Raw genomic sequence first — 56922 nt, 5'->3', positions numbered from 1 at the left:
AGAAATACTGCCCCAGCCTGACATTAAGCGATTTGCGCCCGTGGCCTGCCGGCGTGCGGGCACAGGCGGTATCGCCGCAGGGCAAGCTGATCGACGATTTCCTCTTTGTCACTACCGCGCGTTCCATCCACACCTGTAACGCGCCGTCGCCGGCGGCCACATCGGCTATCCCGATCGGCGCGCACATCGTCAGCAAGGTGCAAACCCTGCTGGCAAGCCAGAGCAATCCCGGACGCACGCTGCGTGCGGCACGTAGCGTGGAGACACTACACGCCGCTTTTACTCGTTAACCCCTTAAGACAGGAAGCGATTATGCAACTTAAAGATGCAACTCTGTTTCGCCAGCAGGCGCTAATTGATGGCCAGTGGCGCGATGCGCAAAACGGCGACGTGATTGCGGTGACCAACCCCGCCAACGGCCAGCAGCTGGGTAGCGTGCCGAAAATGGGCGCCGACGAAACCCGCGAAGCGATTGAAGCCGCCAACCGCGCCCTGCCAGCCTGGCGTGCCCTGACCGCCAAAGAGCGCGCCACGCTTCTGCGCCGCTGGTTCGATCTGATGATGGAGAACCAGGACGATCTCGCCCGCCTGATGACCCTCGAACAGGGGAAACCGCTGGCGGAAGCCAAAGGCGAAATCAGCTACGCCGCCTCCTTTATTGAGTGGTTCGCCGAAGAAGGTAAGCGCATTTACGGCGATACCATTCCCGGTCATCAGGCCGACAAGCGCCTGATTGTCATCAAGCAGCCCATCGGCGTTACCGCCGCCATCACCCCGTGGAACTTCCCGGCGGCGATGATCACCCGTAAAGCGGGCCCGGCGCTGGCCGCCGGCTGTACCATGGTCCTGAAACCGGCGAGCCAGACGCCGTTTTCCGCGCTGGCGCTGGCCGAACTGGCGAATCGCGCCGGTATTCCCGCCGGGGTATTTAACGTGGTCACCGGTTCCGCCGGGGCCGTCGGCAACGAACTGACCAGCAACCCGCTGGTACGCAAGCTCTCCTTCACCGGCTCGACCGAAATTGGCCGCCAGCTGATGGAGCAGTGTGCGAAAGACATCAAAAAAGTGTCGTTAGAACTCGGCGGCAACGCGCCGTTTATCGTCTTTGACGACGCCGACCTCGATAAAGCCGTCGAAGGGGCGCTGGCGTCGAAGTTCCGCAACGCCGGGCAGACCTGCGTCTGCGCCAACCGACTGTATGTGCAGGACGGCGTCTATGACCGTTTCGCTGAAAAACTGCAGCAGGCGGTGGAAAAACTGCATATCGGCGACGGCCTGCAGGACGGCGTCACCACCGGCCCGCTGATCGATGATAAAGCGGTAGCTAAGGTCGAAGAACATATTGCCGACGCCCTTGCGAAAGGCGCACGCATCGTCACCGGCGGCAAACCACACGCGCTGGGCGGCAACTTCTTCCAGCCCACCATTCTGGTCAACGTCCCGAGCAGCGCCAAAGTGGCGAAAGAAGAGACCTTCGGCCCGCTGGCGCCGCTGTTCCGCTTTAAAGATGAAGCCGATGTGATTGCCCAGGCCAACGATACCGAATTCGGCCTCGCCGCCTATTTCTACGCCCGCGACCTGAGCCGCGTCTTCCGCGTCGGCGAAGCGCTGGAGTACGGCATCGTTGGCATCAATACCGGCATTATCTCCAACGAAGTCGCGCCGTTCGGCGGCATTAAAGCCTCCGGTCTGGGCCGCGAAGGTTCGAAGTACGGCATCGAAGATTATTTAGAAATCAAATATATGTGTATCGGCCTTTAACAGGAGAGCAGGACATGACCAGCAATAAAGCGTTAATGCAGCGCCGTAGCGACGCGGTGCCGCGCGGCGTCGGACAGATTCACCCTATCTTTGCCGACCGTGCGGAGAACTGCCGGGTATGGGACGTTGAAGGCCGTGAATATCTCGATTTCGCCGGCGGTATCGCGGTGTTAAATACCGGCCACCTGCATCCTGAGGTGATCGCCGCGGTGGAAGGCCAGCTGAAGAAGCTGACCCACACCTGCTTCCAGGTCCTGGCCTACGAGCCCTACCTGCAGCTTTGCGAAATGATGAACCAGAAAGTGCCCGGCGATTTCGCCAAGAAAACCCTGCTGGTGACCACCGGTTCGGAAGCGGTGGAAAACGCGGTCAAAATCGCCCGCGCGGCGACCGGGCGTAGCGGCACTATCGCCTTTACCGGTGCCTATCATGGCCGCACCCATTACACGCTGTCGTTAACCGGTAAAGTGAACCCTTACTCCGCGGGCATGGGGCTAATGCCGGGCCACGTCTATCGCGCGCTCTATCCGTGCGCGCTGCACGGCATCAGCGATGATGACGCGATCGCCAGCATCCATCGCATCTTCAAAAATGACGCCGCGCCGGAAGATATCGCCGCTATCGTCATTGAACCCGTCCAGGGCGAAGGCGGTTTCTACGCCGCCTCCCCGGCCTTTATGCAGCGCCTGCGCGCGCTGTGTGACGAGCACGGCATCATGCTGATCGCCGATGAAGTCCAGAGCGGCGCGGGCCGTACCGGCACGCTGTTCGCGATGGAGCAGATGGGCGTGGCGCCGGATATCACCACCTTTGCCAAATCCATCGCCGGCGGTTTCCCGCTGGCGGGCGTCACCGGACGGGCGGAAGTCATGGACGCCATCGCGCCGGGCGGATTGGGCGGCACCTATGCCGGCAACCCGATTGCCTGCGCCGCCGCGCTGGCGGTACTCAAGGTTTTCGAACAGGAAAATCTGTTGGAAAAAGCCAATCAGCTCGGCGACAAGCTGCGTAAAGGCCTGCTCAATATCGCCGAAACGCATCGCGAAATCGGCGACGTCCGCGGCCTGGGGGCGATGATCGCCATTGAACTCTTTGAAGAGGGCGATCACAGCAAACCCAACGCCAAACTGACGGCGGATATCGTCGCCCGCGCGCGCGATAAAGGCCTGATCCTGCTCTCCTGCGGGCCGTACTACAACGTGCTGCGTATTCTGGTGCCGCTGACTATCGAAGATGCGCAGATCGCGCAGGGACTGAAGATTATCGCCGACTGTTTTAACGAAGCTAAACAAGGCTAACACTCCTGCACCGGATGGCGACGCTCATGCGCCCCGTCCGGTTGCCTGTCGGCCGGATTGGGCGCAACCGCCATCCGGCAAACGGCGCCAAAAAACAATAAAAGGGGTTAATGATGGGGCAACTGTCGCAATCACATGATTTAGGGGGCGGGCTGAAATCACGCCACGTCACCATGTTATCTATTGCCGGCGTTATCGGCGCAAGTTTGTTTGTCGGTTCCAGCGTCGCCATTGCCGAAGCGGGCCCGGCGGTGCTGCTCTCCTACCTGTTCGCCGGGCTATTGGTGGTGATGATTATGCGTATGCTGGCCGAAATGGCCGTCGCCACCCCGGATACGGGCTCCTTTTCGACCTACGCCGACAAAGCGATCGGCCGCTGGGCGGGTTATACCATCGGCTGGCTGTACTGGTGGTTTTGGGTCCTGGTTATCCCCCTGGAAGCCAATATCGCCGCCATTATTCTCAACTCATGGATCCCCGGCGTACCGGTATGGCTATTCTCGCTGGTCATCACCCTCGCCCTCACCGGCAGTAATCTGCTGAGCGTCAAGAACTACGGCGAATTCGAGTTCTGGCTGGCTATCTGTAAGGTTATCGCCATTCTGGCCTTTATCGTGCTGGGCGCGGTGGCCATCACCGGCTTCTATCCCTATGCCGAAGTGAGCGGGATTTCGCGCCTGTGGGATCACGGCGGCTTTATGCCTAACGGCTTCGGCGCGGTGCTCAGCGCGATGCTCATTACCATGTTCTCATTTATGGGCGCGGAGATAGTCACCATTGCCGCCGCCGAATCGGATACGCCGGATAAACATATTGTTCGCGCCACAAATTCCGTTATCTGGCGCATCTCTATCTTCTATCTGTGCTCCATTTTCGTGGTCGTCTCGCTGATCCCGTGGAACATGCCGGGGCTGAAGAACGTCGGTTCATACCGTTCGGTACTGGAGTTACTGCATATCCCCTACGCCAAGCTGATTATGGACGGCGTGATCCTGCTGTCGGTGACCAGTTGCCTGAACTCGGCGCTGTATACCGCTTCGCGAATGCTCTATTCCCTGAGCCGCCGCGGCGATGCGCCAGCTATAATGGGCAAAACCAACCGCAGTAAAACGCCGTATGTGGCGGTGCTGCTCTCCACCGGCGCGGCCTTCTTAACGGTGGTGGTGAACTACTATGCCCCGGCGAAAGTCTTTAAATTCCTCATCGATAGCTCCGGCGCCATCGCCCTGCTGGTCTATCTGGTCATTGCCGTATCTCAGTTGCGGATGCGCAAAATCCTGCTGGCGAAAGGCGGTGAAATTCGCCTTAAGATGTGGCTCTATCCGTGGCTCACCTGGCTGGTTATCGCCTTTATCACCTTCGTACTGGTGGTGATGCTGTTCCGTCCGGCGCAGCAGCTGGAGGTCATTTCCACCGGCGCGCTGGCGATCGCTATCATCTGCACGGTGCCGATTATGTCGCGCTGGAAAAAGCTGCTATTGTGGCAAAAACTGCCGCTACAAAATACGCGTTAACCCTGTTCCCGGCGCAAGCCGGGAAATGTATTCAGGAGCAAGACTATGACCGCCATTCCCCAAGCGACGGCCATTGATGGATACCGCTGGTTGAAGAACGACATCATCCGCGGCGTTTATCAGCCTGATGAAAAACTGCGTATGAGCCTGCTGACGTCGCGCTATGAGCTTGGCGTCGGGCCGCTGCGGGAAGCGCTCTCGCAGCTGGTGGCCGAGCGGCTGGTGACGGTGGTCAACCAAAAAGGCTATCGCGTCGCCTCGATGTCCGAGGCGGAACTCCTCGATATCTTCGATGCCCGCGCCAATATGGAAGCCATGCTGGTGCGCCTCGCCATTGAGCGCGGTGGCGATGAGTGGGAAGCCGAGCTGCTGGCCCGCGCGCATCTGCTTAATAAGCTGGAATCCAGCGAAGCCAGTGAGCGCTTACTCGATGAATGGGATCAGCGCCATCAGGCGTTTCATACCGCCATTGTCGCCGGCTGTGGTTCGCAGTATTTACTGCAGATGCGCGAACGGCTGTTCGATCTGGCGGCGCGTTACCGCTTCATCTGGCTACGCACCACCGTGCTGTCGGTAGAAATGCTGGAAGATAAACATGTCCAGCACCAGACGCTGCTGGAAGCCATCCTGGCGCGCGACGCCGAGCGAGCCAGCGCGCTCATGCGCGAGCACTTACTTACCCCCATCCCGATTATCCAACAGGCGATGGCCGGCAAACTGCAGACGCAGCAGACCTGATTCAGGCGGCGGGCTTTTTATAATACGGCAGCTGCGTGACCGGATACTCGTAGTGTTCCTCCACCACGCAGCGGTCCGGCGTCGCCATTCCCGAGTAGAAGAAAAAGTACTCCTGACTGTCCGGGAAAAAGACCAGATCGTCGCCGTTACGAAAGCTGGTTACCCGATAGGGAATATGATTTTTGGTCTGCGCCTGACGCATGCCGGAAGCGACCTGGAAATGGTCGCCCCACTTCATGGTCGATAGCTGGTAATGGAAACGCGAGATGGTCACGTTTTTGCGTAAAGAGCAGGATAATTTTACCGCTGTGCCGGCGAAAGCCGGAGAAAGGAAGCAGCTTAATAAACTGATAGATAATAAAAATTTCATGAAGGTCTTATAATTTTAGGGTCAATATTTGACGGTAACATGAATTGGCTGCGCAGGCAGGGATCGCGGCGGATTTTCGTGCCGCCACGTCCTATTCCAGGAATATTCCTAATTATTCTCGCCGCGTAGCACTTCGCGAAAGTGCATCACCAGCGGGCGCTGGTTAGCTTTGTGCCATACCGCCCACAGCTGGGTCGAATAGCTCATCCACGGAATTTCCCGCAGCACGACCCCCTCAGGGGCGTTATGCCGCAGGCTGTGCTGGATCAGCGCCACGCCCAGTCCCGCAGCCACCAGCCCCAGGGCCGTTAATGGCTCTCCGGCTTCCAGACGAATATCCGGATTAAAGCCCGCACGCACGCAGGCGGCGACAAAATCATCGCGCGAATGGGCATCGTCGTTATGGATAACCGCGATCCACTGCTGATCGGCCAGCTGCGCCGGCTGCAAGTTTTCCGCAGCGGCCAGCGGATGATTCTGCGGCAAAGCCAGCAGCATCCGGTCATCAAGCACCTGGGTATACTCCAGATCCTGTTCGCCCGCCGAAGGCGGCATGTCCACCAGCGAGAAGTCCAGACTGCGCTGGCGCAGGCCCTCAATCTGCGTGGCTGGCGGCTGGCTATACAGCGCGATATGCACGTCCGGGCGAGACGTTCGTAGGGTGCGCAGTGCGGTAGAAAGCACGCCGGAGTGCATGGCGTTTTCGATATAACCGATACACAACCCGCCATCTTCGCCGCGCCCCAGTCGTTTACCTAATGATTCGAGACGGTTGGCATGGGTCAGCAACGAGCGCGTTTCGGCCAAAAACGTCTGCCCGTCCGCCGTCAGGCGAATACGCTGCTGGTTACGTTCAAACAGCATGAGCCCAAGGCGCTCCTCCAGCTGGGCTATCTGGCGGCTGAGCGGCGACTGCGAAATATGTAAGCGTTCGGCGGCACGGCCAACATGCTCCTCTTCCGCTACCACCACAAAGTACTTCAACTGGCGTAAATCAATCATGTGAGACCTCAAAGGACTTAAGTCAGACGAATTATGTCCTATCAAGTCATAACACCGCAAGGTATTGTGATCTCCGTCACAGGGCGACAGCACAAATCGCCCGCACAGAACCCTTCCCAAAACGGGAACCCAATATCGAGGACATCTTAGATGAGCATCAAACATATTCTACCAGGCAACATCGGTTTAGGCGGCGCGCCGCTGGGTAACATGTTCCGCAACATCCCGGAAGACGAGGCGCACGCCACCGTCGCCGCCGCCTGGGATCTGGGCGTTCGTTACTTCGATACCGCGCCGCTGTACGGGTCCGGTCTTTCTGAAATCCGGATGGGCGAAGCGCTCTCGCAATACCCTCGCGACCAGTTCGTTCTGAGCAGTAAAGTCGGCCGCATCATGCTTGATGAAATGGAAGACCCGGCTACGCGTGATTTCGGTGAGAAAGGCGGTCTTTTCGAATACGGCCTGAAAAACAAAATCCTCAACGATTACTCGGCCGACGCCACCCTGCGTTCTATTGAAGACAGTTTAAAACGGCTGAAAACCGACCATCTCGACATCGTATGGATCCACGATCCGGCGCAGGATTTCTACGGCGACAGCTGGCTGGAGCAGTTCAACATCGCCCGTACCGGCGCCTTCCGCGCGCTGACCCGCCTGCGTGAAGAAGGCGTAATTAAGGCATGGGGGCTGGGCGTGAACCGCGTCGAACCTTGTGAATTGACCTTAGCGCTCGACGAACCGAAGCCGGATGCGTTCCTGCTGGCTGGCCGCTACTCGCTGCTGGACCACAAACGCGCCCTGCAGCGCCTGATGCCGGAAGCGCTGGAACAGAATGTCGATATCGTTGTCGGCGGCCCTTACAGCTCGGGCGTTCTCGCCGGCGGTGAACACTTCGAATACCAGAAAGCCTCTGCGGCGATCCACCAGCAGGTGGCGCAGATCAAGGCCATTGCCGCCCGTCATCAGGTGGATGTGAAAGCCGCGGCGCTGCAGTTTGCCCTGGCTCATCCGGCGGTGGCCGCCGTGATCCCAGGCTCCAGCCGTCCGGGCCGTATGGCGGAAGATCTGGCCGCGCTGAAATCAACCATCCCAGCCGCTTTCTGGGAAGAGATGCGCAGCCAGAATCTGGTGGCGGATAACGCGCCGCTGCCGATTCGTTAATTTTAGCGGGGCCACAGGGCCCCTCTTAAAACAAGAGAGACACCATGAAACTGGATCTAACTCATAAAGTCGCCGTGGTGAGCGGCTCCACTTCCGGCATCGGGCTTGGCATCGCTAAAGGCCTTGCTCAGGCGGGCGCGACCGTAGTCATCGTCGGCCGTCAACGGCGCGGTGTTGATACCGCCATGGCGGCGATTAATGCCGAACTCCCGGATGCGCAGCTGCGCGGGGTGGTCGCCGACCTCAGCACCGAGGAGGGCGTCAGCGCGCTGCTCGCCGCCGAGCCGCATGCCGATGTGGTGGTTAACAACCTCGGCATCTTTAACGATAAAGATTTCTTTAGCGTACCGGATAGCGAGTGGATGCACTTTTATAACGTCAACGTGCTTTCCGGCGTGCGGCTGTCGCGCCACTACGCCCGGGGGATGATCGACAACGGCTGGGGACGCATTATTTTCGTCTCCTCGGAATCCGGCGTCGCGATTCCTGCCGACATGATCAACTACGGCGTGACCAAAAGCGCCAATCTCGCGGTCTCCCACGGGCTGGCGAAACGTCTGGCCGGTACCGGCGTCACCGTTAACGCCATTCTGCCCGGCCCCACCTTCACCGAAGGTTTGCAGGAGATGCTGGCGGAGGCCGCCGCGCAGTCTGGCCGCAGCCCGCGTGAACAGGCTGATGAATTTGTGAAGACCGCGCGCCCAAGCTCGATTATCCAGCGGGCGGCGGACGTCGACGAAGTGGCGAACCTGGCGGTGTATCTCGCCTCGCCGCTCTCGTCGGCCACTACCGGCGCGGCGCTGCGCGTCGATGGCGGCGTCGTCGACACCCTGGCAATGTAATTCTAATCATCTGCAATAAAGAGAGAAATAAAATGGCTAATACTACTGTATCTATCGAAATCCCGGCTTCTGTCGACCAGGTCTGGCAACTGATGGGCGGCTTTGACTCGCTGCCCGACTGGCTGCCGTTCATCCCGAAAAGCGTAGTGAGCGAAGGAGGACGCGTGCGTACGCTGACCACTTCCGATGGCGGCACGGTCATTGAACGTCTGGAGGCGTTTGATAACCGCCAGCGCAGCTATAGCTACTCGATAATCCAGGCGCCGTTCCCGGTTGTGGATTACCTCTCCACGATCGCGGTAGTGGCCACTGCCGATAGCAATATCACCCGCGTCGAGTGGTCCGGCAGCTTCACGCCGGTTAACGTCAGCGACGCGGATGCCGAAGCGCTGTTCAGCGGTATCTATCGCGACGGCCTGCAGGCATTGAAAAATAACTTTAGCGCCTGATTGTTGCCAGGAATGGCCAGGCCATTCCTTTTATGAACAAAAGAAGAAAAGTCTATTGCCCGTTGCCGTCTTTTTCAGACAACGGGCGGGGCATATCCTTTACGCCATCACGTTGCAACGGGCGACGTTAACGAAACAACTTACCAGGATTATGAACATGAAAACCGTATCGACTATTTTTTCCGCAGCCGCACTTTCACTTTTTGCCTTTACCGCTTCCGCGCATAGCGTCACTGCGACCGGTAATACGCTTGACTCCGCTGAAGCGGTGATTGCAAAAAAAGCGAAAGAACTGAATGCGAGTGATTATAAAATCACCAGCGCCCATATGGGGAATAAGGTGACGATGAGCGCCGAGCTGTACAAGTAAAGTCGGGTACTCTTCAGAGCCCCGGCAACTCAGCATCTTGAGTTGGCCGGGGGCTAAGAATTCTCACTCTCCAGACTCCGGTTGTTTCACCTGCAATTAGTCCTTCACCCTGAATTCCACTCTACGTTTACGCTCAACAACAATTAATACTTCGGTATTAATCCCCCTCTTTCCCGCTTAAATAACTCGCATAAAGAACATTAAAAAACAGTTTTATTTTTAAACTGAGATTTGTCGACACTACCCAACTCATAGTCTACAATGATGATTGATAACCATTTATTGCAAATGTGAATGATTATCAGGCTTTCCAGTTAGTTTAAAAAAATAGCATAACGATGTTTAAATAACTCATTTTAAACGAGCAAAAAATGGCAGATAACAATATAAAAATTTATCACTCCCGTTATAGCAAGTTGATAAAATTACTGGATTTCCTCACCGTCAACATTTTGATTTTTATCTATTTAAAATATTTTTACACTGAACCCTCTACCGCTTCCGCGCTCGTTGGCATTATCTATTCATTAGTATTCATAAGAATTAATGAGTATTTCCAACTGTATTCCGGACAATTTAAAGGCCACTATTTCACAAAATCAGCCGCACTTATATTAAGCGTATGCCTAAGTAGTATTGTTTCATTTTTATTTTTTGTCGTTGCCGAGTGGTTAATTAACGCACAATCTGTAGTTAATTTTATCCCGCTGGCCGTCAGTTTGGCTAAGTGTTCGATATTTATATTTTTAATTGTCTTTGTGGTGCGGGCAATCACCGCGCATTATCTGTTTAACTCGGTGTTACGGGTGGCGATTCTTGGTATTACGCCTGCGGGCCTGGCCATCGAGCAGGCTTTACAAAAAGAGTACTCACAGCGCGGCATCATCATCAGCTATTTTGAAGATCGCAACAACCAGCGCGATAGCCGACTGATGAGTATTGAAAGAAAAGGCAACTCGCGCGATCTGCTGGCTCTGGCGAAAACAGGCGGCGTTGATGAAATTTACATCGCGCTCCCCATGGTTGCGCAGCAGCGTATTAAGCAGTTTCTTAATGAATTCTCTGACACAACCGTCGATGTATTCCTGGTACCGGATCTATTCTCTTACAGCTCGCATATTTCCCAGTTGCGCATGTTCGGCAATCTGCAGACTATCAGTATCTTCACTTCGCCTTTTGATGGCGAAGGGGCGATCATCAAGCGTATTGAAGATATCATTCTCGGCTCTTTCTTTACCTTAATTAGCCTGCCGGCGATGCTGTTCGTGGCGATTGGTATCAAGCTCACCTCGCCGGGGCCAATTTTATTTAAACAGAATCGTTATGGCCTCAACGGCAAGCAAATAGAAGTGTGGAAATTCAGGACCATGCGGGTCATGGAAAATAGCGCCGTGGTCACTCAGGCGACCCGCAACGATCCGCGCATCACCAAATTCGGCGCTTTTTTGCGTAAAACCTCACTGGATGAACTGCCGCAGTTTTTCAACGTGCTACAGGGGCGGATGTCGATCGTCGGTCCGCGCCCGCACGCGGTGGCGCATAACGAGCAGTATCGCGTGCTGGTGGAGAACTACATGATTCGCCATAAGGTTAAACCAGGGATCACGGGGCTTGCGCAGATTAACGGCTTCCGCGGCGAGACCGATACGCTGGACAAAATGGAGAAGCGAATTCAGTACGACCTGGCCTACATCCAGTCCTGGTCGCTGTTCCTCGATCTCAAAATCGTCTTTTTGACTTTCTTTCGGGGCTTTGTTGGCAAAAATGCGTTCTAGGTTCGCCGTTCTGGCCGGTTTGCTGTCTGTGCCTTACGCACACGCCGACCTGCAGGCAAAACCGCATACCGGGGTTGCCGGCATCGATTTCGAGAGCCAGTTGGGTTATGACATCGGTTACGATGACAACGTGACCTGGCAGCGCTACGACCAAAATAAAATCGGTTCCAGCTACCAGAATATTAAACCTATCGTCAAAGCCATCGGCGAACGTTATGAAGACCGCTACCTGTTGATGTATTCCGGCGATTACCGCAACTATGGCAACGATAGCGCGGATAATCGCAATAACCATTTTTTTATGTTTAACGGCAAATGGCGATTTGGCAGCATGCACGGGCTGTCATTGGATCTCGATGAGACGCTGGGTCATGAAGAGCGCGGCCGCGACACCACCGAAGGCTTTTTGCCCGAGCAGTTTAAAGAGTTTGGCATCAACAAACCGATCGGCACCCGCTTCTTTAATAGCGAGCTTCGTTACAGCTACGGCGCGCCGGAAGGTCGCGGTAAAGTTGAAGTCGCGCTACTGCATAAACAGTTGCGTTTTCGCGACCTCGACAGCATCAAAGACGCCAGCGATGACTTTAACTATTACATGCACGATCAGGAGTGGCATGAAAACAGCCTGGTGGCCGAACTGTTCGACCAGAAAGCTAAAACGCTGCGCTATCGCTATAGCTTTATCACCAACCAGCGCCGCTACGAGCTGAACCCGTTAAAAGACAGCAATGAGTATTACCTGCTGTTCGGCATGAAGAATCGCCTGTCGGGTAAAACGGAGATTAACGGTAACGTCGCCTGGCTCTACAAAGACTTTATCCATAACCCGGACTCACAGGGTTTTAACGGCTTGAACTGGGATATCAACGCCGACTGGAAACCGCTGGAACAAATGAAAGTTAACCTACACAGTTCCCAGCGCATCAAGGACCCCACCGACTCCGGCGGCTATATCCTGGTGTCAAATTTCGGCGTCGGCTATGAACATCACTGGCTGGTGGATCGTTTCTCAACTCTGGTCGATTATTCATATATCACCGAAGACTATAAGCATCAGAGCAATAAGCGCAAAGATAAGTCTAATCTGCTGTCGCTGACCTTTAACTATGATTTCCGACCATCGGTTAACTTTAAGCTGAAGCTGCAATGGAACACCATGCACTCAAATAAAGATACGGACACTTTTTATATTGGCCCGGACTACTCGCATGCGGTTGACCGCACCCTGGGCTACGACGATTCGGCCATTATTTTTATGACGCAGGTACAACTATGACCTTTTTAAACAGGACACTGGTGATGCTTCCGCTGCTGGCGCTACTGCTGGCGGGCTGTTCGACGCCGCCGCTGACCATTAAAACGCCGCCGGACGCCGTCTACCTTTTGGACCAGGGCGATGAAGTCAATATTGCAGTCTCCGGGGAGCAGGATCTGACGATGCGGGTAAAAATCGATAATAGCGGCAGCATTGATTACCCCTATATCGGATCGCTGCTGTTAAAAGGCAAAACGCCTGAACAGGTGAGTAATGAAATCGCCGATAAACTGCGCGGTAACTACCTACAGGCGCCGATGGTCACGGTGAGCATCGCCGAATACCGCAAAGTTTATCTGCTCGGCGAAGTGAAAAAACCGGATGGATATGCCTGGGAGCCGGGTTTAACGGCGGAAAAAGCCATTGCCCTGGCCGGCGGTTTCACCGACCGCGCCGACCGTCATGATATTCAAATTCGACAGGCCCGCGGCGGAAGGCTGCTGGAAAATGTCGCCGCCGACTCCGCCGTGCAGGCAGGAGATACCATCATTATTGGCATGAGTTTCTTCTGATATGGCAATTTCACTGGTCGAAAACGCGAAAAAGAAAGAAGGCTTTATCGACTTCACGCCTTATTTCAACAAAATTAAGCACAAGCTTATCTGGTGCCTGGCGGTGGTGATTGTCGCCGCCGTGGCATCGTTTATTCTGACGCGCTTTATGTCCTCCAGCTACACGGCGACCGCTACCGTGCTGTTCAAAGCGCAGTCGCAGGACGTCTCTCCCCTACCGCGGCTGGAAAACTACGACTCCACGCGCAGCGATTACTACGAGACCAAGTATGCGTTAATGGGGTCACGAGTGGTGCTCGATGCCGCGGTGCGCAAATTAAAGCTGGAGCAGGATAGCGAATTTAACGGCGGCGATAATCTCGACGAAACCGCGCGTATTAATAATGCTATTCAGGCGCTGCAAAAAAGCCTGACCATTTCCGGCGTGCGCACCACCCAACTGGTTGCCGTGTCGATGGAAGCGAAATCACCGCAGAAAGCCGCCGATATCGCCAACGGCGTCGCCCAGGCATTCATCGATTACAGCCTGCAGCAGAAGCAAAATACCTTGCTTCAGGCGCAGGGCTGGAACGAAAAAATGATGGACGACCTGAAAACCAAAATGGATCAGCAGAAGGCAGACATCGATAACTTCCTCAAGCAGAACGGATTACTAACCTTCCGCAGCATGGATGGTTATGAGACCGAGCGGCTGGGGATTGTGATTAACCATCTGGCCGACGCCACCCAGCGCCGCCTGAAAGCGCAGACGGTATGGGACAAGGTCCGTCGCCAGCAGGGTAAACCGGTAGAACAGATTATCTCGCTGCCGGAAATCTCCGGTCATCCGCAGGTGCAGGATTTACGCATTGCGCTCATCCAGACGCGGCGCAATCTTTCCGAAGCGGCCAAACACTACGGCCCGCAGCATCCGAAATATCTGCAGGCCCAGGCGCAGCTACAGGCGGTGAATGCCCAGCTCGGCCAGGTACTGGGCGAGCTGTTTAACGGCCTGCGCCAGCAGTATCAAATCGCCCTCGACGATGAGCAGCACTACCAAAAAATGCTCAACGATCAGAAGGCCGATTTCCAGGCGCTCGGCGCCAAGCGCGACCAGTACAACACCATGACCACCGCGCTGAATAAAACCGAAGAGCTTTATAAGTCGCTGTACCAGCGCGCTAACGAGCAGAAATTGTCGGAGACCTTCTCGGTACCGGATGAAGTCATTTACGACGCCGCCGTGCCGCCGGACCGCCCGTCTAAACCCCAGCGCGGCCTGTTAATCGTGATGATTACCATGATGGCGCTGGCGCTGTATATCATGTACCTGATCGTCAGTACCGCGCTGGATAAAACGGTGAATAGCCTCAGCGAGCTCAAAGCGAAAACCGCCCTCGAGGCCAGCGGCGAATTTCCGCTCCTGACGCATCTGGAAAACGCGCAGCAGATTTTCCATAACGTGCTCTACGCCGATATGATCCACAGCCTACGGCTGGCGTTGCTCAATCAGCGCGATAAACCCGCCACCATCCTGGTGACTTCGGTGCAATCCCGTTCCGGCAGTTCGTTTATTGCCGAACTGCTGGCTTGCTCAGCCAGCAAATCGCGTAAAACGCTGCTGATTGACCTCGACTACCTGGCCACTCAGGGATTATCGGCCAAATTTCCGCAACATAAACAAGGCTTTAGTCAATTGCTGAACGGCGAGTGCATGCCGGAGCAGTCCGTCGTCAAACTGGATGATCAACTGGACTTTATGCCACGCGGCAAACTCAACGACTCTTCGCTGCTGTTGCTCACCTCTGAACGCCTGCCGGCGCTGCTGACAACGTTGCATCAGACTTACGATACGCTAATCATCGACGCTCCGGCGCTCAACCAGGCGCAGGATAGTCTGCTGCTGGCAGCACAAAGCGATATGACTCTGCTGGTGGTTAAGGCCGGCGAACTGGCTCCGCGGATCCGCAAAGCGGAACAACGTCTGCAGAGTGCGGGCAATCGCCGGGTGGCAAGCGTGCTCAACCAGGTGCGCGAAGAACATCTGGAAACGCAGGAAGGTAAACGCCTGCTTGAGCGCCAGATGCGCGAACTCATTGCTCCGAAATAGCGCCTATGAATCTGATTAAGAGTATTTCATCCATCGCCAGTTCATCGGTGCTTTCACAGCTGATCGGCGCCTTTTCGGTCTGGCTTATCTCTCATCGCTACGGGATGGCGGAGGTCGGCCATTATGCGATGATCTACAGCAATGTGCTGATCGGCGCGCAGGTTTGTACCTTTGCCTCGCAGTTGCTAATCCCCCGTCAGGAGGATCACGAGCTTGGGCAGAACGTGGTGTTCTGCCTGCTGCAGAGCCTGGTGATGGCCCTCCCCTGGGCGGTCATTACCGGGCTTATCTTCGAACTTAACATTGCGTTTCTCTATTTGCTGACCTTTGGCTATGCGCTGGTGCTGGTGGCGGAAAACCTTTCCCTGCGCGGCGGCAACTATCCTTTCCTGACTTTCCAGCGCATTGCGGTGTCGCTGGTGGTGGCCATTGCGCTGCTGGTGATGCCCAACCCAACGCTGTTTTATCTGGCGTGGATGGTCGGGATCCTGCTGCTATTGATCGCCTGCCTGATTCGCCTGTTTAACTTCAAAAGCTTAACGCTGCGCCACTTTTCGATTGCCACGAATCTGCGTTTTTTACGCGAGCACTGGCAGCATATTAGCCGCGTCGGCAGCGCCGAGGTGCTGGCGATGGCCAGTAATAACCTGCCGACCATGCTGATTAACATCTGGTTCTCGCCGCTGGTCGCCGGCTACTTTTCGGTAGTCAGCCGTTTCTGCCTGTCGCCGGTGATGATTATCGGTAACGCCGTGCGCAACTCCATCTTTTCTAAATGGTCGATGGATTTTCGCAACCACACCTTTAACTATCCGGAATATAAAAAGGTTCGCCTGCTGCTGCTGGGCGCCGCCGCGGTATGCATCCTTGGTATCTGGATTTTCTATCCGCTGGTGATGCGCCTTGGCTTTAGCGAGGAGTGGCTGAATTCGATCCCCACCTCGCGCTACATGCTGCCTTATCTGTTCGCCGCGCTGGCGGTCAGCCCGCTGACTGTGATCGAACTGATCTTCGGCTCCCGGCGCTACTTTTTGCGTATTCAGATTGAGCAGTTGCTGATTATCGTCATCGCCTTCATCGCCTTGCCGTACTTTGGCGTCAGTTATGAAATCGCCCTGCTGGCCTTCTCGTTCCTGACCTTCGCGCGTTACTTGTTCATTTTGCTCAAAATGAATCAGCGGGCGAAAACGCTTTCGCTGCAGGAGCAGAAAATATGCAGCTAAACACCGGCCGCTATCTCGAAGCCTATGCCCTGATGACGCTGGTGTTCTGCGGTACGGTCCAGTATTTCACCGGTATCGCGGCCGTGCTGTGGCTGCCATTTTTTCTGGTGCTGGTGATGGCGGTGCTGCTCCTGATGCAGAGCCGCCCGCAGCCGCTGGCGCTCACCGGGCGGGAAAAGCTGATACTGGCGCTGTATCTGACTTTTATCGTACTCGGGCTGGTCTCAACGGTACTGCAGTCGGGGATCGTCACCGCCATCGTCGGCTTTAAAAACGAGCTGGCGCTCTCGCTGCTGATGTTCTGCATGCTGTTGGGCATGTTTAGTGAATCACAGCTGTACCGTCTGACGCGGCTTTTCTACTGGATCTACTATGTGCAGATCCCGGTCGCTATCTATCAGGTGATTTTCGTGGTGCCTAAACGGGTGGCGTTTCGCGGCGAAGATGAGAAGTGGGACTCGGTGGTCGGCACTTTCGGCGGCGACCCGATGGGCGGCGGCAACACCGCGGCGATGGGGATGTTCTGTCTGCTGATCATGCTCATGAAAGTGTCGGAGTTTAAGCACGGCATCTGCACATTTAAATCGCTGGTGATCCACATCGCGCTGGGTTTCTTCCTCTGCGTAGTGGGGGAAGTAAAATTCGTCATTCTGCTATCGCCGTTTCTGCTGGCCCTGCTATGGATCCTGCCCGGCTACGTAAGCGGCGTGAGTAAAGTTAGCCTGCGATCGCTGCTGATCATCGCCGCCGGCATGGCGCTATTAATTTTTGTCGCTATTACCGTGTTGGCCTCCAACTATTCCTCGGCCTTCGGCGGCGACCCGACCAAAAGCGCGCTATCGGTATTTATCGATTCACTGGGCTATATTTTTGATACTAACTACATTATGCCAAGCGGCGAACTGGGGCGTTTTACCACCCTCTTCTTCTGGCTGCAGCATAACGAACTGTTCGGCCCGGGCGGCATGCTGTTTGGTTACGGTCTTAACGCCACCAACAGCGGCAGTACCGTCTCGCCGGGATATATCGGCGCCTGGTATCACCTGATCCTCGATTCCACCGCCTTAAGCATGCTGCTTTGGGAAGTGGGGATTATCGGCATCATTCTGTTCATTGGCACCATCGCCTCAATACTGGTCGCCATGCGGCCGAAAGAGACCTTTTCGCGCCACGATCTCAAGCTTGAGGATCTGCAACTCCTTAGCTCGGCGCCGGCGTTCTACGTTTTTGTCATTGGCTGTCTACTCAGCCTGCCCTACAGCCAGATCCTGATGATCATTCCCATGCTACAGTTTTTATTATGGTTATCCCTTGGGGCGCTGATTGTCATCCACCGCGCTGTCCGTCTTAACTCCGGTACCCACTATGAATAAAACGCCATCAATTACCGTCAGCATCAAGACTCTGAATGAAGCGCAGGGCATCGAAAAAACCATCGATAGCGTGCGCAAACAGCTGCAACCGTACCCGCATCAAATCATCGTCGCCGACAGCTTATCAACGGATAACACCCGCGAACTGGCTATCGCGAAAGGCGCGATGGTGGTGTGTCTGGATAACGCCGCCGACCGCTGCTGCGGTATCGGCCACCAGCTGGGCTGGCTGTATAGCGAAGGCGATTATTTGCTGCTGCTGGATGGCGATATGGAGCTGGAGCCGGGCTTTCTGGATACCGCGGTCGAATTCCTCGAGACACATCCGGAGTACGCGGGAGTCGCCGGCAGCGTCGAGATGGATAATGCCTCTAACTATGAGTTCAAATCGCGCAAGCAGCGCCTGCACCTGATCTATCCGCAGGGCGACACCGATCATCTGGGCGGCGGCGGCCTGTATCGCCGTGAAGCGATCGAGAAAATCGGCTATCTGACCAACCTCAACCTGCACGGCTACGAAGAAGCGGAGCTGGGTATTCGTTTACAGGCAGCAGGTTACAAGCTGCATCGCCTGGCGGCGCCCTACTTTAGCCACGCCTCTTACACCATGCCAACCTTTAAAATGCTGGCCTACCGTTGGAAGAACGGCTTTCTGTGGGCGCCGGGCGAGTTGCTCCGTAACTGCTGGGGTAAAGCCCATTTCCCGGCGGCGCTGCGGATTGTACGTAATGAGCTGATCTTCACCCTCTATCTGCTGGTTTTACTGATTTGTCTACTGACCTTCAATGGCAAGGTTATCGCCATCGCCCTGCTGCCGCTGCTGGCGTTTATCGCTCTGAAGGCCATTAAAAATAAATCGCTGCGCGATGGCGTGCAGAGCGCGATTAACTTATCGCTATTTTCAGCGGGGCTGCTGCGCGGGGTGATTAATTCAGTGCGCGATCCGATGAAACGCCCGGCGGTGACCGTCTCGAATCCACAGCATATTGATACTGAAAATGAAAATTCTCTTCGTTAACAAATTCTTCTTTATCAAAGGCGGCGCGGAAACCGTTTATTTTCAGGAGCGCGACGCGATGCTGCAAGCCGGCTACCAGGTGGTCGACTTCAGCATGCAGCACGCGGAAAATAAACCGTCGCCGTGGGAGGAATTTTTCGTCCATAACGTCGATTATCACGACAGTCACGGCCTGATGAGCAAAATCAAAGCCGGGGTGGACTTTATTTATAATGCCGAGGCCTGCGCGAAGCTCAATACGCTTTTGTTGCGCGAGCGGCCGGATATTGTTCATTTTCATAATATCTATCATCAACTTACGCCTGCCGTTATCGGCGTGGCGAAACGCTTTGGCTGCAAAACGGTACTCACCGCCCACGATTACAAAATCGTCTGCCCTTCCTACACCATGCTGCGCGATGGTCATGTCTGCGAAGAGTGTCTCACCGGGTCGGTGATCAACGCTTTTCGTCACCGCTGCCAGCAGGGCGATACTTTCAAAAGCCTGCTGCTATCGTTGGAAGCCTACTGGCAGAAATTCGCCCAAAATTACGCCATGCTCGACTGTATCATCGCCCCGAGCGAGTTTATGCGCCAGACCCTGCTGCGTAAGCTGCCCGACGCCCGCATTGAAGTGATCGTCAACGGTATTGATGCCAATAGCACCGTGCCCGGCGAAACCGCAGGCGACTATTTTCTCTATATTGGCCGCCTGAGTCGGGAAAAAGGCGTGCCGACGCTGGCGCAGGCGCAGCAAAAAATGCGGGAGGCGATGCCGCTTAAGATTGTCGGCGATGGCCCATTGGGCGCAGACCTGCGCGCGCGCTTCAACGGCCCGCAGTTCCTCGGCTATATGAAACACGGCGAGGAGCTGAATAACCTTATTCGCGGGGCCCGCGCGGTAGTCGTCCCCTCTGAATATTATGAAAACTGCTCCATGTCGGTGCTCGAAGCCATGGCTTTTGGCCGCCCGGTGATCGGCGGCAATATTGGCGGTATCCCGGAACAGATCCGTGACGGCGTCGACGGCTATCTGGTTGAGCCCGGCAATAGCGATGCGCTGGCGCAACTGATGGACAAACTGGCTGCGGACCCTGAACTGGCCCGCAGTATGGGAATTAACGCCCGCCGGCGGCTGGAAGAAAAATACGATCTCGCCCGCCACATGCAGGTGCTGCAGGCGCTTTATCAGCAACTTGTCGGGGAGAAAAAATGACCATCAACGTCACGGTATTAGGCACTCGCGGGATCCCCGATGTGCAGGGCGGCGTGGAAACGCACTGCCAGAATTTATACCCGGAAATCTATCGCCAGGGCAGCGCGGAAGTTTGCGTGATCGCCCGCTCACCCTATGTGAACTACCGACGCAGCGAATATCAGGGCGTTAAACTCAAGAGCCTGTGGGCGCCGAAAAGCCGTAAATTCGAGGCTATTATTCACTCGACGCTGGCGGCATTCAGTACCTTATTCGACGGCTCCAACGTGGTTCACGTTCACGCCGTCGGCCCCGGCCTGGTGGTGCCGTTGCTGCGTCTGCTGGGAAAACGCGTCGTCTTTACCCATCATGGCCCGGATTACGATCGGCAGAAATGGGGCCGGATGGCCAAAGAGATGCTGCGCCTTGGCGAAAAATGGGCGGTGAAATACGCCAATGAAGTGATCGTCATTTCCGAGGTCATCAATAATCTGATTAAGCACAAGCATGGCCGCCATAACGCCCATGTTATCTACAACGGCGTGCGCCAGGTCGACCTGCCTCCTGCGGATCGGCAGGCGGAGATCCTCGATAAATACGGTCTAAAACCGGGCCAGTATATCGTTGCCGTGGCCCGTTTTGTCGAAGAGAAAGGACTGCACGATCTCGTTGCCGCCTATGCCGCCGCCGGATGTTCGGTACCGCTGGTGCTCATTGGCGATGCCGACCACGCCGATGAATATAGCGAGCGTCTGAAGCAACAGGCGACCGCCACGCCAAACGTTATCCTTACCGGCTTTATCAGCGGCGCGCCGCTGCATACGCTGTTCTCGCAGGCCGGGCTATTCGTGCTGCCCTCTTATCATGAGGGATTGCCGATCGCGCTGCTGGAAGCCATGTCGTGGTCGCTGCCGGTGGTAGTCAGCGACATTCCGGCCAACCTTGAAATTGGCCTACCGCCAGCAGACTACTTCCCGGTCGGCAACGTTCCGGCCCTGACGCAGAAACTGCAGCAATGGGTCGCAGGTGAAAAAGCGGATTACAGTGAGTTTATGCCGAAGTACCGCTGGCCGGAAATTGCCGCGCAAACCGCGCAAGTCTATCAGCGCTTAACGTAAGCAGGTTACTCGTGCCGAAATCTACAGCTGAACTGGTAGTCGAGCGCTTTTATGCCGCGCTTGACCAGGAGGTGGAAACCTCATTAACCGCGGAGCAGAAACGGGGAATCGAGCAGGCGCTGGTACGCGCCAACCTGGCGTCGCGCCATCGCATCGATTTTCGCCACAGCTTTCCGTTCCTGCATCGTCGCTATTTTGTGGTGTTTCTTTTTGGTCGCGATCTGCGCAAAGTTTCGCGCGAAAGCACTCTGTTCGGACGCATCTTCGCGACGCTGCTGATTACGCTTGGCGTGGTATTCGCCCTGCTGTCGATCCTGCTGGCGCTCTATATGCTGAAATCAGCATTAGGCATTGATGTATTTAAAAATTTCCACGTCGGTATCTGGACGTGGTTTGTTAATCTTCATGACCACATGACAAAGTGAATTGAGTATGGCGAAATCATCTCTGCGTAGAGCCCCCCTGTTTCGCGCCCTGCTGCTGGCCAGCACGCTGGCGTCAGCATCCGTTGGCGCGCAAACCACGGTCATCACCCCGCCCCCATTCGACGGTCTGCTCACCAATCCGGGCATCGGCGTCGCCAGCTTTCATGATGGCTATGGTGAAAAACCGACCCGCGCCGAGTATCCCGATACCGGTTTTGAGTACGATCGCTTCTACTGGAGCGAGCTGGAACCACAGGAAGGGGTCTACAATTTCGCGCCGATCGATAACGCTTTTAGCGTCGCCGCCAGCCATCAGCCAGCCATGAACGTCGGCCTGCGGGTAATGGCGCTCGACGAGCCACAAACGGGATCAAAAATTCCCGACTGGCTGATCGCTAAAGGGATCAAAGGACAGTGGGTCGCCGACGGCAAAACCTTCGTGCCGGATCTCAGCGATCCAACGTTTATCGCCTATGCGCAAAAACTGCTGAATGCCCTCGGTCAGCGCTATGACGGCAACCCGGAACTGGCCTTTATCGATATCGGCATGGTCGGATCCTGGGGCGAATGGCACAACTCCAACTTTAGCGACATTCCGCCGTTAATGGAGAAGTACACGCCGGAGCAGCTCAATCGCTATGTTGATATGCATTTCGATAGCTTCCCGAAAACGCCGAAAGTCATGCTGATTAGCGGCGGCGATTCGCTAGCCTCGGCCAGCCGCCGCGGCGCGGGCTGGCGGGCGGACTGCTGGGGCGACTGGCATAACTTCTCCAGCGAGTGGAGCCATATGCGCGATGATTATCCGCAGCGTCTGGCCGCCGCCCAGGCCGCCGCGCCGGGGTTTGTCGATAGCTGGAAACGAGCGCCCGTCAGCCTTGAGATCTGCGGCTATATGAGCGAATGGCAGAGCGTGCAGCACTACACGCGTGAAGAGGTGCAGGCTACCTTCGACTGGGCGTTGCAGCAACACGCCAGCAGCCTGAACCTGAAATCAAGACCGATTCCGGCGGAATACCGCGATATTGTCGATAAAGCCTTACTGCAAATCGGCTACCGTTTCCGGGTTAACAAACTCGCCTTCGAGACGCCGGTTAAGGCTGGTAAGCCGTTAGCGATCAATGTCACCTGGCGTAATGATGGCGTCGCTCCGGCCTACCTGTTCTACCCGGTACAATGGCGCGTGGTCAACGCCGCCGGCGCCACGGTTACCCAGTTAAAAACCCAGGATGATGTGCGCCGCTGGCTGCCGGGGGATATGCAAAGCACAGTCACTCTCACGCTACCCGCCTCGCTGCCCGCAGGCGATTACGCATTGCAGACCGCCATTACCGATGCCCAGGGCAAGCCGCGGCTGCTGCTGGCCAACCAAGGCAAAACCGCCGACGGCTGGTATCAACTGACCACCTTTTCCCTTAAGTAAACGGAGAATTCATGCCTAATGCCATCAGTCAGGTCCGCCGCGAGATCAAACATACCGGCAGTATGAAGGCGAAAATCGCGATTCTGCTCTATCGCCTCGCGACGCTGTATCGCAGCCGCAACCCGTTTTACAAGCTGCTCGGCATTCCATTCGTTATTCTCAATAAACTGATTAACGAATGTCTGTTTTGCGTCGAACTACCGTGGCAGACGCGGATCGGCTACGGGCTGAAGCTGTATCATCCGCACTGCATCGTCCTCAACCGCGGCACCGTCATCGGTGAAAACTGTATCCTGCGTCAGGGAGCCACCATCGGCAGCCTGACGGATAGCGAAGGCCGCGAAGGGGCAAGCCCGGTGATTGGCAATAACGTCGAATTCGGCGCCCACGTGGTGGTCATCGGCCCGGTGACGTTGGGTGATAATGTTAAAATTGGCGCGGGTACCGTGGTGACGAAAGATCTGGCCGCCGGTCAGGTAGTGGTCGGCCAGCCATTTCGAGTGTTGAAATCGTAATACCGGCAACGGAGATAGCCAGCCTTAGCCTGGCTCCGTTATTCCTCAGGCCCGGCGAATAAGTACCGGTGCGCTCTTATAAGCCGGCGTCAGGCTCTCTTTATCGACCGCATCCAACGACAGCAGAATATTGGCCTCCGGTAGATAAGCGGCAACCGAGGCCGCCGCCATCGGTACGATAAACACCGTCTGATTCAACAGCGCTTTCTCACCGTCCGGTTCGCCCCGCGCATCCAGTGCCATGATATTGACCCGATCCCCCTGCCTCAACTGACGCTTACGCGCTTCTTCCTCACTGAGGAAGATAATATCGCGGCGGCCGGTTACGCCGCGATAGCGGTCATCCATGCCGTAGATGGTGGTGTTGTATTGATCGTGGCTGCGGATGGTAGTCAATACCAGACTATCCACCGGTAGCGCATCATCAACGGCGGTCAGATTGCAGACATGGAACGTCGCTTTACCCGATTCGGTACGATATTCGCCACGCGAAGCCGGGTTATCAAGGCGGAAGCCGCCCGGCGCGGCAATGCGCGCATTAAACTGATGGAATTCCGGGATCACCGCTTCAATCGCGTCACGGATCAGACGGTAATCACCCGTCAACCGCTCCCAGGAGACTGGGCTATCCGGCAGCGTCGCGCGGGCCAGTCCGGCGACAATGGCCGGTTCGGATAGCAAATGCGGAGAAGCAGGCTTCAGCGAACCGGTAGAGGCATGTACCATGCTCATTGAATCTTCGACGGTGATCGACTGTACGCCCGAGATTTGCAGATCGCGTTCGCTGCGGCCAAGCGCCGGGAATAAAAAGGTATCTTTGCCCGCCAACAGATGCGAGCGATTCAGCTTGGTAGCGATATGGACCTGCAGTTCCAGGCGGCGCATGGCCGGGAATGTACGCAGCGGATCCGGCATCGCTACCGCCAGATTACCACCCATGCAGATCAGGCCGCGCGCGCGTTTATCTTCAATCGCTTTGATACTTTCGACCGAGGAACGGCCATGCTGGCGCGGCGCCTTGATGCCAAAGTAGCTCTCCAGTCGCAGATTAAACTCTTCACTCGGGGCTTCGTTAATGCCGACGCTTCTGTCGCCCTGCACGTTGGAGTGACCGCGCAACGGACAGATGCCCGCGCCTTTGCGCCCCATATTACCGCGCATCAACAGTAGATTAACCAGTTGTTGTACGTTCTGCGTGCCGTTGCGATGTTGAGTGATACCCAAACCATAGCTAATGATCACCCGCTGATGACGGCTGTAGATCCCGGCAAAGTATTCGACCACTTCGCGTTTAACCCCTGCTCCACGCTCGATATCGTCCCACGATAGCGCTTCAAGATCGGCCAACAGCGCCGGATAGCCCGAAGTGTGCCCGGCAATAAAGTCGTGATGAATGACCGGATGCTGCGCATCTAAGGCCAACAGCGCTTTCATTGCTCCGCGGAAGAACCAGGCATCGCCGCCGACGCGGATCTGGAAATAGTCGCTGGAAAGGTCGGTATGCTGACCTAACAACATATCGGACGGCGACTGCGGAAAACTAAAGCGTTCCAGACCACGCTCGCGCAGCGGGTTAACCGAGATGATTTTACCACCGCGCTGCGCGACTTCCCGTAGCGTAGAGAGCATTCGCGGATGGTTCGTTCCGGGGTTATGACCCACGCAAATCACCAGATCGGCCGCCTCAAAATCGCTAAGTTCAACGGTTCCTTTACCAATACCAATAGACGAGCCCAGCCCCGTGCCGGTGGGACTATGGCACATGTTGGAGCAGTCAGGGAAATTGTTGCTGCCATATTCCCGGGCATACAGTTGATAGAGAAACGCAGCTTCGTTGGAGGTGCGCCCTGAGGTATAAAACTCCATCTCGTCCGGCGCAAAACCACGCATGATCTCGCCGATTTCGGCAAATGCCTGTTCCCAGGCGACCGGTTGATAGGTATCGCTGATGATGTCGTACTTCATCGGATGAGTGAGACGACCGTAATTTTCTAGCTCATAATCACTGCGCTGCCACAGATCCGCAAGCGTATGATGAGCAAAGAATTCAGGCGTCGCTTTCTTTGCCGTTGTCTCCCACGACACGGCCTTGACGCCGTTTTCGCACAGCTCCATCGGCGAGCGGTGTTCCGGGTCCGGCCAGGCGCAGCCAGGGCAGTCAAACCCTTTAACCTGGTTCATTTTAAATAGTGCGATGGTATCGCGCAGCGGCGTTTTTTGCCCCAAAACGTGGGCGGTACAGGCTTTAACGGCTCCCCAACCGCCGGCGGCTCCGGCGTATTGTTTCAGGCCTCGGGTATTATTAGTCATCAGAATACATCAGCGTTATTTTCAATCGCTCTTTATTAACACAGCGTTTTTGATGTACTGATTCCCACCATGGAGTAACGGTAAGCGGATAAATAATAAAAAAGAAGTAGAATTATAATTCGAATAGCACTCAGCATTAATCAAACACGAATTAACCATTAACAAACAAATAGTTATATTTATCTAAAGCATTGATTCAGGCTGTAATATGTCACCCAAATATCATTACATGGTAAACAGAACGTAAAACCACAGCAGTAGCCCCCCAGGAAGGGGTAAATAATATTTTCGTTTAACTACCTACTATATTGCCGCCTTGTATAACGAGAGGCGGATTGGTGCGGCGGTTATTTACAATTGGTATCGATTTTTTCGGGGGGTGCCTGCGGTAACAGGCACCGGGGAGAAATTACGCGCGCAGGCGAACCGGTTCGCTGAAATCGTCAGCCGGTTCGAGTTTCAGATTGAACGTTGCCAGCAGCGCCGCAGCGCGCTCGTGGAACTCACGCAGCGTTTTTTCGAGTCTTTCACGAACCTCGGGATCGTCGATGTCGACCGCTTGCCAGTCACCCTCTTTATCAAACAGGCCGAACTGGTAGCTATAAGTGAAACGAGATTCCTGTGCTTCCATTTCCATCCACCAGCCCCAGAATTCCCGCTTCTCCGGCGCTGGTTTAACGTTGACGCAAACTGCCAGGCAGTCGAAAAAAAAGCGGTTCTCTTCACACTGCCCTTCACGGATATAGGGGCCTAGCGCCGTGAATTTTTTAATCAGCTTACTTTTCAGGTGTCCACTCGGTAACGTCATTGCGATCTCCTTTAGTGATGCAACTGTTTTACCAAACCAATAAAATTTAGCAATATATTAACCAAATCTATGGTTGATCCAGCGGGCAATCTGACGCAATGCGTGATCGAAATTACGGTAAACCGGCTTAAACGGTATCTCCAGCAGCTTGCCATCCGCCGAAGACGAGGTGATTAACCGCGACTCCTCTTCGGGGCTAAAGGGATCGTCTTTCCAGTAGCCGGAGAGCATCGGCGTAGGGCAACGGCGGCCCAGCAAGCCCTGAGTTTTTAATGAATAACGGTTGAGCTCGACGCGCAGCGCTTCGTCGGAAGCATCGTGCATGCCAAGACGCGATGCCAGCACATCGAGGAACATCTCAGGCACCCGCGCCATCAGCTGCGGATCCACCAGCAGGTTATGCACCACCGGTCCCAGACAGGCCACCGCCTTCAGCCGCTGCGATTCCAGATACCCCAGACGAACCGCAATATTGGCGCCGAAGCGGAAACCAAATGCCGCCACCCGGGTATGGTCAACCCAGGGGACATTCTGCAGATGCTGCAGCACGTACTGATGCAGCATGCTGGTGTCCTGGCTCAGCGTCCACTTGGTTGAGAAACCGATGGACGGCATGTCCAGCGTCAGCATGGCGATACCCAGCGGGGCAAAATACTTCTCATACAGGCTGTAATAATCGGTTTGCAGCGAATCCAGACCACCGCACATCAGCACCGTCGGGAACGGGCCTTCGCCTTTCGGCATATGCAGGAAGCCCGTCACCGGCGCGCCGCCGGGGATAGCGAACTCCAGTTCACGCAGCTCGCCCGGCAGTCGTTGCGCCGCCTCTTCATAGGCCCGATTGGCCAGCGTCTGCGCCTGATCGGCTAGCCCATCGCCCTTAATATGGGGATAGGCGGCGATGCTATAGAGGTTGGAGGCGTGCAGCCAGTGGCGACCGCTCTGCAGAGGATCGGCTTCCTGAGTCGCTTTTTGCTGCCACATCATCGCTTGTTTAGTCCACTCATACACCCAGTTGCCGCCACGATAGCCAATCACCGTATCGTAGAGTTCAGGGTCGGAGCGTTCGGCATCGCTCATCACGATGCGCGCCTGGACATCCCATATCTCTTGCGGCGAGACGCCGCGCCAGATCCACATCAGGCGATTGATTAAGCGATACCAGTGATCGACGTGATTACCGCTCAACGCGGTCTGCATGTCCTGATGCTGGCCGGATGAAAACCGACGGACCAGCGTTGAGGTTTCCGGGTATTTGAATCGGGGTTTAAACAACGTTTCGCTAAGGTTAGCCTGTGACATGTGCCGCCTCCATCATGTTGCTGCTTGCGCTATTGTAACCCGCGTCAGAGTAAAAAAAACCACGCCCGGCATAACCGGGCGTGGTAATTATTCACTATTGGCGGGAATTAACGGCCAGCGATTGGCGGTACGAAGACGACGCCCATATCCCACGGCTGTTCAATCCAGGTATCCTGCGGGATATCAACCACATAATCATCAACCAGCGGACGGCCCGCCGGCTTGGCGAAAATGGTGACAAAGTGCGCTTTAGGATACATTTCGCGGATAGCGACAGCGGTGCCGCCGGTATCGACCAGGTCATCAATAACGATGAAACCTTCGCCATCGCCTTCAGCGCGCTTCAGTACTTTCAGCTCGCGCTGGTTGTCGTGATCGTAGCTAGAGATACATACGGTATCAACATGACGAATACCCAGTTCACGCGCCAGTAAAGCTCCCGGTACCAGACCGCCACGGCTAACGGCAATGATGCCTTTCCATTGTTCAACCGGCAGCAGACGGCTTGCCAGTTTGCGGGCGTGAATCTGCAACATGTCCCAGGTGACGACGTATTTTTCGCTCATGTGAATTGTCCCAGCCTGTGTATAACGGCTTAAATATTGTTCGAGGGGGAAAATGGTTGCGCGAGATTATAGAGACCTGACGCACTAAAAACCAGTATTAAGCGCCTCCAGCAACGCTTTTTGCGTGCTTTACACTAGCAGAGCGCGCGGAAAGTGGTATTCTCAACCACATCGCGCAAGCCCGAGCTTGTAGTGAATCTTATTGCTAACCCTCGACCTGTAAACGACTTTTGCAGGTGACTGTAAGGAGACTCATCGTGTCTGAATTGTCTCAATTATCCCCGCAACCGCTTTGGGATATTTTTGCCAAAATTTGCTCCATCCCGCACCCGTCCTATCACGAAGAACAGCTCGCCGAGCACATCATGGGTTGGGCAAAAGAGAAAGGCTTACACGCGGAACGCGACCAGGTTGGCAACATTCTGATTCGTAAAGGCGCGACTGCCGGTATGGAAAACCGCAAGCCGGTGGTTCTGCAGGCGCACCTCGATATGGTGCCGCAGAAAAATAACGATACCGTCCACGACTTCACCAAAGACCCGATTCAGCCGTACATCGACGGCGAGTGGGTTAAAGCGCGCGGCACCACCCTGGGCGCGGATAACGGCATCGGTATGGCCTCCGCGCTGGCGGTGCTGGCCGACGATAGCGTTGCCCACGGCCCGCTGGAAGTGCTGCTGACCATGACCGAAGAAGCCGGCATGGATGGCGCGTTCGGTCTGCAGGCCAACTGGCTGCAGGCGGATATCCTGATCAATACCGATTCGGAAGAAGAAGGCGAAATCTACATGGGTTGCGCCGGCGGTATCGATTTCACCTCTAACCTGGCGCTGACTCGCGAAGCGATTCCTGACGGTTTCCAGAGCTTTAAACTGACCCTGAAAGGCTTAAAAGGCGGCCACTCCGGCGGTGAAATCCACGTCGGTCTGGGCAACGCTAACAAGCTGCTGGCGCGCTTCCTGGCGGGCCACGCCGATGAACTGGATCTGCGTCTGGTGGATTTCAACGGCGGTACGCTGCGTAACGCCATCCCGCGTGAAGCCTTCGCGACCGTCGCCGTCGCCGCGGATAAAGCGGATGCGCTGAAAGCACTGGTGAATACTTACCAGGAGATCCTGAAAAACGAACTGGCGGCCAAAGAGAAGAATCTGGTCGTCCTGCTGGAAGCGGTCGCTAACGATAAAGCGGCGTTGACTCAGGCCTCCCGCGACGGTTTCGTGCGCCTGCTGAACGCGACGCCGAACGGCGTGATCCGCAACTCTGACGTCGCCAAAGGCGTGGTTGAAACCTCGCTGAACGTCGGCGTCGTGACCATGACCGACGACAACGTACAGATCCACTGCCTGATTCGCTCGCTGATCGACAGCGGTAAAGACTATGTCGTCAGCATGCTGGATTCGCTGGGCAAACTGGCGGGGGCGAAAACCGAAGCCAAAGGCGCTTACCCAGGCTGGCAGCCGGATGCCAATTCCCCGGTTATGCACCTGGTGCGCGAGACCTATCAGCGTCTGTTCAACAAGACGCCGAACATTCAGATTATCCACGCTGGCCTGGAATGCGGTCTGTTCAAAAAACCGTATCCGGACATGGACATGGTTTCCATCGGCCCAACCATTACCGGCCCGCACTCCCCGGATGAGCAAGTTCATATCGAGAGCGTCGGCCAGTACTGGACGCTGCTGACCGAACTGCTGAAAGCGATTCCGGCTAAGTAAGCCCTACACCGGCGGCACCATGCCGCCGGTTGTCTCTCCGGCCCGGTTATGACCTGTATTGTCGGGTGGCGGCTAACGCCTTACCCGACCTACGCCGACTACAGTAATGTGCAGTTTGGTAGCCCGGATAAGGCGCAACGCGCCGCCTCCGGGAAAATTCCTGGCGGCGACTGGACCGCAACAGACTCTCAGCTTTATAAGATAAAAGCTTTTCTCAAGCTAAAGAAATCGCAAACCGATAACAGTATCTATTCAGCCTTACCCGAACCGCGTTTTTCCATTCGATAGTTGGTGAACCACTCTCCACGCGATTCTACTCGCTGCTCAGCGACGACACGGAATCCCTGACGAAGAAAACTGGATCGTGCCGTTATACTCGCATCGACCGACAGTACCTTTCCCGGATGGCTGGCGCAGACCGCCCCGATGAGCGCATGGCCTATTCCCCGGCGGGTATAATCCGGCGAGACGAATAAAAGGTCGATATAATCATTAACGGCAGTGATAAATCCAACCGGCTGATTATCAATAACCGCCACCAGCACTTGCGAATGAGCAAGTTTCTGCCGCCAGCGGGATTCATCAACCTGCGCCCAGGCGGCAATTTGCGCGGGAGAATAATCCCGGCTGGCGGTCTCTCTCACCGCGCGCAAAAAAATGGCGCACAGCGCCGGAAAATCATCTTCTAGATACGACCTGATCGTTAACATCGTTATAGTCCAAGTACCAGTTGTCTTTCGAGCTGTGGGTCGAGCAGCGTCACGTGTAACCCCACCAGCCGCACGCCGCGGCTGCCCCGACGTTCAAGCCAGGCGTTGCGCGCGGTCGCGATTAAATCCTCTTTGTTTAACCGCGGCCAGACGTGCTCCTGAGTGGTGAGCTGAAAATCGTTAAACTTCAGTTTGATACCTTGGCGGGCGATCAGTAGATCCGGTTTTACCTTCGCCAGACGGCGTTCGAGCTCGGGATAGAGATTTTCGATAATCGCTTCGCAGTCTGACCACTCGTGAATATCTTCCGCAAGAGTGCGCTCGACGCCGACCGATTTACGCTGACGATCGTTATGGATTTCGCGCTCGTCAATGCCGTGGCTGCGCTCCCACAGGATACGGCCAAACTTACCAAAGCGTTTAAGCAGCATCGCCAGATCGCTGTTCTGCACGTCGCCACAGGTACGCAGCCCCATATTTTCCAGCTTCGCCGCCGACACCTTCCCGACGCCTGGGATTTTCGCCAGCGGCAGAGACCGCACAAATTCCGCCACCTGGTGCGGGGCAATGACGAACTGACCATTCGGCTTGTTCATATCTGAAGCGATTTTGGCGAGAAATTTAACCGGTGCCACCCCCGCCGAAGCGGTGAGATTCAGTTCACGCTCGATGGTCTGGCGGATCTCCTGGGCCATCAGCGTGGCAGAGCCGTGGCAGTGTACGCTGTCGCTCACGTCAAGGTAGGCTTCATCCAGCGACAGCGGCTCGATTAACGAGGTATAGCGGGAGAAAATTTCACGGATATGGTTCGAGGCTTCTTTGTAGGCATCAAAGCGCCCCGGCAGCAGCGTGAGGTGCGGACACAGTTTAAGCGCCGTCGCCGTCGGCATCGCGCTGCGCACGCCAAACTTACGCGCAGGATAGTTCGCGGTACTAATCACGCCACGTTGTACCCGACTGCCGCCGATTGCAATGGGGATATCGCGCAACGCCGGGTTGTCACGCATTTCCACCGCTGCGAAGAAGCAGTCCATATCGACATGGATAATTTTACGCATCGCCTTGCCCAACACTGTATACCCATACAGCATAGCAAAACTACGTGCGAATTTTATTCTTTTTTTAATTCAACCGCCAAAAAAGCTGTTACAACATAAAAGTGAAATAAATCACGTTTATTTTCATGCATTTAAATAATGAATCAGGAAGATACAATCATGAAGAAAATACTCACGGTACTCTGCCTGCTGGCAACCGGCAGCGCTTTCGCCAACCCGCAGCTGATTGCCCACCGCGGCGGCACCGGCGATGCGCCGGAAAACACCCTACCGGCCATCAAGCTGGCGCTGGAAAACCACGCGCAGGCCATCTGGATTACGGTACAGCTAAGCCGCGACGGCGTACCGGTGCTCTATCGCTCAAGCGATCTCTCCGCCCTGACCAACGCCGAGGGCAAGGTCTCAAGCTTAACCGCCGCCGAGCTGGCAAAAGTCGATGCCGGCTGGAAATGGGGCGATGACAGCCATCCGTGGCGCGGCAAGCAGGCCACGATCCCGACCTTACAAAGCGTGCTGCAGCAGTGGCCGCAGACCTTCTTCTACATCGATATAAAATCACCGGATGCCGATCCGGCGGTGATGGGCGAACGCCTGCTGGAGGTGTTAAAAAATACCCATAGCCTCGAGCGGGTGCGGGTTTATTCCACCGAAGACCGCTATATCGCCGCTCTGCCGCAACCAATCCCACGCTTTGTTAGCCGCAGCGAAACCCGAACCAGGCTTGCAAACGTTTCGCTCAGCCACCAGTGCCAGCAAGACAGCCAGCGCGATGGCGATAAGTGGTACGGGCTGGAACTAAAGCGCAAGGTAGAGGTAGTCGAGAAGTTTACCCTCGGTGAAGGCGTTTCTCCGGCGACGCTCACCTGGGATAAAGAGGCGATGGATTGCTTCCGCTCGCAGGGTAAGGCCCACATCATTTTCTTCGGTATCAATAGCGCGGAAGATTATCGTACGGCGAAAGAGCTGGGCGCCGACGGCGTGATGGTGGACTCTCCGGCGCAGGCGAAAAGCTGGCAGTAAGATAAAAAAGGCCGCGAAAGCGGCCTGAAAACGCAAGCGTAGCGCCGTCGGCGCATTAGAGAATGCGCTGCTGCTGGCGCTGCGCCTCGCGGGCGAGACGTTTCTTACGCGCGTCGCACGGTTCCGGACAGTCGCAGACTTTCTCCAGCCCCAGCGAGGAGATCCCGCCGCAGCTGCCTTGAATACTCTTACGCTTCACCAGGTAGCCCAGGGACATGCCAAGGATCACCAGCGCAAAAATCACAAAGGTCGCGACAAATACCGTCCACATCATCAGCCTCCAAAGTCGTCGAGCATGATGTTCTCATCTTCAACGCCCAGGTCTTTGAGCATTTTAATCACCGCGGCGTTCATCACCGGCGGCCCGCACATATAGAACTCGCAATCTTCCGGCGCCGGGTGGTCGCGCAGATAGTTTTCATACAGAACATTATGGATAAAGCCCGTATGCCCGGTCCAGTTATCTTCCGGCAGCGGATCGGAGAGCGCGACGTGGAAGGTAAAATTGGGGTTTTCGCGCGCCAGCTGTTCAAACTCATCGTCATAGAACATTTCACGCAGCGAACGCGCCCCGTACCAGAAGCTGATTTTACGCTTGCTGTGCAGGCGCTTAAGCTGGTCAAAGATGTGCGAACGCATCGGCGCCATTCCCGCGCCACCGCCGATAAACACCATCTCGGCGTCGGTCTCTTTGGCAAAGAACTCGCCAAACGGCCCGGAAATCGTCACCTTATCGCCAGGCTTCAGCGACCAGATATAGGACGACATAATCCCCGGCGGCGCATCCGGTACCTTCGGCGGCGGCGTGGCGATACGCACGTTGAGCATAATGATGCCCTCCTCTTCCGGGTAGTTAGCCATCGAGTAGGCGCGCAGGGTCGGCTCTTTCACCTCAGAGACATAGCGGAACAGGTTGAATTTGTCCCAGTCTGAGCGATATTCATCGGGAATATCAAAGTCGGCATAGGCCACTTTATGCGACGGGCATTCGATCTGAATATAACCGCCGGCGCGGAACGGCACCGCTTCACCATCCGGCACCCGTAATTTGAGCTCTTTAATGAAGGTCGCTTTGTTATCGTTAGAGATAACCTCGCACTCCCATTTTTTCACGCCGAAAATCTCTTCCGGCAGCTCAATTTTCATATTCTGCTTCACCGCCACCTGGCAGGCCAGGCGGCACCCTTCTTTGGCTTCGCGTTTGGTGATATGCGAAAGCTCGGTCGGCAGAATATCGCCGCCGCCTTCTTTGATGGTCACCCGGCACTGGCCGCAGGAGCCGCCGCCGCCGCAGGCGGAAGAGACGAAGATACCGTTGCTGGAGAGCGTGTTCAGCAGTTTGTCACCCGCCGGGGTGCGGATCTGTTTATCCGCTTCGTTATTGATTTCAATAACCACGTCGCCCGCGTTCACCAGCTTCGAGCGCGCCACCAGGATAAGCCCCGACAGGACCAGCACGATCAGCGTGAACATCACCACGCCAAGAATAATTTCCATACTTTTCCGCCCTTATAGCTGCACACCGGAGAATGACATAAAGCCGAGCGCCATCAGTCCGGTGGTGATAAAGGTGATCCCTAACCCGCGCAGACCAGCGGGCACGTTGGCGTACTTCATTTTTTCGCGGATCCCCGCCATCGCGACAATCGCCAGCATCCAGCCAATGCCGGAACCAAAGCCGTAGACAATAGATTCCGGGAAGTTGTAATCGCGCTGCACCATAAACGACACGCCGCCGAAAATAGCGCAGTTAACGGCGATAAGCGGCAGGAAGATCCCTAACGCGTTATAGAGTGCCGGGAAGTACTTATCGAGGATCATCTCAAGTATTTGCACCAGCGCCGCAATTACCCCGATAAAGGTGATGAAGTTAAGGAAGCTGAGGTCTACGCCTTCCATCAATGCGCCGTCGCGCAGCACCAGGTTATAGACCAGATTGTTGATCGGTACGGCAAGACCCAGCACCACCGTGACCGCAACGCCGAGGCCAAACGCGGTGGAAACCTTTTTCGACACCGCGAGGAAGGTACACATCCCGAGGAAGAACGCCAGCGCCATGTTCTCAACAAACACCGCGCGGACAAACAGGCTAATGTAATGAGCCATGATCGGTTACTCCTTTTCCTGCTGTTCAGGCTTCCAGCTACGCAGGGCCCAAATCAGCAAACCGATAATGAAGAACGCGCTCGGCGCCAGCAGGAACAGGCCGTTCGGCTGATACCAGCCGCCGTTCTGCACCGTTTCCAGTACGGTGATACCGAACAGCTTGCCGCTGCCGATAAGCTCGCGCAGGAAGCCGACGATAATCAGGATCGCGCCGTAACCGAGACCGTTACCGATACCATCCATAAAGCTGGCCAGCGGCGGCGATTTCATGGCATAAGCTTCGGCACGCCCCATCACGATACAGTTCGTGATGATAAGCCCGACGAACACCGACAGCTGCTTAGAGGTCTCATAGGCGAAAGCCCGCAGCAGCTGATCCACCACGATAACCAACGAGGCGATGATCGCCATCTGCACGATGATGCGCACGCTATTGGGAATATGGTGGCGAATCATAGAGATAAACATGCTGGAAAACGCCGTCACCAGCGTCACCGCAATGGTCATCACGAAGGCGGTTTCCAGTTTGGTAGTCACCGCCAGCGCGGAGCAGACGCCGAGCACCTGCAGGGCGATGGGGTTATTGGCGATAAGCGGCCCCACCAGCACGCGCTTCACCTCTTTCATATCGCTCTGTTCAGCCATTATTCAGCTCTCCCTCACGAACCTTTTTCAGGAACGGACCAAAGCCCAGTTCGCCCATCCAGAAATCAAAGCTATGCTGCACGCCGTTTGATGTCAGCGTGGCGCCGGATAAACCGTCAACCGCGTGGAGATCGCCTGCGCGCGCGCCGCCTTTTACCACCTTCAGAGACGGCATGCCGTTGTCATCCAGCACCTGCTTACCGACAAACTGCTGACGCCAGTTCGGATTTTCCACCTCGCCGCCCAGCCCCGGCGTTTCGCCCTGATCGTAGTAAGTAATGCCTTTCACCGTGCGCCCATCGACGTCCAGCGCCACGAAGGCGTACATCATCGACCACAGGCCATTGCCATAGATAGGCAGCACAACTTCCTGAATCTGCTGCTGCGCGTCACGCACCAGGTAAATTTCCGCCAGGTTGCTGCGGCGTTTAATCCCGGCCGGATCCTGGCTGGCGTCGAGCGCGATGCTCTGCTGCGGATCTTTCAGCGCCTGGGCCTGATTAAATTTACCCGGGTCTTTATCCAGCAGTTCGCCGGTCGCCAGATTGACCAGCCGCGGGGTAATGCGCGCGGCGAAGGTTTCCGCCACCGCGTCAGCATCCATCCCCTGCTGCATCAGGCCGGCGACGGCCAGGATATTGCGCTGTTTATCCAGCGCGCGTTGTTCCTGCTGACGCGACTTGAGGCCCACGGCGGAACCGGCGACCACAATGGAGCACACCAGACAAAGCACCAGCACCACCAGCAGCGTTTTGCCGATGCTATCGTTACTTTTCTTCTCAGCCACGCGACTTCCTCCGCTTGATATTGGCCTGCACCACCAGGTAATCGAACAGCGGCGCAAACAGGTTGGCGAACAGAATCGCCAGCATCATCCCTTCCGGATAGGCCGGGTTGACGACGCGAATCAGCACGCACATCACGCCAATCAGCAGGCCGTAGCTCCATTTACCTTTATCGGTAAAGGAAGCCGATACCGGGTCAGTCGCCATAAACATCATGCCGAAGGCGAAACCGCCGAGCACCAGATGCCAGTACCACGGCATCGAGAACATGGGGTTGGTATCGGAACCGATAAAGTTAAACAGCGTGGCGGTGGCGATCATGCCGACCATCACCCCGGCGACGATGCGCCAGGAAGCGATACGGGCAAAGATAATGAACGCGCCGCCGATGAGGATCATCAGCGTCGACACTTCGCCAATCGAGCCGGGAATGTTGCCGAGGAAGGCGTCCATCCAGCTCACCGGGATGCCGGTGGCGACGTTAACCAGCGCTTCACCGCCGCCGCTAGCCCACTGAGAGAGCGGCGTCGCGCCGGAGAAACCGTCCGCCGCCGTCCATACCAGGTCGCCGGAAATCTGCGCCGGGTAGGCAAAGAACAGAAACGCGCGCCCCGCCAGCGCCGGGTTGAGGAAATTACGCCCGGTGCCGCCGAAAATCTCTTTGGCAATCACCACGCCGAAGGAGATCCCCAGCGCCGCCTGCCATAGCGGCATCGTGGGCGGCACAATCAGCGCGAAGAGAATCGAGGTAACGAAAAAGCCTTCGTTGATCTCATGTTTGCGCACAATCGCGAACAGTACTTCCCAAAAACCGCCAACGATGAATACGGTCAGGTAGATAGGCAGGAAAAATACCGCCCCCAGCGTCATCATGCTGAGCCACCCGGCATCGGCGCTGAAGCTCACCCCTAACCATTGGGCAACGCTATAGTGCCAGTTGTTGGCAATCACCTGCTGCAGCTGTTCGGCGCCGTATAGCTTGTGCAGCGCCGGAATTGTCTGCAAGCCGACGTTGTACATGCCCCAGAACATCGCCGGGAACACTGCAAACCAGACGAGGATCATCATCCGCTTGAGGTCGATGGCGTCACGTACGTGCGCGGCGCCGCGGGTGACTAAACCCGGGGTGTAGAAGATTGTCGCCGCCGCTTCATACAGCGGGTAATATTTTGCTAACTTGCCGCCGTGCGTGAAATGCGGCTCAAGTTTCTCAATCAGGTGCTTTAAGCCCATCTCTTATCCTTCCTGCTCAATCTGGGTTAACACGCTGCGCAGCGCCGGGCCGTATTCATATTTGCCCGGACAAACGTAGGTGCAGAGCGCCAGATCTTCTTCATCCAGCTCCAGACAGCCCAGCGCCTGGGCGCTATCGCTATCGCCGGCGAGCAGATCGCGCAGCAATATGGTCGGCAGAATATCCAGCGGCATTACCCGCTCATAGTTGCCGATCGGCACCATCGCCCGCTCGCCGCCGTTAGTATCAGTGGAGAAATTAAAGCGCTTGCGCTTAAAGAAATGACCAAGGGTGGTACGGGTAATCGAGAACTTCTCTTTGCCCGGCATCACCCAGCCAAACAGCTCTTTTTCACGGCCTTCTCGTACCACGCTGACCTGCAAATGGTAGCGCCCGAGGAAAGCGTGAGGGCCGCAGGCATGGGTGCCGCTCAAGACTGAACCGGAAATTACCCGGTTTTCATCATCCACCAGCTCGCCCGCCAGCAGTTCATCGAGGCTGGAGCCGAGACAGGTTTGCAGCAATCGCGGCTGTTTTACCTGCGGGCCGCCAAGGGCAATGACGCGTTCGCTGTACAGCTCGCCGTCGAGGAACAGTCTGCCGATGGCGATGACCTCCTGATAGTTGAGATGCCAGACCTGTTTGGTCAGGCTGACCGGCTCAAGGAAGTGAATGTGCGTACCGGCAAGCCCTGCCGGATGCGGACCGCTAAACTGGTTGAATGTCACCTGCCCGGCGGGATGGCCGCCCAGCTTGCCGCCGCTGGCCTGACAGACGTGGACTTTACCGTCCGTCAGGTGCGTCAGCACCGTCAGACCGGCATCAAAGGCTTCACGCTGGGCCAGGATAATCGGCTGCGGTTCAGCCGCCAGCGGGTTAGTATCAATAGCGGTGACGAAGATAGCCGCCGGAACGCTACCCGGCGCGGGAATTTTGCTGAAAGGACGGGTACGAAACGCCGTCCACTGCCCGGAGTCCAGCAGCTGTTGCTGCACCGCTTCCCGCGCTAAATCGTTAAGATCTTCTAATGCGTAGCGGGTAAACGACACCGCATCATTACTGCCGTCGACGTCAATCACCACCGATTGCAGCACCCGGCGCTCGCCGCGATGAATGGCGCTAACTACCCCGCTGGCTGGCGCGGTAAAACGTACCCCGGCGTTCTTTTTGTCTTCGAACAGCACCTGGCCTTTCTGCACCCGATCGCCTTCGCTCACCGCCATCGAGGGGCGCATGCCGACGTACTCCTCGCCGAGCAGCGCGACGCGTTTCACCGCAGGCCGGGACGAGATCTGCTGTAATGGCATGCCAGCTATGGGCAAATCCAGCCCTTTCGTGATTTTAATCATATCGTTAGCAGGTATCCGTAACCTAAACCCCGGCTCAAGCCGAGGCCAGCATTATTGATGGAATATCAGAATAAGAAAGGAATAGCGGTGCCACGGGGGCACAAGACGGGAGAGAAGCATCCTTTCTTACCCTGGTCATAAACGGCGGGAGTGTAACATTTTGTGAGTGGCAGAAGTAGGAAAAGCGCCAATAAGTGCTTCTAAAATGCGAGCTATTGCGCAAAGTTCTCACTGCGCTTTGCGGCAATATTCGCTATAAAGGAACATTAAATTGTAAACGCAGCCACACCGTGCTTGCGAAAAACTGCCGTGATGCTAATGTGAGCGCTCTAAATCCAGAAAACTCTGATTTCGGGTATCTCTTGCCGTCCTGGCATGTGGTTTTTTGTTTTATCAAGGAACAAGCAGTATGCGCAAAATCGCATTCTTTATTGCGATGCTTCTGTTGCCGTGCGTGTCATTTGCTGGGTTACTCAGCAGTAACAGCCCGACAACGCCGGTTAGCAAAGAATATAAACAGCAGTTAATGGGCTCCCCCGTTTATATTGAGATCTTCAAAGAAGAGCGGATGCTCGATCTCTATGTCAAAATGGGCGAAACCTACCAGCTTCTCGATAGCTACCGGATCTGTAACTACTCCGGCGGCCTCGGGCCGAAGCAACGCCAGGGCGATTTTAAAAGTCCGGAAGGATTTTATAACGTCTCGCGCAGTCAGCTAAAACCAGACAGCCGCTTTTATAAAGCGATCAATATCGGCTTCCCGAATGCCTACGATCGCGCGCACGGCTATGAAGGTAAATACCTGATGATCCACGGCGCCTGCGTTTCCGTCGGCTGCTACGCGATGACCGATACCGGCATTGACGAGATCTTCCAGTTTGTCACCGGCGCGCTGGTATTTGGCCAGCCAAGCGTGCAGGTCAGCATCTACCCGTTCCGCATGACCGACGCCAACATGGCGCGGCATAAGTTCTCGTACTATTCGGATTTCTGGAAGCAGCTGAAGCCAGGCTATGACTACTTCCAGCAGACCCACAAACCGCCGGTGGTTTCGGTGATGGATGGCCGCTATATCGTCAGCAAGCCGCTCAGCCACGAGGTTATCCAGCCGCAGCTGGCCTCAAACTATACGCTCCCCGAGGCAAAATAACGCCCACTCGCCTGGCATGATTTTATTCCAGGCCTCATTGCCGGTCAGCGGCTGAGTGGCGATAACGGAGACCACATCGTTTGGTGTGGTCTCACGTTGAAAATCAATTTCCACATCCTGATCCAGCAGCTTCGCCACGCCAAACGGCGCCCGACGGGTGATCCAGTACAGGTTGGTTGAACAGTACGCCATCACATAGCGCCCGTCCGATAACAGCATATTAAACACGCCCTTCTCGCGCATTTCGCCCGCCAGCGTCGCGATGTATTTAAACACGCCGACCATATTGCCCGGCGTGCGCGGATAGCGCTCGGTTAAACGGTGCAGCAGCCAGCAGAAAGCCGTTTCGCTGTCGGTCTCGCCCACCGGGCGGAAATTCCCCGTCTTCAGCGATTTATAGCCTTTGAGCTGGCCGTTATGGGCGTAGGTCCAGTGGCGCCCCCACAGCTCGCGAGTAAACGGATGGGTGTTTTCCAGCGCCACCTCGCCGCGGTTAGCCTGACGGATATGGGCAATGACGGAACAGGATTTGATGGGATAATCCTGTACCAGTTTGGCTATCGGCGACTGAAAGCTCGGCTGCGGATCTTTAAATGTGCGACACCCTTTCCCTTCGTAAAAGGTAATGCCCCAGCCGTCTTTATGCGGCCCGGTGCCGCCCCCACGCTGAACCAGCCCGGAGAAGCTAAAACAGATATCGGTCGGCACATTGGCGCTCATCCCGAGCAATTCGCACATAGATCACCTCATACAACTTACTGAAACATAAAAGGCGTTATTGGTGCAGTCAGTTTGGACACGGCCAGCGCGCAAAAACCGGAGCGTACTTCATGTACGTGAGGATTTTGAGCACTGCCCGGGTTCAAAATGGCTAACAAAATAGCCTTTTAAGCTTTAACCATCTCTTTTTCGATCAACATAATCAGAATATGAATCACCTTAATGTGAATCTCCTGAATGCGATCGGCGTAACCGAAATGCGGTACGCGGATTTCAACATCGGCGGAACCCGCCATTTTGCCGCCGTCTTTACCGGTCAGGGTGATCACTTTCATTCCCTGCGCACGAGCGGCTTCAATCGCTTTGATCACGTTGCCGGAGTTGCCGGAAGTGGAGATCCCCAGCAGAACATCGCCTGCGCGGCCAACCGATTCAACGTAGCGGGAGAAGACGTATTCATAGCCAAAATCATTACTCACGCAGGACAGATGGCTGACATCAGAGATAGCGATCGCCGGATAACCAGGGCGGTTTTCGCGATAACGCCCGGTCAGCTCTTCCGCAAAATGCATCGCATCGCAATGAGAACCGCCGTTGCCGCAGGAAAGCACTTTACCGCCAGCTTTGAAGCTATCCGCCAGCAGTACCGCCGCGCGTTGGATAGCATGAATGTTGGCCTCGTCCTGCAGAAAGTTGGCCAGCGTTTCCGCGGCTTCGTTCAGTTCGTTACGAATAAGATCCTGGTACATGAGGATAATCCTTCAGTATTGGTTGGAATAACCCTGGCAGTGTACCGGATAGCCGCCGAAGCGAGAAGCAGCAGGCGACGTTATCCCCCGTCCTTTTGATTTTACGTGCCGCTTTTCCAGCCAACAATGTGAGCAAGGTTGTAATTATTTTGTAAACACATTGCTAAAACAAATTACATCCACTACAACCAATACATCACAAGTGGTCAGACCTCCTACAAGATAAGGGAGCATTTCTCTATGATGATTTTGAGTATTGTTGCAACCGTAGTGTTACTCGGCGTGCTCTTCTATCACCGAGTCAGCCTGCTTCTCAGCAGCGTGATTTTGCTCGCCTGGACCGCGGCGCTCAGCGTGGCGGGGCTGTGGAATATCTGGCTGCTGCTGCCGCTGGCGATTATCCTGCTGCCGTTCAACTTTGCGCCGATGCGTAAATCCCTTTTCTCCGCCCCGGCGTTCCGCGCTTTCCGTAAAGTAATGCCGCCGATGTCGCGTACGGAAAAAGAAGCCATCGATGCAGGCACCACCTGGTGGGAAGGCGATCTGTTCCGCGGCAACCCGGACTGGCACAAGCTGCATAACTATCCGCAGCCGCGCCTCACCGCCGAAGAGCAGGCTTTCATCGACGGCCCGGTAGAAGAAGCCTGCCGCATGGCGAACGACTTCGAAATTACCCATGAGATGGCGGATCTGCCGCCGGAGCTGTGGGCGTACCTGAAAGAGCATCGCTTCTTTGCGATGATCATTAAGAAAGAGTACGGCGGGCTGGAGTTTTCCGCCTATGCCCAGTCTCGCGTACTGCAAAAGCTGTCCGGCGTTTCCGGGATCCTGGCGATCACCGTCGGCGTGCCTAACTCCTTAGGGCCGGGCGAACTGCTGCAACATTACGGTACCGAAGAGCAGAAAAATCACTACCTGCCGCGCCTGGCGCGTGGTCAGGAGATCCCATGCTTCGCGTTGACCAGCCCGGAAGCGGGCTCCGACGCCGGCGCGATCCCGGATACCGGCGTAGTCTGTATGGGCGACTGGCAGGGTCAGCAGGTGCTGGGTATGCGCCTGACCTGGAACAAACGCTATATCACCCTCGCGCCGATCGCCACCGTGCTGGGCCTGGCTTTCAAACTCTCAGACCCGGACCGTCTGCTGGGCGGCGAGGAAGAGCTAGGTATCACCTGCGCGTTGATCCCTACCTCAACGCCGGGCGTGGAAATTGGCCGTCGTCACTTCCCGCTGAACGTGCCGTTCCAGAACGGCCCTACTCGCGGTAAAGATATTTTCGTACCGATCGATTACATCATCGGCGGCCCGAGCATGGCCGGCCAGGGCTGGCGTATGCTGGTTGAGTGCCTGTCCGTGGGTCGCGGCATTACTCTGCCGTCCAACGCCACCGGCGGCCTGAAATCCGTCGCCATGGCGACCGGCGCCTACGCCCACATTCGCCGTCAGTTCAAAATCTCGATTGGTAAAATGGAAGGAATCGAAGAGCCGCTGGCGCGTATCGCAGGTAACGCCTACGTAATGGACGCCGCCGCTTCGCTGATTACCTACGGGATTATGCTTGGCGAGAAACCGGCGGTGCTGTCGGCAATCGTTAAATATCATTGTACACACCGTGGCCAGTGTTCAATCATTGACGCTATGGATATTACCGGCGGTAAAGGCATCATGCTGGGCGAAGGCAACTTCCTTGCCCGCGCTTATCAGGGCGCGCCGATCGCCATTACCGTTGAAGGGGCGAATATCCTCACCCGCAGCATGATGATCTTTGGTCAAGGGGCGATTCGCTGCCATCCGTATGTACTGGATGAGATGGCCGCCGCGCAGAACAATGACGTTAACGCCTTCGACAAGCTGCTGTTTAAACATATCGGCCACGTTGGTAGCAACAAAGTACGCAGCTTCTGGCTGGGCCTGACTCGCGGCCGCACCAGCAGCGCGCCGACCCGTGACACCACGCGCCGCTACTATCAGCACATGAACCGCCTGAGCGCCAACCTGGCCCTGCTGTCGGATGTATCAATGGCGGTGCTGGGCGGCAGCCTGAAGCGTCGCGAACGTATCTCCGCGCGTCTCGGCGACGTGCTGAGCCAGCTTTATCTGGCATCGGCGGTGCTGAAACGTTATGACGATGAAGGCCGTAATGAAGCGGATCTGCCGCTGGTCCATTGGGGCGTGCAGGATGCGCTGTATCAGGCGGAGCAGGCTATCGATGACCTGCTGAAGAACTTCCCGAATCGCTTTGTCGCAGGCGCGCTACGTCTCGCCATCTTCCCGACCGGCCGTCACTACGATGCGCCGTCCGATAAGCTGGATCATAAAGTGGCGAAAATCCTGCAGGTTCCGAGCGCGACCCGCTCTCGTATCGGTCGCGGTCAGTACCTGACGCCAAGCGAACATAACCCGGTTGGCCTGCTGGAAGAGGCGCTGCTGGATGTGATGGCGGCGGATCCAATCCACCAGCGCATCTGCAAAGAGCTGGGTAAAAATCTGCCGTTCACTCGCCTGGATGAGCTGGCCACTAATGCGCTGGCCAAAGGGTTAATTAATCAGGAGGAAGCCGCAATCCTGACCCGTGCAGAAACCAGCCGTCTGCGCAGTATTAACGTTGATGATTTCGCGGCGGATGAACTGGCGACCAAACCGGTAAAGCTGCCGGAAAAAATCCGCAAGATTGAAGCGGCATAATAAAAGCAATACTGCACATCACGACAAAGGCGGGGGAATTTCCCCGCCTTTTCTTTTGCCGTTACTCGCCGTAGATAGCATTTTTTTAACAAAATATTCCATGCCGCCTCCGGCTGCTGATATGGTATTAAAATTAGCTTAATGCCCTCTTCATAATGGAGTTCACCACTGTGCCTGGCTTGAAAATTACGCTGTTGCAGCAACCGCTGGTGTGGATGGATGGTCCCGCCAACCTGCGCCATTTCGATCGTCAGCTGGAAGAAGTGAGCGGGCGCGACATTATTGTGCTGCCTGAGATGTTTACTACCGGATTTGCCATGGAAGCGGCGAAACAATCGATGCCGCAAGGAGAGGTCGTTGAGTGGATGCTGGCGAAAGCGGAGCAGACCAACGCGCTGATTGCCGGTAGCGCGGCCTTGCAGACCGAACGTGGCCCGGTGAACCGTTTTCTGCTGGTAGAGCCCGGCGGTAAAACGCACTTTTACGATAAGCGTCACCTGTTCCGCATGGCGGATGAGCACCACCATTATGAGGCAGGTACTGAACGAGTGGTCTTTGAATGGCGCGGCTGGCGGATTCTGCCGCTGGTGTGCTATGACCTGCGCTTCCCGGTATGGTCGCGTAACCACAACGATTACGACCTGGCGCTTTATGTTGCTAACTGGCCTGCCCCGCGTTCGCTGCACTGGCAATCGCTGCTGGTCGCCAGAGCAATTGAAAACCAGGCCTACGTCGCCGGCTGCAACCGCGTCGGCACCGATGGAAACGGCCATCACTATCGGGGCGATAGCCGTATCATTAGCCCGCAGGGAGAGATTATCGCCACCGCCGAACCGCATCAGGCGACGCGGCTCGATGCCGATCTGTCGTTGGCCGCGCTGCAGGAGTATCGCGAGAAATTTCCGGCCTGGCAGGATGCCGATCCTTTCACGATCGGCTAAACACTTTTCAGGAGCCGCTGCGCTCCCTTTTTATTCCACCACGATCCGCAAAGCGCAGTAGACCAATAACGCTGCCAACACCCAGTTCAGTTGCCGCCCGTACAACAAAAACAGGCGCTGAAACAGATGCCCCGCCAGCGCCCAGCACAGATTTCCCAGCGCACCAATCGCCGCCAGCAGCAGACTCACGCCGATGAGCCAAACCGGCTCGCGGGTAACGGGCAGGACAAAGGTAGAGAGCGCGGTGATGCCATACAGAATAATTTTTACGTTGACGAACTGCAGGCCCAGGCTCGTCCAGAAACCCACCGGCTCTGTACTCAGCGCGCCTGCCCCCGGTTTGCTTTTGGCTATCTGCCAGGCCAGCCACAGGATATACGCCGCGCCAATCCATCCCAATATCCGGGTAAATCGCGAGTCGAGTTCCACCAGCGAAAAGGTTAAAGCCGCGCAAATCAGCATAGTGATAATAAAACCAATGCTCATCCCCGCCAGCACCCGCAGACTGCGGCGTAAGCCATGGGAGGTGACGCTGCTGAGGGCAAGAATATTATTGGGGCCGGGAGTCAGCGCTGTTATCAGGGTATAAGTCAAAAAAGCACTAATCAAAGCTGGGGTCACTTGTCTTCTCCTTCGTTTTGGCAGACAGTACCCGATGCCATTCATTTAAAAAAATGAATGTTTTTTGATTCTGAATTCGATATTTTCGATAGTTGGTGGCGAAATGGATCTGCGGCGTTTTATTACTCTCAAGACGGTAGTGGAAGAAGGCTCGTTTTTACGCGCGGCACAAAAGCTATGCTGTACGCAATCCACGGTGACCTTTCATATTCAACAGCTTGAGCAAGAGCTTGCCGTTCAGCTGTTTGAAAAAATTGGCCGCCGCATGTGTCTGACCGAATCCGGTAAAAAGGTATTGCCGCACGTTCATGAACTGGCGAGGGTGATGGAAACCATTCGTGAGGCGGCTCGCGAGGATGGCGAACCGGCTGGCGAGCTGCGCGTTGCCTGTGGGGAAACCCTGCTGGCCTATAAAATGCCGCAGGTGCTACAGCGCTTTAAACAACGGGCGCCGCAGGTACGCTTATCGCTGCAGTCGCTCAACTGTTATGTCATCCGCGATGCGCTACTCAACGATAGCGCCGATTTAGGCGTGTTTTATCGGGTTGGCAACGATGACGCGTTAACCATGAAAAGCTTTGGAGTGCAGTCGCTGACGCTGGTCGCCTCGCCGCAGCATCCGGCGGTCGATTTTACCTGCTACGGGCAACATATTCCGCTGAGCTTTGTTATCAATGAGCCACAGTGCGTATTTCGGCAGATTTTTGAAAGCACGCTGCGCCAGCGCGCCATTACCCTGGAAAATACCATTGAGCTCTGGAGTATCGAAAGTATTAAGCAGTGCGTGGCGAGCAATCTTGGCGTCAGCTATCTGCCGCGTTTCGCCGTTGAGGAAGAGCTTAAGTGCGGAACGCTGGTTGAACTCCCGTTCAGCGATATTCCACTCACTATTAACGCGATATGCGCCCATCACGCCGGTAAAGTGGTCAGCCCGGCAATGCGGGTATTTATGCAGTGTGTTGAGGAGGCGTTAGGGGCGGATTAAATGATAATTCCCCCAAACGACGAAGGCCTGAATCATTGCTGATTCAGGCCTTCTGAATAGTGGCGGAACGGACGGGACTCGAACCCGCGACCCCCTGCGTGACAGGCAGGTATTCTAACCGACTGAACTACCGCTCCGCGTTGTTGTTCCGTTGGGAACGAGGCGAATATTACGGTTTCCCTACATCGTCGTCAACGCTTTTTCTTCACTTTTGAATCGTTTGCTGCAAAATTAGCCCGCCCGCCTATTTTTAGCGCATATTGTCGGCAATCAGGCGCGCCACAGGCAGCTTCCGCCCTTCTTCTGCACCAGATCGAGACGCGATTCATGGTCCGCCAGCTCGCTGTCAGAGGCATAAACCACGCGTAATTTACTGGCGGCGCGGACAACGCGCTGTATTCCAATATCGCCGGCCTGCTGTTGGCCTTCCCCTTCCATCGAAAACGCCATGCTGGTCTGCCCGCCGGTCATCATCAGATAGACGTCGGCCAGTATCTGGGCATCGAGCAACGCCCCGTGCAGCGTACGCTTGCTGTTGTCTATTTCATAACGTGAACAGAGCGCATCGAGGCTGTTACGCTTGCCGGGGAACATCTTACGTGCCAGCGCCAGGCTATCGGTGACCTTACAAAAGGTCTCCGTTTTCTCAATGCCGCGGTTCAGCTTTTTGAATTCATAATCCATAAAGCCGATATCGAACGATGCGTTATGGATGACCAGCTCCGCGCCGCGGATATACTCCATGAACTCATCGGCAACGTCGGCAAATGTCGGCTTATCCATGAGGAATTCATCGGCAATACCGTGAACGCCGAAGGCTTCAGGGTCCACCAGCCGGTCGGGCTTCAGGTAAACATGGAAGTTATTACCGGTGAGGCGACGGTTGATCACCTCTACGGCGCCGATCTCGATGATCTTATGCCCTTCATAATGGGCGCCGATCTGGTTCATACCGGTGGTTTCGGTATCGAGAACAATCTGTCGTGTAATTGCAGTGCTCATAGCGGTCATTTATGTCAGACTTGTCGTTTATATATCGATTTCAATTACAGGAAGTCTACCAGAGATGCTCAAACAGGTAGAAATTTTCACCGATGGTTCTTGCCTGGGGAATCCAGGGCCTGGCGGCTACGGCGCTATTATGCGCTATCGCCAGCATGAAAAAACCTACAGCGCGGGCTACCGCCTGACGACTAACAACCGCATGGAACTAATGGCTGCCATCGTCGCTCTCGAAGCGCTTAAAGAGCATTGCGAAGTGGTGCTAAGCACCGATAGCCAGTACGTCCGCCAGGGGATAACCCAGTGGATCCATAACTGGAAAAAACGCGGCTGGAAAACCGCGGACAAAAAGCCGGTTAAAAATGTCGATCTGTGGAAACGTCTTGATGCCGCTCTCGGCCAGCATCAAATTAAGTGGGAATGGGTCAAAGGCCATGCCGGGCACCCGGAAAACGAACGCTGTGACGAACTCGCGCGCGCTGCGGCGTCTAACCCCACGCTGGACGACGTCGGCTATCAGCCGGAAAGCTAATTTCCCCCGTCGCGCCACTGCCTGGTGGCGCCAACGGCCGGGCGCAGCTGCGTCTTCGCCTTCCCGGACTTCATCGGATTTAGCGTCAGCGGAATGGTTCTTTTCCGCGCGACGATCATCTGCAAACACCCCAAAGCCGGCAGATGTGTACTTAACATTTTTCCCCCCAGCTTCGACCAGGGCAGCACCTGATAGCGACCGTAGTGCAGCACCTCAAAATTGAGCAGCGCCAGCCAGTCAAGCTGTCGCGTCATGGTAAACATCCGGCTGTTATAGGGGATAGTTTTTCGCAGGATCGGCGTCACTTTGCGCAATCCGACGAGGCTCATCGGATTAAAGGCGGTCAAAATCATCCAGCCATCGTCAATCAGCACGCGGTCAGCTTCGCGCAACAGCCGGTGCGGATCGCTGCACCATGGCAAAGTATGCGCCAGTAAACAGGCATCCACAGATTTGGCGGCGAAAGGAAGATACAGCGGGTCGGCTTTGACCTGGATAGGACTTCCCCCCAGCGAAACGTTCACCTGATGGGAGATCGCACAGGCTTCGGTATTGATTTCCGCGCTCAGATTGCCAATCTTAAGTAGATGAAAGCCATATAATTTAGCCAGCCACGGTTTCATATGCCGTTCCAGCGACTCGCGATAGTATTCACCCCAAGGCATACTGGACCAATGCTCTGGAGCTGTAATTGTATGAGGTATCCTTGCCGGCTTCATCGCAACCTTCCGCAACGCTTTGAGAGGTAATTTATGAATCTTATCAGTATTCCTGCATTTCAGGACAACTACATCTGGGTTCTTAGCGACGATAACCGTCGTTGTGTGATAGTCGACCCGGGCGAAGCCGCGCCGGTACTCGCGGCCATTGAAGAAAACGGCTGGCAGCCAGAAGCGATTTTGTTAACCCACCATCACCACGATCATGTTGGCGGCGTGAAAGAACTGCGGCAAAAGTTCCCGCAACTTGTGGTTTACGGGCCGGCAGAAACCCAGGATAAGGGAAGCACGGATATTGTATCTGATGGCGATAGCATTACTCTTTTGGGTCACGAATTTTCTATTTTCTCCACTCCCGGTCACACATTAGGACATATCTGTTTCTACAGCGAACCTTATCTATTTTGTGGCGATACAATGTTTTCCGGAGGCTGTGGCAGATTGTTCGAAGGTACAGCAGACCAAATGTATCAATCATTTATGAAAATAAACACCCTTCCCGCTGACACACTAATTTGTTGCGCACATGAGTACACTTTAGCAAACATGAAGTTTGCATTGAGTATCCTGCCAGATGATATGGATATAAAGGATTACTACCATAAAGTTAATGAGTTACGCGCAAAAAACCAAAAGACACTACCCGTTACTCTGAAAAATGAACGCCGTATAAATTTATTTTTACGTACGGATGACAATGATTTAATTAAAGAAATATCCAAAGAAACAAATTTGCAACACTCAGCGCAGAGATTTGCATGGTTAAGGTCAAAGAAAGATGACTTCTGAGATTTAACGCTTGTCATCCTCGGCCTTCACCGTTATCCTTGCTCGTCTTTTAAGCAACTATTGACACACACATGAAGGCACGAGCGATATTACTCGCCTCTGTCCTGCTGGTAGGGTGCCAGGCGTCGAAGCACGACGGCACCGTAGAGCAGCGAGCACAGAGCCTTTCTGCAGCTGGTCAAGGGGAAGCAGGCAAGTTCACAAGTCAGGCGCGATGGTTAGATGATGGAACCCTCTACGCGCAAGACCAGGATCTGTGGACTTCCATAAGCGACGAGCTAAAGATGGGAATTCCGGAAAACCCCCGGATTCGCGAACAGAAACAGAAGTACTTACGTAATAAGAGCTATCTCCACGATGTAACTTTACGGGCTGAACCGTATATGTACTGGATAGCCGGGCAAGTTAAGAAACGTAACATGCCAATGGAACTGGTATTACTACCCATAGTGGAGAGCGCTTTTGACCCACACGCAACGTCTGGCGCCAATGCCGCAGGCATTTGGCAGATCATTCCGAGCACAGGGCGCAATTATGGTTTAAAACAGACCCGCAGTTACGATGCGCGTCGTGATGTCGTCGCGTCTACTACCGCGGCGCTGGACATGATGCAACGTCTGAACAAAATGTTCGACGGCGACTGGTTACTGACCGTCGCGGCATATAACAGCGGCGAAGGCCGGGTAATGAAGGCCGTGAAGGCGAACCGTTCGCGTGGTAAACCCACCGATTTCTGGTCGCTCTCGCTGCCGCATGAAACCAAGGTCTACGTGCCAAAAATGCTGGCTTTGAGCGATATTCTCAAAAACAGCAAGCGTTACGGCGTGAAGCTGCCCACGGCTGATGAAAGCCGGGCGTTGGCGCGCGTTCGCCTCGATAGCCCGGTTGAGATTTCTCAGCTCGCGGACATGGCAGGAATGCCGGTTAGCAAGCTGAAAACCTTCAACGCCGGCGTAAAGGGGTCCACGCTTGGCGCTAGCGGGCCAAAGTACGTCATGGTGCCTCAGAAGCACGCAGCACAACTGCGTGAATCTCTGGCCTCTGGCGACATTGCCGCCGTACAGCCGACGCAGCTTGCTGACAATACGCCGCTGACCAGCCGTAGCTATAAAGTACGTTCTGGCGACACAATTTCCGGAATTGCTTCGCGTCTCGGCGTTACCACCAGGGATCTGCAGCAGTGGAACAACCTGCGCGGTTCTGGGCTTAAAGTCGGGCAAAATCTGGTTGTCGGCGCAGGCAGCAGTGCGCAACGTCTGGCGAACAACAGCGATAGCATCACCTATCGTGTTCGTAAGGGCGACTCGCTGTCGAGCATCGCAAAACGCCACGGCGTCAATATCCGCGACGTTATGCGCTGGAACAGCGATACCGATAACCTGAAGCCAGGGGATCAGCTGACGTTGTTTGTGAAAAACAACGACAGACCTGAATCCTGATTCCAGGATAATGAGAAAGGCACCGCTTCACCGGTGCCTTTTTTATTGCCAGCGTTACACTGCTTTATGCGCTTCAAACATGATGGTATCGCTGGTAAACGATCCATCCTGCTGTAATTCGAAGTAGGCTTTAACCTCTGCCGATGCGCTCTGCTGATATAAGCGAATCGCCTCCGCCAGCGCCTCGGGCGTGCGCATCCGCGCGACCCACGAGCTAAACTCCAGCGGCAGACGGTCGGTCAATAAATGATTGATCGCCAGGCCTGCGTCATTGGCCAGCGCCAGCCACTCGCCGCTGGAGTAGTTACGCACGTGCGAAGTGTCGCGCAGCGCTTCTACGGTTTGCAGCCAGACATCACGCACCGGATGCCCCGGAGACATCACGTCCATGATGATCATCACCCCACCCGGCTTCAGCACGCGTTTCACCTCACGCAGCGCCTGGCCGACATCATGCCAATGGTGAGCGGAGTAGCGGCTAATCACCACATCAAAACTGGCGTCGGCGAACGGCAGCGTTTCAGCATACCCCTGCTGAGTGACGATGTTGGTAAAGCCTTTGTCTTTTGCCGCCTGAGCGACAACCTCCAGCATCTGGCTCGATAAATCATACGCGGTAACCTGCGCTACCTGGCCGGCAGCGGTAAAGCTGGCGTGCCCTGCCCCGCATCCCATATCCAGCAACGTTGCCTGCGGGAAATCCGCCAGCCGTTCCGCCAGACGCTGCAGATCGCGCCCGGAGGCGTGCACGGCGCTGGTCAGATAGGCGCTTGCCTGTGAGCCGAACTGCTTTTCGACGTTGTCATGATGAGAGCGTGTTGTCATTGTGTTGTCCTTCGGTGGTTTGAGTAATAAAGGGCAGCATCGTGCTGAACGCAGACCTGCCCGATGGCAGGCCTGACATACCTTAATTAATCAGGCTTGCCGGGACTGAATTCGACTAGTAGCGGGTTGTGATCGGAGGCGCGGGTCACCAGCACGGAAGCATCGTGCACGCTTAATCCACGGTAGAACACAAAATCGAGCGGGCGACCAAACGCGCGGCGGCGCTGATCGTCAGAGAAACGAACCTCGCGTAACGACATCTCACGCGCAAAGCGGTACAACGCATTCATCCGCGGGCGGCTCCAGGCGTTGAAATCACCAGCCATGATTACCGGCCCGCTGTGATGGGCAATCTGATCGCCAATTGGCAGCAGCTGTTTACTATAGACATCGACGCCAAGACTAAAATTAACCGCATGGATATTCACCACCATTAACAGCCGTGCATCGGGCAGCGGATAAACGGTCACTAACGCCGATTTAGGCAAACGTAAAATAGGTTCGCGCTCGCGCAAGGGACAGCAATAGATGGGGTGAGCGGAGGCCAGCGTCATCACGCCGGAAGGATGCTGCGGCAATACCAGCGCCGGCACCTGATCGGCGGCCAGATAGTTTGAAGTCGCGAACCGGACCAGCTCAGGGGTGGTTTGCGCCTCCTGCAACAGGACCAGATGCGCGTCTTTGCCGAAATTTTTGAGTACCGACTGCCATTCAGCACGCTGCTGCTTGAAGATATTCCACACCAGCACGCGAATTTTCTCATCGCTGCTTAATGGCGCGCCGGCGGGATAAACCGGACTGACGCCCGCAAACGCCCCCGGAGGCAAGATTCTCTCCGCAGGTTGTCCGGCGACATAGCGCATGGCATAGGTATTCTTTCGCAATTTGGGCATTGAACCTCGATAACAGGAAACCAGCCCGACTGCGGCTGGTTCTTCTGTTATAGGGATTTTCCCATACACTTTCAATGCAATTTGCGAGAAAGCCTTATCCTTCGAGAGAAACGGCTGCCGAACGGCGTGGAGATTTATCTAAACGACCGCTCAGTACGACCAGTAGCAAAGCCACCAGCACAATCAGCGCGCCAATCCACGGCGTCTGCGCCAGACCGTACAGCTCGACCGTCTGTCCACCAATGACCGAACCGAGGGCAATACCAATATTGAAGGCAGCGATGTTCAAACCAGAAGCAACATCAACGGCGCCCGGCGTGTACTGTTCAGCCTTTTGTACCACATAGACCTGCAGACCCGGAACGTTGCCGAAGGCGAAAATCCCCATCACCAGTACCGTTGCCAGAGAGGCGTAGTGCAGATTAGCCGTGAACTGGAAGACCAGCAACAGTACCACCAATGCAGCGAAGATAAATTTCAACGCGGCGACAGCGCCATGTTTATCAGCGAGCTTACCGCCCCACACGTTACCGATAGCGACAGAGATACCGTAACCCAGCAGGATCCAACTGACCGCAGACGGGCTAAAGCCAGCCAGGTCCTGCATCATCGGCGCGAGGAAAGTAAATGCGGTAAACACGCCGCCATAGCCCAGCGCGGTAATCGCGTAGATCATCAACAGGCGCGGATGAGTCAAAACTTTCATCTGATCGCGCAGGCTAGCTCCGGCGCGGCCCGGAATATTATTTGGTACCAGGATCAGGCTGCTGATAAGCGCAATGACGCCCAGAATCGATACCGCGAGGAACGTTTCACGCCAGCCAAAATGCTGACCGATGAATGTCCCGAACGGCACCCCGGTTACCAGCGCGACCGTCAGGCCACCGAACATGATAGCAATGGCCGAGGCGGCTTTCTCTTTTGGCACCAGGCTGGTGGCAATCGTCGAGCCGATAGAAAAGAATACGCCGTGCGCCAGGCCGGTCAGCAGGCGGGCCACAATCAAAGTGCCATAACCCGGAGCCTGCCACGCTAGCAGGTTACCGGCGGTAAAAAGCACCATTAACGCCAGCAGGAGTTGCTTACGCGGCATGCGCCCGGTTAACGCGGTCAGCACCGGCGCGCCAACCGCCACGCCTAGCGCGTAGATGGAAACCAGCAGGCCCGCAGACGGCAGCGAAATAGCCAGTTGTTCGGCAATGGTCGGTACCAGACCGACGATCACAAATTCGGTAGTGCCAATAGCAAAGGCACCGATGGTTAATGCAAGTAGCGCCAGTGGCATAATTTACTCCGTAGCATCAGGATTAAGATGACACGTAGTATGAAGGGATGTTTAAATAACAAAAACCATCAAAATCTCAATAGAATTTTGCTATAGGTGCAACAATGAGAGCCACGTCAGAAGAGATCGCTATCTTCGTCGCCGTAGTGGAAAGCGGCAGTTTTAGCCGGGCGGCCGAGCAGCTCGGACAGGCAAACTCTGCCGTCAGCCGGGCAGTCAAAAAGCTGGAATCAAAGCTAGGCGTTAGTTTGTTAAACCGGACCACGCGCCAGCTGAGCCTGACAGAAGAAGGCGAGCGTTATTTCCGCCGCATGCAGGTGGTGTTGCAGGAAATGGCGGCTGCCGAAAATGAGCTTCTGGAGACGCGTACCACCCCTCGCGGATTGCTCCGCGTTGATGCCGCCACGCCGGTGATGCTGCATTTTTTAATGCCGCTGGTAAAACCGTTTCGTGAACGTTATCCGGAAATGACGCTCTCGCTGGTCTCCTCGGAAACCTTCATTAATCTTATCGAACGCAAAGTCGACGTTGCGATCCGCGCGGGTACCCTCACAGATTCCAGCCTGCGCGCCCGTCCGCTATTCAATAGTTACCGTAAGATCATCGCTTCGCCTGATTATATCACCCGCTACGGCACGCCGGTAAATGCGGAAGATCTTGCGGATCATCTCTGTCTGGGATTCACCGAACCCGTCTCGTTGAATACCTGGCCTATTGCCGCCAACGATGGACAATTACTGGAAGTGGGTTGCGAAATTACCTCTAACAGTGGCGAAACGCTAAAACAGCTCTGTCTTGGCGGCAATGGTATTGCCTGTCTATCGGATTATATGGTGGATAAAGAGATTGCCAGCGGGGAGTTTGTGGAGCTACTTGCCGACAAGCGCTTGCCGGTGGAGATGCCTTTCAGTGCGGTGTACTACAGTGATAGAGCCGTCAGCACGCGTATCAGGGCATTTATTGACTTTCTGAGTGAGCATGTCAAACAGCTCCCGAAGGAGCTGTAAAAAACTATCATCCGGCAGCGGCATCAACCGTCTGCCGGAATCAGTGGATTAATCCCACTTCGGCGCCAGACCTTCCGGGCTTACCAGTCGGTCGTTGCAATCCAGCGCGGCAATCGCTTTACGATCTTCATCATCCAGCTTCAGATCCAGCGCTTTCAGGTTGCTCGCCAGGTTTTCACGCTTGGTGGAAGATGGAATAACCGCATAGCCTTCGCCCATCGCCCACGCCAGGATTACCTGTGCCGGGGTCGCATTATGTTTCGCCGCGATACGGGCAATCACTTCATCTTTCAGCGCTTTACCGTAGGCCAGAGTCATATAAGAGGTGATGTGGATACCGTGTTCACGCGCCCAATCCACCACTTTACGGTTCTGCAGGTACGGAGACAGTTCAACCTGGTTGGTCGCGATATTTTCAGCGCCAACGGCGGCAATCGCACGCTCCATCAGTGGAATAGTGAAGTTAGAGATACCGATCTGACGGGTCAGACCCAGTTTCTTCGCTTCCATCAGCGCAGCCATAAACTCTTCAACAGCAACCGCATCGTTCGGCGACGGCCAGTGAATCAGCGTCAGATCAACATAATCGGTACGCAGCTTCTGAAGACTCTCTTTCAGGCTGGCGATCAGCTTGTCTTTACTCAGGTTTTCGATCCAGATTTTGGTGGTGATGAACAGTTCATCACGCGGCACGCCGCTTTCCGCGATAGCCTGACCAACAGCGGCTTCGTTTTCATAGATCTGTGCGGTATCGATAGTACGATAGCCCAGCTCCAGCGCCATTTTTACAGAGTTGATGACTACGTCGTCTTGCAGACGGAAAGTACCAAGACCAAATGCAGGGATTGCCATGATAGATGTTCCTCGTTAATTATTCATTTCGCTTAACTGAGGCCATTATGGTTGAAGGTCGGGCTGGGAAAAAGATCGATAAATGCAGAGGATTTTTGCTGATTTAGCAATAATTAGAATGGAGAAAACAAAAAAGCCCTGAGCAGATGCTCAGGGCTTCAAATAAGTGGCGGAACGGACGGGACTCGAACCCGCGACCCCCTGCGTGACAGGCAGGTATTCTAACCGACTGAACTACCGCTCCACCGAATTTTTTCTACATCTACCGGTTTAATGCCCCGGTTTTACTGCAAATTTGATGCCTGGCAGTTCCCTACTCTCACATGGGGAGACCCCACACTACCATCGGCGCTACGGCGTTTCACTTCTGAGTTCGGCATGGGGTCAGGTGGGACCACCGCGCTATCGCCGCCAGGCAAATTCTTTGTGCTCAGTACGCAATTCTTTATCGCATCAGCGGCGTTGCCTGCGCTCGTCAACTCAGTCACATACTTTTGTATGCTCCTTCCTTTCCTTCGCTTGCCGCCTTGCTGCTGCGCAAATTATTGCGTACTCAACTCTGAATCTAAGCTGAAAATCATCTCAAATCCGCCAAAACAGCTTCGGCGTTGTAAGGTTAAGCCTCACGGTTCATTAGTATCGGTTAGCTCAACGT

Annotated in this window: 55 protein-coding genes, 2 tRNA genes and 1 rRNA gene (1 of these 58 only partly in view); 31 read left to right on the top strand and 27 right to left on the bottom strand. The window is 55.4% G+C overall.

The annotated features are described in order from the left end of the window. The 5 genes from lhgO to csiR all read left to right on the top strand — a co-directional run. Positions 1-290 carry the 3' portion of an L-2-hydroxyglutarate oxidase gene (gene lhgO, locus ABLV17_RS04820; RefSeq protein ID WP_015704497.1) on the top strand. Its footprint begins 979 nt before the window's first position, so 290 of the gene's 1269 nt are visible here — the last part of the coding sequence; its start codon lies off the left edge, out of view; its stop codon occupies positions 288-290. Positions 291-312: 22 nt separating this feature from the next. Continuing rightward, complete coding sequence (gabD, locus tag ABLV17_RS04815) at positions 313-1761, top strand: NADP-dependent succinate-semialdehyde dehydrogenase (protein WP_113374944.1); 1449 nt, start codon at positions 313-315, stop codon at positions 1759-1761. 14 nt (positions 1762-1775) lie between these two features. Further along, a complete protein-coding gene (gene gabT / locus ABLV17_RS04810) occupies positions 1776-3059 on the top strand; it encodes a 4-aminobutyrate--2-oxoglutarate transaminase (protein ID WP_015368062.1) in 1284 nt (427 codons plus the stop codon). Positions 3060-3172: 113 nt separating this feature from the next. Further along, positions 3173-4573, top strand: a complete 1401-nt coding sequence (gabP, locus tag ABLV17_RS04805; protein ID WP_015704496.1) for a GABA permease — start codon at positions 3173-3175, stop codon at positions 4571-4573. A gap of 45 nt (positions 4574-4618) precedes the next feature. Then, positions 4619-5311 carry a DNA-binding transcriptional regulator CsiR gene (gene csiR, locus ABLV17_RS04800; RefSeq protein ID WP_087859126.1) on the top strand — a complete coding sequence of 231 codons (693 nt, stop codon included), beginning with the start codon at positions 4619-4621 and terminating at the stop codon, positions 5309-5311. Position 5312: 1 nt separating this feature from the next. Here csiR and ABLV17_RS04795 read toward each other — a convergent pair whose 3' ends face one another. Together ABLV17_RS04795 and ABLV17_RS04790 are read right to left on the bottom strand one after the other, a co-directional pair. Next, positions 5313-5681 (bottom strand): hypothetical protein, encoded by a 369-nt coding sequence (locus tag ABLV17_RS04795; RefSeq protein WP_228302482.1) that lies wholly within the window; start codon positions 5679-5681, stop codon positions 5313-5315. Positions 5682-5789: 108 nt separating this feature from the next. Beyond that, positions 5790-6683: a LysR substrate-binding domain-containing protein gene (locus tag ABLV17_RS04790; protein WP_015368059.1), complete on the bottom strand. Its 894-nt coding sequence runs from the start codon at positions 6681-6683 to the stop codon at positions 5790-5792. Positions 6684-6833: 150 nt separating this feature from the next. Here ABLV17_RS04790 and ABLV17_RS04785 point away from each other — a divergent pair, with 150 nt between their 5' ends. The 16 genes from ABLV17_RS04785 (at position 6834) to ABLV17_RS04710 (ending at position 23465) form a co-directional block, all read left to right on the top strand. Beyond that, positions 6834-7844, top strand: coding sequence for an aldo/keto reductase (locus ABLV17_RS04785; protein ID WP_348854097.1), 1011 nt, complete (start codon positions 6834-6836; stop codon positions 7842-7844). 44 nt (positions 7845-7888) lie between these two features. After that, complete coding sequence (locus ABLV17_RS04780) at positions 7889-8686, top strand: SDR family oxidoreductase (RefSeq protein ID WP_045391099.1); 798 nt, start codon at positions 7889-7891, stop codon at positions 8684-8686. A gap of 32 nt (positions 8687-8718) precedes the next feature. After that, positions 8719-9135, top strand: a complete 417-nt coding sequence (locus ABLV17_RS04775; RefSeq protein WP_045391102.1) for an SRPBCC family protein — start codon at positions 8719-8721, stop codon at positions 9133-9135. 157 nt (positions 9136-9292) lie between these two features. Then, positions 9293-9505: a DUF1471 domain-containing protein gene (locus tag ABLV17_RS04770; RefSeq protein WP_087859121.1), complete on the top strand. Its 213-nt coding sequence runs from the start codon at positions 9293-9295 to the stop codon at positions 9503-9505. Between the two features lie 371 nt (positions 9506-9876). Continuing rightward, on the top strand, positions 9877-11280 hold the full coding sequence (locus ABLV17_RS04765) for an undecaprenyl-phosphate glucose phosphotransferase (protein WP_087859120.1): 1404 nt from the start codon (positions 9877-9879) through the stop codon (positions 11278-11280). Further along, a complete protein-coding gene (locus ABLV17_RS04760; protein ID WP_213317720.1) occupies positions 11270-12556 on the top strand; it encodes an outer membrane beta-barrel protein in 1287 nt (428 codons plus the stop codon). Before ABLV17_RS04765 ends, ABLV17_RS04760 begins: the two co-directional genes overlap by 11 nt. Then, positions 12553-13107, top strand: a complete 555-nt coding sequence (locus ABLV17_RS04755; RefSeq protein WP_348854096.1) for a polysaccharide biosynthesis/export family protein — start codon at positions 12553-12555, stop codon at positions 13105-13107. The genes ABLV17_RS04760 and ABLV17_RS04755 overlap by 4 nt, the downstream gene beginning before the upstream one ends. Position 13108: 1 nt before the next feature. Continuing rightward, positions 13109-15196 (top strand): polysaccharide biosynthesis tyrosine autokinase, encoded by a 2088-nt coding sequence (locus ABLV17_RS04750; RefSeq protein WP_271031972.1) that lies wholly within the window; start codon positions 13109-13111, stop codon positions 15194-15196. A gap of 5 nt (positions 15197-15201) precedes the next feature. After that, positions 15202-16419, top strand: coding sequence for a capsular biosynthesis protein (locus ABLV17_RS04745; protein WP_045391116.1), 1218 nt, complete (start codon positions 15202-15204; stop codon positions 16417-16419). Then, positions 16410-17792, top strand: a complete 1383-nt coding sequence (locus ABLV17_RS04740; RefSeq protein ID WP_113374936.1) for a capsular biosynthesis protein — start codon at positions 16410-16412, stop codon at positions 17790-17792. Before ABLV17_RS04745 ends, ABLV17_RS04740 begins: the two co-directional genes overlap by 10 nt. Next, positions 17785-18810, top strand: coding sequence for a glycosyltransferase (locus ABLV17_RS04735; protein ID WP_213794298.1), 1026 nt, complete (start codon positions 17785-17787; stop codon positions 18808-18810). Before ABLV17_RS04740 ends, ABLV17_RS04735 begins: the two co-directional genes overlap by 8 nt. Beyond that, positions 18791-20005 (top strand): glycosyltransferase family 4 protein, encoded by a 1215-nt coding sequence (locus ABLV17_RS04730; protein ID WP_271031971.1) that lies wholly within the window; start codon positions 18791-18793, stop codon positions 20003-20005. The genes ABLV17_RS04735 and ABLV17_RS04730 overlap by 20 nt, the downstream gene beginning before the upstream one ends. Then, positions 20002-21102: a glycosyltransferase family 4 protein gene (locus ABLV17_RS04725; RefSeq protein ID WP_113374934.1), complete on the top strand. Its 1101-nt coding sequence runs from the start codon at positions 20002-20004 to the stop codon at positions 21100-21102. Before ABLV17_RS04730 ends, ABLV17_RS04725 begins: the two co-directional genes overlap by 4 nt. Before the next feature lie 11 nt (positions 21103-21113). Next, on the top strand, positions 21114-21527 hold the full coding sequence (locus ABLV17_RS04720; RefSeq protein ID WP_015704480.1) for a hypothetical protein: 414 nt from the start codon (positions 21114-21116) through the stop codon (positions 21525-21527). A 7-nt stretch (positions 21528-21534) separates the two neighbouring features. After that, entirely contained in the window at positions 21535-22950 is a 1416-nt protein-coding gene (locus ABLV17_RS04715; RefSeq protein ID WP_308958967.1) for a DUF4832 domain-containing protein, read from the top strand. An 11-nt stretch (positions 22951-22961) separates the two neighbouring features. Next, on the top strand, positions 22962-23465 hold the full coding sequence (locus ABLV17_RS04710) for a serine acetyltransferase (RefSeq protein ID WP_087859111.1): 504 nt from the start codon (positions 22962-22964) through the stop codon (positions 23463-23465). 45 nt (positions 23466-23510) lie between these two features. Here the strand turns inward: ABLV17_RS04710 and ABLV17_RS04705 are convergent, their stop codons facing one another. The 4 genes from ABLV17_RS04705 to gpt form a co-directional block, all read right to left on the bottom strand. Beyond that, positions 23511-25775: an FdhF/YdeP family oxidoreductase gene (locus tag ABLV17_RS04705; RefSeq protein ID WP_308958968.1), complete on the bottom strand. Its 2265-nt coding sequence runs from the start codon at positions 25773-25775 to the stop codon at positions 23511-23513. Between the two features lie 409 nt (positions 25776-26184). Beyond that, positions 26185-26583 carry a sigma factor-binding protein Crl gene (gene crl / locus ABLV17_RS04700; RefSeq protein WP_015368042.1) on the bottom strand — a complete coding sequence of 133 codons (399 nt, stop codon included), beginning with the start codon at positions 26581-26583 and terminating at the stop codon, positions 26185-26187. 57 nt (positions 26584-26640) lie between these two features. Further along, complete coding sequence (frsA, locus tag ABLV17_RS04695) at positions 26641-27885, bottom strand: esterase FrsA (protein WP_113374930.1); 1245 nt, start codon at positions 27883-27885, stop codon at positions 26641-26643. A gap of 107 nt (positions 27886-27992) precedes the next feature. Further along, the gene (gpt, locus tag ABLV17_RS04690) at positions 27993-28451 is read right to left on the bottom strand and encodes a xanthine phosphoribosyltransferase (RefSeq protein ID WP_002889733.1); all 459 of its coding nucleotides are present in this window, start codon (positions 28449-28451) and stop codon (positions 27993-27995) included. Positions 28452-28708: 257 nt separating this feature from the next. Between gpt and pepD the strand changes: the two genes are divergently transcribed. Further along, positions 28709-30166 (top strand): cytosol nonspecific dipeptidase, encoded by a 1458-nt coding sequence (pepD, locus tag ABLV17_RS04685; RefSeq protein ID WP_213317727.1) that lies wholly within the window; start codon positions 28709-28711, stop codon positions 30164-30166. 248 nt (positions 30167-30414) lie between these two features. On the opposite strand, the gene ABLV17_RS04680 is transcribed toward pepD, so the two are convergent. Together ABLV17_RS04680 and dinB are read right to left on the bottom strand one after the other, a co-directional pair. After that, positions 30415-30876, bottom strand: a complete 462-nt coding sequence (locus ABLV17_RS04680) for a GNAT family N-acetyltransferase (protein ID WP_308958710.1) — start codon at positions 30874-30876, stop codon at positions 30415-30417. 2 nt (positions 30877-30878) lie between these two features. Further along, the gene (gene dinB / locus ABLV17_RS04675) at positions 30879-31934 is read right to left on the bottom strand and encodes a DNA polymerase IV (RefSeq protein ID WP_015704475.1); all 1056 of its coding nucleotides are present in this window, start codon (positions 31932-31934) and stop codon (positions 30879-30881) included. A 159-nt stretch (positions 31935-32093) separates the two neighbouring features. On the opposite strand from dinB, the gene ABLV17_RS04670 reads away from it, so the two are divergent. Beyond that, complete coding sequence (locus ABLV17_RS04670) at positions 32094-32954, top strand: glycerophosphodiester phosphodiesterase family protein (protein ID WP_308958711.1); 861 nt, start codon at positions 32094-32096, stop codon at positions 32952-32954. Positions 32955-33009: 55 nt separating this feature from the next. On the opposite strand, the gene nqrM is transcribed toward ABLV17_RS04670, so the two are convergent. The 7 genes from nqrM to ABLV17_RS04635 are packed head-to-tail and all read right to left on the bottom strand — an operon-like array spanning position 33010 to position 39073. Beyond that, complete coding sequence (nqrM, locus tag ABLV17_RS04665) at positions 33010-33225, bottom strand: (Na+)-NQR maturation NqrM (RefSeq protein WP_015368113.1); 216 nt, start codon at positions 33223-33225, stop codon at positions 33010-33012. A gap of 2 nt (positions 33226-33227) precedes the next feature. After that, the gene (gene nqrF / locus ABLV17_RS04660) at positions 33228-34451 is read right to left on the bottom strand and encodes an NADH:ubiquinone reductase (Na(+)-transporting) subunit F (protein WP_087859105.1); all 1224 of its coding nucleotides are present in this window, start codon (positions 34449-34451) and stop codon (positions 33228-33230) included. A 12-nt stretch (positions 34452-34463) separates the two neighbouring features. Next, positions 34464-35060: an NADH:ubiquinone reductase (Na(+)-transporting) subunit E gene (gene nqrE, locus ABLV17_RS04655; RefSeq protein ID WP_015368115.1), complete on the bottom strand. Its 597-nt coding sequence runs from the start codon at positions 35058-35060 to the stop codon at positions 34464-34466. A gap of 6 nt (positions 35061-35066) precedes the next feature. Further along, positions 35067-35705, bottom strand: a complete 639-nt coding sequence (locus tag ABLV17_RS04650; protein ID WP_002889716.1) for an NADH:ubiquinone reductase (Na(+)-transporting) subunit D — start codon at positions 35703-35705, stop codon at positions 35067-35069. Further along, positions 35698-36492, bottom strand: a complete 795-nt coding sequence (locus tag ABLV17_RS04645) for a Na(+)-translocating NADH-quinone reductase subunit C (protein ID WP_015704472.1) — start codon at positions 36490-36492, stop codon at positions 35698-35700. The genes ABLV17_RS04650 and ABLV17_RS04645 overlap by 8 nt, the downstream gene beginning before the upstream one ends. After that, on the bottom strand, positions 36485-37723 hold the full coding sequence (locus ABLV17_RS04640) for an NADH:ubiquinone reductase (Na(+)-transporting) subunit B (protein ID WP_015704471.1): 1239 nt from the start codon (positions 37721-37723) through the stop codon (positions 36485-36487). Before ABLV17_RS04640 ends, ABLV17_RS04645 begins: the two co-directional genes overlap by 8 nt. A gap of 3 nt (positions 37724-37726) precedes the next feature. Beyond that, complete coding sequence (locus ABLV17_RS04635) at positions 37727-39073, bottom strand: Na(+)-translocating NADH-quinone reductase subunit A (RefSeq protein ID WP_308958712.1); 1347 nt, start codon at positions 39071-39073, stop codon at positions 37727-37729. A 409-nt stretch (positions 39074-39482) separates the two neighbouring features. Here ABLV17_RS04635 and dpaA point away from each other — a divergent pair, with 409 nt between their 5' ends. Further along, positions 39483-40223, top strand: coding sequence for a peptidoglycan meso-diaminopimelic acid protein amidase (dpaA, locus tag ABLV17_RS04630; protein ID WP_113374924.1), 741 nt, complete (start codon positions 39483-39485; stop codon positions 40221-40223). Here the strand turns inward: dpaA and ABLV17_RS04625 are convergent. Together ABLV17_RS04625 and lpcA are read right to left on the bottom strand one after the other, a co-directional pair. Continuing rightward, positions 40194-40961, bottom strand: a complete 768-nt coding sequence (locus ABLV17_RS04625) for a class II glutamine amidotransferase (RefSeq protein WP_015368120.1) — start codon at positions 40959-40961, stop codon at positions 40194-40196. The two genes, dpaA and ABLV17_RS04625, sit on opposite strands and share 30 nt — an antisense overlap. Positions 40962-41110: 149 nt before the next feature. Continuing rightward, positions 41111-41692, bottom strand: coding sequence for a D-sedoheptulose 7-phosphate isomerase (gene lpcA, locus ABLV17_RS04620; protein WP_004099149.1), 582 nt, complete (start codon positions 41690-41692; stop codon positions 41111-41113). A 240-nt stretch (positions 41693-41932) separates the two neighbouring features. Between lpcA and fadE the strand changes: the two genes are divergently transcribed. Next, positions 41933-44377, top strand: coding sequence for an acyl-CoA dehydrogenase FadE (gene fadE, locus ABLV17_RS04615; protein ID WP_308958713.1), 2445 nt, complete (start codon positions 41933-41935; stop codon positions 44375-44377). 170 nt (positions 44378-44547) lie between these two features. Further along, a complete protein-coding gene (locus ABLV17_RS04610) occupies positions 44548-45318 on the top strand; it encodes an amidohydrolase (protein ID WP_045391172.1) in 771 nt (256 codons plus the stop codon). Positions 45319-45348: 30 nt separating this feature from the next. Here the strand turns inward: ABLV17_RS04610 and eamB are convergent, their stop codons facing one another. Beyond that, the gene (gene eamB / locus ABLV17_RS04605) at positions 45349-45939 is read right to left on the bottom strand and encodes a cysteine/O-acetylserine transporter (protein ID WP_271031961.1); all 591 of its coding nucleotides are present in this window, start codon (positions 45937-45939) and stop codon (positions 45349-45351) included. A gap of 103 nt (positions 45940-46042) precedes the next feature. On the opposite strand from eamB, the gene ABLV17_RS04600 reads away from it, so the two are divergent. After that, on the top strand, positions 46043-46924 hold the full coding sequence (locus tag ABLV17_RS04600) for a LysR family transcriptional regulator (RefSeq protein WP_271031960.1): 882 nt from the start codon (positions 46043-46045) through the stop codon (positions 46922-46924). Between the two features lie 60 nt (positions 46925-46984). On the opposite strand, the gene ABLV17_RS04595 is transcribed toward ABLV17_RS04600, so the two are convergent. Then, positions 46985-47061, bottom strand: a tRNA-Asp gene (locus ABLV17_RS04595). 133 nt (positions 47062-47194) lie between these two features. Beyond that, positions 47195-47926: a DNA polymerase III subunit epsilon gene (gene dnaQ / locus ABLV17_RS04590; protein ID WP_015368125.1), complete on the bottom strand. Its 732-nt coding sequence runs from the start codon at positions 47924-47926 to the stop codon at positions 47195-47197. 64 nt (positions 47927-47990) lie between these two features. Here dnaQ and rnhA point away from each other — a divergent pair, with 64 nt between their 5' ends. Then, the gene (gene rnhA, locus ABLV17_RS04585) at positions 47991-48458 is read left to right on the top strand and encodes a ribonuclease HI (RefSeq protein WP_015368126.1); all 468 of its coding nucleotides are present in this window, start codon (positions 47991-47993) and stop codon (positions 48456-48458) included. On the opposite strand, the gene ABLV17_RS04580 is transcribed toward rnhA, so the two are convergent. Next, on the bottom strand, positions 48455-49177 hold the full coding sequence (locus tag ABLV17_RS04580) for a class I SAM-dependent methyltransferase (RefSeq protein ID WP_045397913.1): 723 nt from the start codon (positions 49175-49177) through the stop codon (positions 48455-48457). The genes rnhA and ABLV17_RS04580 overlap by 4 nt on opposite strands. A gap of 33 nt (positions 49178-49210) precedes the next feature. Between ABLV17_RS04580 and gloB the strand changes: the two genes are divergently transcribed. Beyond that, on the top strand, positions 49211-49966 hold the full coding sequence (gloB, locus tag ABLV17_RS04575; RefSeq protein WP_308958714.1) for a hydroxyacylglutathione hydrolase: 756 nt from the start codon (positions 49211-49213) through the stop codon (positions 49964-49966). 71 nt (positions 49967-50037) lie between these two features. Then, a complete protein-coding gene (mltD, locus tag ABLV17_RS04570; RefSeq protein ID WP_087859100.1) occupies positions 50038-51405 on the top strand; it encodes a murein transglycosylase D in 1368 nt (455 codons plus the stop codon). Between the two features lie 54 nt (positions 51406-51459). On the opposite strand, the gene ABLV17_RS04565 is transcribed toward mltD, so the two are convergent. The 3 genes from ABLV17_RS04565 to ABLV17_RS04555 form a co-directional block, all read right to left on the bottom strand. Beyond that, positions 51460-52230 carry a class I SAM-dependent methyltransferase gene (locus tag ABLV17_RS04565; protein WP_047067942.1) on the bottom strand — a complete coding sequence of 257 codons (771 nt, stop codon included), beginning with the start codon at positions 52228-52230 and terminating at the stop codon, positions 51460-51462. An 86-nt stretch (positions 52231-52316) separates the two neighbouring features. Next, positions 52317-53114 (bottom strand): endonuclease/exonuclease/phosphatase family protein, encoded by a 798-nt coding sequence (locus tag ABLV17_RS04560; protein WP_015704463.1) that lies wholly within the window; start codon positions 53112-53114, stop codon positions 52317-52319. Positions 53115-53217: 103 nt separating this feature from the next. Next, positions 53218-54408, bottom strand: coding sequence for an MFS transporter (locus ABLV17_RS04555; protein ID WP_348854095.1), 1191 nt, complete (start codon positions 54406-54408; stop codon positions 53218-53220). Between the two features lie 104 nt (positions 54409-54512). Between ABLV17_RS04555 and yafC the strand changes: the two genes are divergently transcribed. After that, entirely contained in the window at positions 54513-55415 is a 903-nt protein-coding gene (gene yafC, locus ABLV17_RS04550; RefSeq protein ID WP_123273271.1) for a DNA-binding transcriptional regulator YafC, read from the top strand. Positions 55416-55463: 48 nt separating this feature from the next. Here yafC and dkgB read toward each other — a convergent pair whose 3' ends face one another. The 3 genes from dkgB to rrf all read right to left on the bottom strand — a co-directional run bounded on the left by dkgB (position 55464) and on the right by rrf (position 56683). Then, positions 55464-56267, bottom strand: a complete 804-nt coding sequence (gene dkgB, locus ABLV17_RS04545) for a 2,5-didehydrogluconate reductase DkgB (protein WP_049061038.1) — start codon at positions 56265-56267, stop codon at positions 55464-55466. A gap of 167 nt (positions 56268-56434) precedes the next feature. After that, a tRNA-Asp gene (locus ABLV17_RS04540) sits at positions 56435-56511 on the bottom strand. A gap of 56 nt (positions 56512-56567) precedes the next feature. Beyond that, positions 56568-56683: ribosomal RNA gene (gene rrf / locus ABLV17_RS04535) — 5S ribosomal RNA — on the bottom strand. Positions 56684-56922: the final 239 nt, after the last annotated feature.

The organism is Klebsiella sp. CN_Kp091 (genome assembly GCF_040065095.1).
Classification (GTDB): domain Bacteria; phylum Pseudomonadota; class Gammaproteobacteria; order Enterobacterales; family Enterobacteriaceae; genus Klebsiella; species Klebsiella aerogenes.
This window is presented reverse-complemented; position numbering and strand designations above follow the sequence as displayed.

Bases quoted from the DNA above. Each gene is read 5' to 3' on its own strand.
- gabD (WP_113374944.1), top strand. From the start codon at position 313: ATGCAACTTAAAGATGCAACTCTGTTTCGCCAGCAGGCGCTAATTGAT.
- gabT (WP_015368062.1), top strand. From the start codon at position 1,776: ATGACCAGCAATAAAGCGTTAATGCAGCGCCGTAGCGACGCGGTGCCG.
- gabP (WP_015704496.1), top strand. From the start codon at position 3,173: ATGGGGCAACTGTCGCAATCACATGATTTAGGGGGCGGGCTGAAATCA.
- csiR (WP_087859126.1), top strand. From the start codon at position 4,619: ATGACCGCCATTCCCCAAGCGACGGCCATTGATGGATACCGCTGGTTG.
- ABLV17_RS04795 (WP_228302482.1), bottom strand. From the start codon at position 5,681: ATGAAATTTTTATTATCTATCAGTTTATTAAGCTGCTTCCTTTCTCCG.
- ABLV17_RS04790 (WP_015368059.1), bottom strand. From the start codon at position 6,683: ATGATTGATTTACGCCAGTTGAAGTACTTTGTGGTGGTAGCGGAAGAG.
- ABLV17_RS04785 (WP_348854097.1), top strand. From the start codon at position 6,834: ATGAGCATCAAACATATTCTACCAGGCAACATCGGTTTAGGCGGCGCG.
- ABLV17_RS04780 (WP_045391099.1), top strand. From the start codon at position 7,889: ATGAAACTGGATCTAACTCATAAAGTCGCCGTGGTGAGCGGCTCCACT.
- ABLV17_RS04775 (WP_045391102.1), top strand. From the start codon at position 8,719: ATGGCTAATACTACTGTATCTATCGAAATCCCGGCTTCTGTCGACCAG.
- ABLV17_RS04770 (WP_087859121.1), top strand. From the start codon at position 9,293: ATGAAAACCGTATCGACTATTTTTTCCGCAGCCGCACTTTCACTTTTT.
- ABLV17_RS04765 (WP_087859120.1), top strand. From the start codon at position 9,877: ATGGCAGATAACAATATAAAAATTTATCACTCCCGTTATAGCAAGTTG.
- ABLV17_RS04760 (WP_213317720.1), top strand. From the start codon at position 11,270: ATGCGTTCTAGGTTCGCCGTTCTGGCCGGTTTGCTGTCTGTGCCTTAC.
- ABLV17_RS04755 (WP_348854096.1), top strand. From the start codon at position 12,553: ATGACCTTTTTAAACAGGACACTGGTGATGCTTCCGCTGCTGGCGCTA.
- ABLV17_RS04750 (WP_271031972.1), top strand. From the start codon at position 13,109: ATGGCAATTTCACTGGTCGAAAACGCGAAAAAGAAAGAAGGCTTTATC.
- ABLV17_RS04745 (WP_045391116.1), top strand. From the start codon at position 15,202: ATGAATCTGATTAAGAGTATTTCATCCATCGCCAGTTCATCGGTGCTT.
- ABLV17_RS04740 (WP_113374936.1), top strand. From the start codon at position 16,410: ATGCAGCTAAACACCGGCCGCTATCTCGAAGCCTATGCCCTGATGACG.
- ABLV17_RS04735 (WP_213794298.1), top strand. From the start codon at position 17,785: ATGAATAAAACGCCATCAATTACCGTCAGCATCAAGACTCTGAATGAA.
- ABLV17_RS04730 (WP_271031971.1), top strand. From the start codon at position 18,791: ATGAAAATTCTCTTCGTTAACAAATTCTTCTTTATCAAAGGCGGCGCG.
- ABLV17_RS04725 (WP_113374934.1), top strand. From the start codon at position 20,002: ATGACCATCAACGTCACGGTATTAGGCACTCGCGGGATCCCCGATGTG.
- ABLV17_RS04715 (WP_308958967.1), top strand. From the start codon at position 21,535: ATGGCGAAATCATCTCTGCGTAGAGCCCCCCTGTTTCGCGCCCTGCTG.
- ABLV17_RS04710 (WP_087859111.1), top strand. From the start codon at position 22,962: ATGCCTAATGCCATCAGTCAGGTCCGCCGCGAGATCAAACATACCGGC.
- ABLV17_RS04705 (WP_308958968.1), bottom strand. From the start codon at position 25,775: ATGACTAATAATACCCGAGGCCTGAAACAATACGCCGGAGCCGCCGGC.
- crl (WP_015368042.1), bottom strand. From the start codon at position 26,583: ATGACGTTACCGAGTGGACACCTGAAAAGTAAGCTGATTAAAAAATTC.
- frsA (WP_113374930.1), bottom strand. From the start codon at position 27,885: ATGTCACAGGCTAACCTTAGCGAAACGTTGTTTAAACCCCGATTCAAA.
- gpt (WP_002889733.1), bottom strand. From the start codon at position 28,451: ATGAGCGAAAAATACGTCGTCACCTGGGACATGTTGCAGATTCACGCC.
- ABLV17_RS04680 (WP_308958710.1), bottom strand. From the start codon at position 30,876: ATGTTAACGATCAGGTCGTATCTAGAAGATGATTTTCCGGCGCTGTGC.
- dinB (WP_015704475.1), bottom strand. From the start codon at position 31,934: ATGCGTAAAATTATCCATGTCGATATGGACTGCTTCTTCGCAGCGGTG.
- ABLV17_RS04670 (WP_308958711.1), top strand. From the start codon at position 32,094: ATGAAGAAAATACTCACGGTACTCTGCCTGCTGGCAACCGGCAGCGCT.
- nqrM (WP_015368113.1), bottom strand. From the start codon at position 33,225: ATGTGGACGGTATTTGTCGCGACCTTTGTGATTTTTGCGCTGGTGATC.
- nqrF (WP_087859105.1), bottom strand. From the start codon at position 34,451: ATGGAAATTATTCTTGGCGTGGTGATGTTCACGCTGATCGTGCTGGTC.
- nqrE (WP_015368115.1), bottom strand. From the start codon at position 35,060: ATGGCTCATTACATTAGCCTGTTTGTCCGCGCGGTGTTTGTTGAGAAC.
- ABLV17_RS04650 (WP_002889716.1), bottom strand. From the start codon at position 35,705: ATGGCTGAACAGAGCGATATGAAAGAGGTGAAGCGCGTGCTGGTGGGG.
- ABLV17_RS04640 (WP_015704471.1), bottom strand. From the start codon at position 37,723: ATGGGCTTAAAGCACCTGATTGAGAAACTTGAGCCGCATTTCACGCAC.
- ABLV17_RS04635 (WP_308958712.1), bottom strand. From the start codon at position 39,073: ATGATTAAAATCACGAAAGGGCTGGATTTGCCCATAGCTGGCATGCCA.
- dpaA (WP_113374924.1), top strand. From the start codon at position 39,483: ATGCGCAAAATCGCATTCTTTATTGCGATGCTTCTGTTGCCGTGCGTG.
- ABLV17_RS04625 (WP_015368120.1), bottom strand. From the start codon at position 40,961: ATGTGCGAATTGCTCGGGATGAGCGCCAATGTGCCGACCGATATCTGT.
- lpcA (WP_004099149.1), bottom strand. From the start codon at position 41,692: ATGTACCAGGATCTTATTCGTAACGAACTGAACGAAGCCGCGGAAACG.
- fadE (WP_308958713.1), top strand. From the start codon at position 41,933: ATGATGATTTTGAGTATTGTTGCAACCGTAGTGTTACTCGGCGTGCTC.
- ABLV17_RS04600 (WP_271031960.1), top strand. From the start codon at position 46,043: ATGGATCTGCGGCGTTTTATTACTCTCAAGACGGTAGTGGAAGAAGGC.
- dnaQ (WP_015368125.1), bottom strand. From the start codon at position 47,926: ATGAGCACTGCAATTACACGACAGATTGTTCTCGATACCGAAACCACC.
- rnhA (WP_015368126.1), top strand. From the start codon at position 47,991: ATGCTCAAACAGGTAGAAATTTTCACCGATGGTTCTTGCCTGGGGAAT.
- ABLV17_RS04580 (WP_045397913.1), bottom strand. From the start codon at position 49,177: ATGAAGCCGGCAAGGATACCTCATACAATTACAGCTCCAGAGCATTGG.
- gloB (WP_308958714.1), top strand. From the start codon at position 49,211: ATGAATCTTATCAGTATTCCTGCATTTCAGGACAACTACATCTGGGTT.
- mltD (WP_087859100.1), top strand. From the start codon at position 50,038: ATGAAGGCACGAGCGATATTACTCGCCTCTGTCCTGCTGGTAGGGTGC.
- ABLV17_RS04565 (WP_047067942.1), bottom strand. From the start codon at position 52,230: ATGACAACACGCTCTCATCATGACAACGTCGAAAAGCAGTTCGGCTCA.
- ABLV17_RS04555 (WP_348854095.1), bottom strand. From the start codon at position 54,408: ATGCCACTGGCGCTACTTGCATTAACCATCGGTGCCTTTGCTATTGGC.
- yafC (WP_123273271.1), top strand. From the start codon at position 54,513: ATGAGAGCCACGTCAGAAGAGATCGCTATCTTCGTCGCCGTAGTGGAA.
- dkgB (WP_049061038.1), bottom strand. From the start codon at position 56,267: ATGGCAATCCCTGCATTTGGTCTTGGTACTTTCCGTCTGCAAGACGAC.